A 57,671-nucleotide genomic window follows, 5' to 3' on the forward strand; every position below is an offset into this window, starting at 1 on the left:
AACATGCCGCAGCAAGCACTGCGCTTGCCATGGGCGGGCATGTTAGGGTTGGCTTTGAGAACAATATATTTTTGAAATCCGGGGAGCGGGCTGGCCGAAATGCTGATCTCGTCCGCCAGCTTCGAGAGGTTGCCGACGCAATTGGCCGCCCTATCGCGACAGCAGAGGATATCCGAAAAACATTTACCGATTAGAAAGCGAACGGCCCCTAGTCACCGCCTTTGAGCTGATTTCATAGAGATACTGTCAGCCATCATTCGGAATGATAAAATATGAATAATTCAGGAAACCAAGACCTGAAGATTATCTGAATGAAGACAAAACTACCCATTCAAGTATCTGTTATTCGCCTTCTGCGCAGGCTTGTAAAGCCGCAATCTTTATTATACCATCAAACCAGAATGTAGTGTTGTCGGGCAACTCGATAAGAATGAAACGATAAAAATATAGCCCTAAGCATTTGTACGATAACACTTATTTCTGAAGACAATAGTTGCGGCAAGATAACAAGAACGACTGTTTCAACAGGGCAGTACAAACGCACAACGGGAGGAATATAATGACAAAAGATAAGAATCTTATTAGTCGACGTGGCGCATTGGCTGGCGGTGCGGCCGCTTTGGCAGCCCCTGCCTTTATTGGCAAGGCTGCCGCTGCAGAGAAGGTAACATGGAAGGTACAATCACACTGGCCAAAGGCATCTTCTTCATTTGGCGATAGCCTTGCCCTCATTGCCGAAGAGCTTAAGGCTAATACAGACGGGCAGTTTGAGCTCCAACTCTTTGGCGCGGGTGAGTTCGCGAAAGGTGGCGAAATTTTCAATATCGTACGCAAGGGCGTTGTTGAAATGGGCACCATCTCCCCGGGCTATATTCTAGGCGAAGCGCCAACGGCCGGACTGGCTCTCGGTGTTCCAGGTACATTCCGTGAACCATGGGAGTTTGCCCACTATCTCAAGAATATGGGTTTTGAGGAAATGTTCAACGAGGACCTCGCGGTTCACGGTGTTGTCAGCAGGGCAGAAAAAGTCTACCCGACGGAACTGGTTATCTCAAAACCAATAAGTTCAATTGAGGATTTTTCCACGTTGAAGCTGCGCTCTTCCGGCAGCTATCAGAAATTCCTTGAAGCTGCAGGAGCCTCCACTCAGAGTGTTGCTGGCCCGGAACTTTATTCCAGCCTGGCAAGTGGTGTGGTTGATGGCGCTCACTGGGGTGCTGCACAGGGTGCAATGTCGATGAGCCTTTGGGAAGTCGCCAAGTTCCACATGAAGCCAACTCTGGGACTGGCCATTGATACCTTGATCATGAACCAGCAGGCTGTCGATAACCTGTCCCCTGATCTTCGAAAAGAGTTTTTCACTCTTCTCGATATGCGTTTCTGGAAGCGGACGACAGAGTATCAGTACAAAGAAAAGCTGGCACTTTCAAAAGGCTTGGCAGAGCAAAACATCACTGTCGCCGAATTTCCGGCGGACGTGCAGAAAAAGTTCGCTGAAGCATCATCGGCAATCCTGGCTGAAGAAAGCGCCAAAGGCGGGAACGCCACGAAGGGAACCGAAATGCTTACAAGTTTCCTCAAGGGAATGGGCTACATCTAAGGCCCGTTTGTTCTGTTAAGAATCTCAGCACAAGCTGTTATTTCCACATTCCGGAATCCTTTGCAATTATCTGCAAGGGATTCCGACAGGATGGAAGTGAACACGACTTTTCATCAATTAGTCGCGCTTGTTCCGATGCCTGAAAACATGACTTTAGCCAGCTTCAATTGGAGAAAATTATGGCTGCCTTAACCACCTTCGCACGTACAATAACAAATACAAATGTCTGGATAGGACGGCTAGCTAGCTATGCCGTCCTTATTCTTTTCGTGCTTCTCATGAGCGACGTAGTCATGCGTTATATTACGCAAAGCCCTATATCCTGGTCCTCATTAGCATCAAAAATGATCTTCGGTGTCTATGCAATCATCGGCGGTGGCTATCTGTTAGCCAGAAGGGACCACGTCAATGTCGATTTATTCTACGGTCATTTCTCGGCGCGAAAAAAAGCACTGACAGATATTGCAACTTCCTTCCTTTTCTTTCTTTTCCTTGGTGTTCTTTTAAGTGAGAGTTATTCGATGGCGTATGACAGCATTTCTCGTCTTGAAGTCAGCTACGAAACGACCTGGCGACCGGCAATCTGGCCCTCTAAATCAATGATCTTCGTTTCCGCACTCCTACTACTGCTGCAGGGAATAGTGAAGCTAATAGCTGACATAATGATCCTTTGCGGCATAGAGGTAGATGAGAACGCCTATGGTCCAGTAGTTGATGACGAGACACACGAGAAGGAGTCCGTTTAATGTTTGAACTACTAAACATCGAAATCCTTACGCTCCTTTTCTTTGGCCTCTTGTTTTTGTTTATCATGCTGGGCGTGCCTTTGGCATTCGTCCTCGGTGGCCTGTCGGTTATCTTTCTCTATTTTGAACAAGGTCCAATAGCTTTTTACCTGATAGCCTCGAAAATGTGGGACTTGATGGAAACATCATCACTCATTGCAATCCCGCTTTATGTCTTCATGGCCATGCTATTAGAGCGAAGCGGGGTTGCCCATGACCTTTACCGAATGATGCATTTATGGTGGGGCGGCGTCCGCGGTGGCCTTGCCATTGGAACTGTCGGCATCTGTACGATTTTCGCCGCCATGTCGGGTATATCGGGCGCTGCGGTTGTGACAATGGGGACAATCGCTTTGCCCCAAATGCTGAGCCGAGGATACGACAAGCAACTCGCCTTGGGTGCAATTAATGCCGGGGGTGGCTGGGGAATTTTGATCCCGCCATCTATCCTGATGGTGCTCTATGCGCTCATTACAGAAGTCTCGGTCGGCAAGTTGTTTGCCGCGGGCGTATTCCCCGGCTTGCTTCTGTTCGCATTGGTATCGATTTACATTGGCGTAAGGTGCTGGTTTCAGCCACATCTTGGGCCTGCACTTCCCAAGGAAGAACGGGCAAGTTGGGGTGAAAAGATCGGGGCATTGAAGTCCGTCTTCTTACCAATTTTCATCATTGTTATTGTTCTAGGCGCAATATTCGGGGGTTACGCTACGGTCACTGAGGCCGCCGCAGTTGGCGTTTTCGGAGCACTGGTTGCCAGCGCGATAAATCGGAAATTGACATGGAAAGTTATTTCCCAGTCTTCGCTTCGCACGTTCCGACTAACGACCATTATCACCTGGATTGTTTTCGCGGCGCATGCCTACTCAATGGCTTATACCGCGATGGGCGCAGAGGAATTCATCACACATATTACGCAGCAGATCCCAGGCGGCAAATGGGGGGCACTTGGTTTCATGATGTTTGTCCTCTTTATTCTGGGTATGGTTCTCGACCCTGTTGGCATCATGTTGATTACTTTACCGGTGTTCCTGCCATTGGTCGCAAGCCACGGTTTTGACCCGGTCTGGTTCGGCATTCTGTTCGTCGTCATGATGGAAATCAGTTATATGACGCCGCCCTTTGGGTTCAACCTTTTCTACCTCCGGTCTGTTGCTCCACCAGACGTGACAATGAAAGATATATATTGGTCAGTTGGCCCCTATACCGTGGTGGAGTTGGCAGGGCTCTTCCTGATCGTTCTGTTCCCGGCAATCGCGCTGTGGCTACCGAACTACTTGTTCCAGTAAGGCTTGGGTAAGGCTCCCGAGAATATATTACGACCCCGTTGCGCGGACCAAACATCCGCGCAACGTTTTTTTTCAATGTACATACTAAGATTAAATCAATCACGTATTACAAGTCATCTGTTCCGAAGGTGTCACACTTACTGACATTCCCGTTTTCAAAACCCACCATAAACCATCTTACACGTTGCTTTGATGAACCATGGGTAAAGGAATCCGGCACCACCATACCAGTTGCCCGCTTCTGAAGCCGGTCATCACCGATAGCTGTAGCAGCATTGAGGGCTTCCTCAATATCTCCGGCCTCAAGAATATTACGGGACCGATCCGCATTATAAGCCCAAACCCCGGCTAAACAGTCAGCCTGCAGCTCAAGCCGGACCGATAACTTATTTCCTTCTACATCGCTCAAGTGGCTTCTTTGCTCATTCACTTTTTGGGAAATGCCGAGCAATGTCTGAACATGGTGCCCAACTTCATGGGCAATTACATAAGCTTGTGCAAAATCCCCAGGCGCATCAAATCGACTACGCAGCTCCTCAAAGAAAGTAAGGTCCAGATAAACCTTTTGATCTCCTGGACAGTAAAAGGGGCCCATTGCAGATTGAGCATAGCCGCAAGCAGATTGAACTGATCCGGAAAACAACACCAATGTCGGCTCGCGATAGTGTTTATTAGCATTCTCGAACAGGACCTGCCACGTGTCTTCCGTGTCCGCAAGTACGACAGAGACAAATTGGGTGAGTTCATCATCCACCGTTGTGCGAATGGGTCCAGATTGCGTCGATGATTGCATGCCGCCCTGTTGCGAACCACCTTGCAAAAGGATGGTCGGATCAATTCCAAGGAAAAGTGAAATACCAACAATAGCAAGGATGCCGACTATCCCCAGTTTGCCACCCCGCCCACTCGGCAAACGAATGGGGAGACCTCGTCTTCGACCTAGCCGCCGCGGGCGTCCCTGCCCTCGGCGATCTTCGATATTGTCGCTACGCCGTCCTCCGCGCCACCGCATAGTACTATCCTTCGTTATTTAAGATTGCCCAAAATAACGTGTATACAGGACCGATCAGTTCCTGAGCAGGCCTGCGATTAGCACATGATAATGTCATGATCCAAAGATGATGTCATCCAAGGATACTTTTCGACGGTCAGGCTATCCCTGATAGCACATAATTACACTTTGTATCCAAGAACGGTTGGTAGCCAAAGCGCAATTGACGGAAAAGCGATCACCAGACCGACAGAAAGGATCATGGCGAAGATGGGCCAGAAAACCCAACGCATCGTGGCTTCTATCGGTACATTCGCTATCTTCGCTGTTACCATCAAATTGACGGCGACCGGCGGAGTGAATTGACCTATTGCCACATTCATCGCCATCAGGACACCGAACCAGACCTGGTTCCAGCCAAGGGTCGCCATAATTGGCATAAGCAATGGCAGGGCAATCAAATAAATCGAAACCCCATCCAGCACCATCCCTGCCAGCAAAACAACGAACATAACCAAAATCAACACGACCATTGGTGAATCTGATATGGACAGGATATGCCCCGCTGCGGCATCAAAGGTTCCAAGTATCGATCCGGCAAAGGCAAAGATACCGGCCAACGATATAATAATCATTACCACGGCGGAGATTTGCGCGGACTCGGCCAGAACGTTATAGATGTCTCTCATTGACATGGAACGATGTAAGAACAGGCCCACGATCAGCCCGTATGAGACGGCAACTGCGGCTGCTTCGGTCGGTGTAAACAATCCGCTCCGTAAGCCGCCGAGAATAATGACCGGCGCGAATAGTCCGGGCAACGCTCTGACGAAACTTCTCCCAAGAGGAGGACGGCTCGCGCCCGAATCCGAGCCATATCCGTTCCGTCGGCTTATAATAAGCGCAGGGACCGCAACGGCCAGCCCAGCAAGCAACCCCGGAAAAAGCCCTGCGGCAAACAAGGCGCGCAAATCAACGCCCGGCACCATGATCGAATAAACAATCAATGCGATGGAAGGGGGGATCAGAATGGCGGTAGAAGCAGAAGCCGCAATAATACTTGCGGAAAATGCGCGTGGATACCCTTCCTTCATCATACTGGGGATCATGACAGTTGCAACGGCCGCTGCGTCTGCGGGACCTGAGCCGGACATTCCGCCCATGATAAGGCAAACAAGTATGGCAACAAGCGCAAGGCCACCCCGTCGCGGGCCGACAATTGCACGCGACAATTCCACCAGCCGCTCAGCAACTCCGGATCGCTCAAAAATCATGCCTGTCAGAATAAATAAGGGGATCGCGATGAGAGGATACTTGGCAATACTCGCGTATGTAATTGTGCTCATATTGGCGACGGCATCCATGTCGAGGCCGAAGAATATCGCAATGACGCCAGACAAGCCAAGAGCTACAGAAATAGGCGCGCCGGATATAAGAATAAGAAAAAACGATCCGAGGAGGATGACATGCGCGCTCATCTCTTTTTCCTCAAATCATTCCACTGCACCTGAAAAATCCTGAAGAGAACGGCCAACGACAACAGGGGCAACCACATCGTATAAATCCAGGTGGGATATCCTAGAGCTGGAGAGGTTTCTTCGAACAGATACTCGTCAATCGCCAGATCTGATCCATAATAGACAAGCATCACGAACAAGGAGACAGACGCCAGAAATGAAATTGTGTTCAATAGTGCCCGGCCGTTCCGGCCAAACCGATTGACAACAAAAGTGATGCATATATGGCCTTTATTGCTATAGGCCAGGCCTGCTCCGACAAACGTCACAATAACCAGAAGAAATACCGAATATTCTTCGGTAAAGGCAAAGGATACATTTGTCGCATATCGAACAACAACGTTCAAAATGCTAATTAGGCAAATCAATCCCATTGCCAGCGCCCCTATAGCCTCTTCTATTCGAAACGGATATTTTTCTTGTGGGCTATCTTCCGTATCGGCAGCAGTTTCTTGTTCCATAACTTTAGTACTTACCCGATTGAAGCCGGAGGTTCATTACCCGTTCTCTGGGTAACAATTCCTCCGGCTAAACCATAATCAAAGAAGTAGATTAGCGATTTGCTACGCTATCTTCTGCCTTTTTCACGAGGTCCTGACCAATGATCTCTGTCCATTTTTCGTAGACATCGCGGCTTGCCTCAACAAATTTCTGCCGCTCTTCATCTGTCAGATGCGTTACTGTCACGCCTAGGCTTTCGAGTTCCTTGTAAAGAGAATCATCTCCTTCAGTCAGACCTTTACGGGCAATCTCAATACCGTAGGCACCGGCATCAATTGCCGACTGGCGGAGAATTTCCTGATCTTCAGGTGTAAAGTCTTTCCAGACTCTATGGCTAACAGCAAAAATCAAGGGGTCCGCTACATAGCCCCAAGTGGTTACGTACATTTGACCAACCAGGTGCATTTTGGCGATCGTGAAAATCGTCAGTGGATTTTCCTGACCATCAACCGCACCTGTCGTCAACGCAGGCTTTGCGTCTGCCCAGCTCATTTGCGCAGGATTAGCCCCGAAGGCCGTGAACGTATCGTTAAACAAAGGAGAGCCAACAACCCGGATTTTCATACCTTCCAGATCGGCTGGCGACCGCACTTCCCTTTTGGAGTTTGTCAGTTCCCGAAATCCGTTTTCAGCCCAAGCGAGAGGCTCAACGCCTTTTGAGCGGACTATTTCAAAGATTTCTTCCCCGACAGGACCGCTGGTCAATGCATCCATCGCTTTGTAATCCGGAATAAGGAACGGCAACGCGAAGATATTCATTTCCGGAATTTGCGGTGACCAGTTAATGGTGGAACTAACTGACATGTCGATCGCACCTTTGCGTACCGCAGTGAATTCCTTGGTCTGCTCACCCGCCACAAGCTGAGTGCCCGGGTACGCCTTCATGTTGATCCTGCCGTCAGAACGTTCCCGTACGAGCTCGATCCATTTGTCCGCAGCAAGTCCCCATGGGAACGGTGCCGGCACCACAGTTGAGACCTTGTATTCAGATTTATAATCCGCCGCGAATGACGGCGAAATACTGGCGACGCCAATTAAGGCAGACGCAAGCAATGCATAAAGTTTCATTTTCTTATCCTTCCCTATTTTAATTAAACCGCGCTTTACGCCACGCGGTCTCCCTTTTTGACCTGTACGGTCCTATTATCCACCGCAGGAAGCATCCTTGCGGGGTCTCTTGTGACAACAACGTCTACGACACTTGGACGATCTTTCTCAGAAAAAGCACTTAGCAGTGCTGTTTCAAGCTGGTCTGGACTTTCAACGCGGACACCGTGACAACCCATAGCATTTGCCACGCTTGCATAATTAGTCTCTGAAAGCTCGGAAGATTGGTAGGCGCCTTCCCCATACATTAGATGTTGTAATGCCTTCACATACCCCGACGCGGCATTATTGACAACAATGATAGTTACCCCAAGCTTCATTCTACGGGCAGTTTCCAGTTCTCCAAGAACCATATTAAACCCACCATCGCCGGTAATCCCGACCACGATTGCTTCAGGTTCTGCCAACTGGACACCCATTGCGCCCGGTAATCCGTATCCGATCGATGCAAAACCACGATCCGGCACAAACGCCCGGCCCGCCTTTTTGGTATCAAACAGCAAGCCACCCCAATGCGCGGCAAATCCACCATCGGCGATAAGATAGCCATCTTCCGGCAACAGCTTGTTCAATTCGGTTATTAGCCGGGCCATATGCACCGGCGACTCCTCGGAATTGAGCCGTTCGGACACATCCTCCCGCCAGGCTTCCATCTTCTGCGGAATCTCTGCAACGTAGTCTTCCCGCATTTGCCGTTGCTCATCCGCACTATCTTTCAGCAGATCGTAAAGATCATTCAATCCGGATTTGGCGTCACCCCAGAGCTTCAGGGCTGGCTGATATGTTCGCCCCATTTCCTCTGCAACTATATCAAGATGGATAACGGGCCCATTGGCTTCCGGGATTGTATATCTTTTGGTGGCAATCTCGCCGAGCTTACATCCAACAACCAATAAGCAATCACTTTCCGCAATCAGATCGTTGGCGATACGATCGTACCGACCGAAGAGACCTGCACTTAGCGTATTGGAACAGGCGATTGCCCCTTTACCCGTCAGTGTATGGGCGACCGGTATGTTGCAGGCTTCTGCAAGTCGGGTTACCTCTTCTTGCGCACCAGAAATATGGATACCGCCGCCACAGAGGATCATTGGCCGTTTTGCCGTTGCAATCAGGGCCGCTGCTTTTGCCGCCATTTCCGCATCTGGGCGGCAGCGAAGGGCCGGCATCTTGGCATGTGCGCCATCAACCTCAAATTCTTCCGGCTCGAAATTATAGGTGCCATGCGCAATATCTTCTGGAACATTCACGACAACAGGTCCTGGGCGACCAGATGTGGCAATAGCAAAGGCGCGCCGGATTATTTCCGGAATACGGTGAATTGTCTCGATTTTAAGAAGTTCCTTGCAGGCCGGCCGCAGTATGGATACCTGATCCGTTTCCTGCGTCATATTCTTTCCTGCATGGTCGCGATGCGCGTCACCGATAATGGCTACCATAGGAGAGCCCGCGTTCAACGCCTCCACCAAACCGGTTACAAGGTTTGTTGCCCCCGGCCCCAGTGTTGCATCCACCAAACCAACACGGTTCGATACCTTTGCATAGGCATCTGCCGCGAATACCGCACAACGTTCATCGTTGATCAGATTGTGGTTAAGCCCCAAGCGTCTCGCCGCGTCATAGAAGGGTAGAAGCTGAAAGCCTCCCATACCAAACATCGGACCCGCTTCATGAGCCAGTAACATTCGGACCAGCGCTTCACCGCCTGTCATTTCATTATTTATCATTAATTTGCCTTTTCCAATGTTTCTTGTGCCGCCGTAACAATCATTTCAGAGGTAACGCGCAGCATGTCTTCCAGGTTTGGTGCGTAGGATACGAGCGAACGGGGGGCTCCGAGCCGCCGAACAGGGCCCTTAAGCGTATGGCCGGCTTTTTCGGCAACGGTGGCGACAATTTCCGCGCCAAAACCGCCGACAGCAACCGACTCATGTGCAACAACTAAATGGCCGGTCTTGGCAACACTTTGCAGCACGGCCTCCTTATCCCACGGCCACAGGCTGCGAAGGTCTATGACTTCTGCATTCACCCCCTGACCAGAGAGTGCTTCTGCAGCTTCAACCGCTAGGTTTGCTGTATTTGACCAACTGACGATGGTGACATCCGAACCTTCACGCCGTATCTTGGCTTTTCCAAATTCGTATTTTTTCGAGAAATCAACTTCACCCTCAATATCCCAGATGCCCTTATGTTCCAAATAGACAACTGGATCATCACAGGCAATTGCGGCCATTAGCATGGAATAATTATCCTGAGGCGTTCCTGGGCAGACCACTACCAGCCCTGGAATATGTGCGTACCAGCTTTCCAGGGACTGGGAATGTTGTGCGGCGGAGGAGCGCCATAGCCCCATTGGTTTTCGGATAACCATTGGCGCGCGCGACTGACCACCAAACATGAAGCGGGCTTTTGCAATCTGATTGACCAGTTCATCTGTCGCACAAAGCGCAAAATCTGAAAACCGCATTTCGACAATTGGTCGCGTACCAATCATAGCCGCGCCGAAGGCCGCGCCCATAATGGCCGCTTCTGAAATTGGCGCATCAGAAATTCGCTCCTCGCCAAACTCTTCGCGCAATCCTTTATACTGACCGAAAACACCGCCGCGCCCTAAGTCCTCGCCGACACACCAAACGGTCTGGTCTTCACGCATGGAATGCTGGACGGCGGCCAAGCTTGCGTCTCTATAACTTAACTTGGGCATTAATAAGCCTCCACCATGGGACTACCGATGTCCTGCACATCCTGGAACGCGGTCTCATTTGCCGGGAAAGGGGTATCTGTAGCTTTTTTAAGTACGTCTATCATTTCTTTTTGAGCATTCTCATGTAAGGACTGTATCTCGGCTTCCGACATACCCGCCGCCAGCAATATCGCGCGTTGGCGTTTTATCGGATCGTTCTTTTTCTCTTCTTCCGTTGCCTCATTTGCCGGACGATAGGTTGCCGGATCAAATGACGTGTGGCCGGTACGGCGGTAGGTTTTTGCATGAAGTAATTCAGGCGGACCGCCTGCACGCAACCGCGCGGCAATATCCGCCATCGTATCGGCAATCGCTTCAACATCGTTTCCGTCAACCGTTGTCGATTGCATCCCCAGGGAAACGGCCCGTGCGGCCGCGCCATCGCCCGCGGTCATAGACGACGTTCTGGTTGTTGCGGAATACTGGTTATCTTCGCAGATAAAAAGTATCGGAAGTTTAAAGACAACGGCCCAATTCATCCCTTCCAGAAAGGGTCCCCGGTTGATGGCGCCATCTCCAAAGATATCCACCACTATTCTATTATCGCCCAACAGCTTAATGGCATGGGCGGCGCCTGCCGCTATCGTGATATTGGCGCCGACAACGCCATTTGCGCCAAGCATACCCACATCGAAATCCGCGATATGCATCGATCCGCCCTTGCCGCCGCAACAACCGCCCTCCCGGCCGAGCAGTTCACGCATCATCGCAAGAGAGCTTGCGCCTTTGGCAAGCGTATGGCCATGGCCACGATGCGTTGAAAGCAGAATATCGTCCTTTAACAGATTATGCATGATACCGGCGGCAACCGCCTCCTGGCCGATGGACGGGTGAATAGCGCCAAGCACCAGCTTATCGCGTTCAGCCGCCAGACAGGCCTGCTCCTCAAAAGCCCGGATACGTTCCATCATTTCGAGCAATAACCGTCCGCGTTCAAAATTGTGACCGGCAGAAGTCATTTATTTTGTTCCTTTTCCATTGCGTTTAACCGATCGGCGAGCCGACGGGCCTCTCTTTTCAATCCTGGTAAAATAAGTTCTTCAATTCTTTCTTGCTTCATCCGCTCATCAATCGCGCCAATTGCAAGGGCCGCAACCAGACGGCCGCTGGCCGTTATAACAGGCACGCCAATTGCGCTCATACCACGAACAACCCCTCCCCTGTTGCGGGCATAACCGTTCACCTGGAAGAACTCATATTCAGAGGCAAGACTTTCTTCAGTTGCCCCATATTCAGCCAACCAGTTCTTATTAACCCGGCACACGGTAGCCCTTTGAGCTTCAGATAATGAGCAGAAAAGGGCAAGAGAACCGGCTCCTACTCCTAGAGGCCTGCGGTCACCCTTGTCCAAGGTAAGCGTGCGGATCGGAAATGCGCCCACCTTCCGATTTACGCAGATTGAAGATGCCCCTTCAGGGACTGACAGGAAGACGGTATCCTCCGACATCTCGGCCAGCCGCGCCATGCCACGCTCAGCAATTGCACTGACGTTTACCTGTTCCGCATTTCGGGCCATTTCGGCGAGTTTTGACCCCAGCCGGTAAATCCTGGTTGAAGGATCCTGAAAGACATAGTTCACCTCGCGCAATGACGCCAGCACACGAAATGTGGTTGTTTTGCTGAACTTCGACTGCGCAACAATTTCGGTTAGGTCGGCACCATCAGGCGCCAGAGAAAGCACATCCAACACGCGTGCCGCGCGAGCTATCGAACCTTTAGGCGCCAACAGGTTTGTCATACAGTCTCCCAATAATTCCGTTTATCGGAATTTTTTATCGCGTAATTTGAAACTTATTGATGCCAAGAGTCAAGACATGTAAGATCAAAAAATGTCAAAAAAACCAATTTTACTCGATTCAATAACGGATGCAGACGCGAGCTATCGCGGCGAAATCGTAGTTTCCGGGTCACACGGCGGAATGTATCCGGCAGCCCTTGCGTCTGCGGCCGGACTTCGCGCAGTCCTTTTCAACGATGCGGGAATAGGACTTGAACAGGCCGGTGTCGCCGGGGTTTTAGCGCTGGCAGAGATTGGCATGGCCGGCGCGGCAATTGATTGCCACAGTTGTTTGATAGGCTCCGCTCAGGATGCACTTGATCGGGGAATTATAACTGTCGTAAACTCCGTCGCAGCAGCTTGTGGCGTTGAAACCGGCATGTCAGTTCGGAAGGCTATACAGGCACTCACGATTGCACCGCAAGCCGATAACCATTTGCCCAAAGTTCACGAAGCACGGCATGAGTTCAGGCTAGAGGAAAAAGATCTACTTCTTGTGCTCGTGGATTCAGCCTCTCTCGTGATACCTGAGGATGAGAACAAGATTGTTATTACCGGATCCCACGGCGGGCTTATAGGGGGCAATCCGGATCGGGCATTGAAGGCTATTGCCAGAATAGCTGTTTTTAATGATGCGGGAGTGATCTCTAGTGAAGTAGGGATATCGCGCTTGCCCGCCCTCGATGATCGAGGGGTGGCAGCTGTCACTGTTTCCCACGACACCGCCCGCATCGGAGACGCCCAATCCGCCCTAGAGACCGGCATCATATCGAACCTGAATACACATGCCCGGCGCGCTGGCGCAGAAACGGGCCTCAAACTGAAAACCTGGTTGAATAGCCTATCGAATAAATCCTAAAATAGAGACTGACGCCGAGGACAGTTTTAATTATCTAGCGTTTGATAAAGCCGAATTCTGTTTGTGCTATACAGTTCTGAAAAATACCTTTTACCGCAGACCAAATATAAGTTTTGGGATTGCCCTTAAAAAAACATCTGGCTATTCCTGTTTGCTGTCGGTAATTGGACACTATGAAGAGCGGCAATATCGCCGATAACTTCAATTAGTAATTATCAAACCGTCATATTATGATGGCGCAAAATAATAATAATGGTAAATTCCTGATGTCCACCTTCCGGGCCTTACGGCCAGTTCTCCCGATACTGATAGCTGCCGCCGTGATGCTTAGCCTGAGCTTCGGCCTTCGGCAAAGCCTTGGTCTTTTTATGCCCTCGCTTACCCAAGATATCGCCGTCACCATAACCGACTTTACATTCGCGATTGCCATACAGAATTTGGTCTGGGGCCTTTGTCAGCCATTTGCCGGCATGTTTGCTGACCGCTGGGGATACCGCCCTGTCATGGTTGGCGGAGCCGTTTTTTATGCCATTGGAATGATTTGCCTCGCCAACGCAAACGGAACGGTCATGGTAGTTATCGGCGCGGGCATATGCGTCGGCATTGCAATGGCCTGCGCCTCCTTCGCCATGACCATGTCCCTCACCTCTCGTTTGGTTCCCGCCTCAGTGCGTAGTACGGCTCTTGGCGTCATGTCTGCTGCAGGATCTGTGGGAGCGATGTTCACGGCACCGCTCGGTCAATTTCTTGAAGCGTTATATGACTGGCGAGTGGGGTTGTTCGGTTTTACCATTGTGGCTCTGGTTATAATTCCCGCAGCCTGGATTGCAGGTCGCGTCGATAAGGAAGCGCCTCTGACGCTCTCGGCCAACAATTCTGATCGGCTCCCGGCAAGCGCCGCCGTTGCCGTAGCCTTCCGACACGCCCCGTTTCTGGTGATGGCAATCGCCTATTTCGTGTGTGGCATGCAGCTCGTATTTCTGACAACCCATCTCCCATCCTACCTGGTCATATGTGGGATGGACCCGATGTTGGGCGCATCAGCACTCGGTATCATTGGTGGCTTTAATGTTGTTGGCAGCCTGTTCTTCGGCTGGGCCGGTGGGCGATGGTCAAAGCAGGTTTTGCTGGGGATCATCTATGTCTCGCGATCATTTGTCCTTGCTGCCTACTTCATCCTGCCGCCCACGCCAACCACGACAATACTCTTCGCTGCCGTCATGGGTTTCCTTTGGCTCGGCGTATCACCTTTAGTTGCCGGATCTGTCGTTGAGATGTTCGGCTTACGTTGGCAGGCAATGATTCAGGGGCTCGCCTTTTTCAGCCATCAGATCGGAAGCTTTTTCGGTGCCTTTGGCGGTGGCTGGTTGTTTGACCTACTGGGTTCCTACGACCTGGCACTTCAAATTGGCGTTGGATTGGGACTGTTTGCAGGAATGGCACAGATTATTTTTGCCCTTTACAGACCACCAGAACAACCCATGCCAGCGTAACCTGCATATTGTATCGCCCACAGCATACAAGTTTCACCCAACCCGATTGCGGTCAATCAGAAACGGTTTCTGTGAAGTTTGGAGTAGGCAAGTCACAAACAGAGGCAAGCCCCACCTCATCTCTTTTGAATATTGGCTCGCAAATCACCTCAAAGAGCATAATGGCTTATTTCTCTTCAAAGCCAATGGCATCCTGAGGACTTCTGGAAGGTTTTTCATTCTGATCAAGAAAGCTTTGATCATAACCGGTGGCCTCACTCAACGCATCTACATCAAGAATACGTAGACGCCGGGTCTTTGGGTCAAGTTCAATCATTAGATCGTTGCGGAGTTTCCGCAAGGTACGATTTACATGCACAATGCTCAGACCCAACGTATCAGCTAGGACTTCCTGCGTCAGGGGGAGAAAATAGTCACTGTTCCCTGCTTTTTCGACCAGTTGCAATCTGTGTAGCAGCTCCAAGAGAAGGTGCCCGAGCCGCTCATATGCGTTCCGTCGGCCTAGGCGAACAATATGCTCTGTAAGAATTGCTTGCTCACGCGCGCGCGCCCAAGTGAAGGCAAGAGAAAGGTTTGTATGGCTGTCGCATATTTCAGCAATATTTTCCGCCGGTATGCAATGGACAATGACTGGCGTCAACGCCTGTACCGAGTCATCAGATAGTTCGAAAAGGCTTTCACGGAATCCAAAAATATCACCCGGCAATAGATAAGAAATAATTTGGCGACCGCCATCAGGAACAATCTTGTAGCGGATAGCCCAGCCGGACTGCAACAAATAGGCGCTTGAGTTCTTTTCACTTTCAAAAATAATATCCTGACCTTCATCGAAAGCCATGCTGTTCTGGGTAAGCTCCTCGATAACCTGATGTTCCTCTATCGACAGATCGATATAAGAAGAAAGCTTTGCAACAAAGATATTTGTGCTGGTTGATCCCGAATTTTCTGACATCTACGGCTGTCTCCTTGGGAGCTTTCGTCAGGACTAAAAATATGCATACCACAGATCGGATCATCAGAAAGTTTATCAAGGGTAACCTATGTAAATGCGCTGTGTGGTCGCTTCCACAATAATCATTCCTATATTAATTAGAAAGGAGCGATACAATTGCGTTGACTGATACGAACAACGCCGTGTTTGGTAAAGTAGCATTAAGTATATTCGAGAGTTTTATTCTGGCGATGCTGGATGAGGACATTCTTGATGAGGAAATGGTCAAGGGGCTACTGGATGACGCATCTAATGCCCACCGCCACGGAAAAACTACCTCTTCTGCTATGACAGACGAACTTATTGTCGCTAAAGCGATTGATCGTTTTTCACAAACTGTTCTGACCATTCACCAAGACGCGCCGCGAAGAAGACAACCCCGACCACCAGCCGGGATCGCTTACCCTCAGATAAAGGAAGGAGTTTATAACATGCCTGACAATATTTATTCTGTAACAGAACTCGTAGGCAGCTCAACCAAGTCCATCGAGGATGCAATCGAGCAGGCCATTAAAAGAGCCTCCAAGACTATTCGAAACCTCGATTGGTTTGAAACGAAGGAAATTCGTGGCCACATCAAGGAAGACAAGATCGTTCATTACCAGGTCGTACTGAAGATTGGCTTTCGTTACGACGATTAACGGATTTTGTTGCGAATACGTTATTTCCAAAACTCTAGAAGGAGAAAGAAATGGCAAAAACGTCAACCCCTATGGACGAAATCAGGAAAAATCCGGCTCACTACTTTAAAGAACCTCAGAATGTCGTTCAGGACAAGAATCTTACAACAGAACAACAGGCCGAAATCCTAAAAAGTTGGGAGGACGACACCAAGGCTCTGCTCCGCGCCGAGACGGAGAATATGCCGGCGGCGGAGAGACAAGCCAAGCCCGCTGAGCTTCTTTCGACAATATCGAAGTTAAGAGCGGAACTAAAGGACAGCCAAACTGATTAGTCGAATCCAGGCTATCGTCCTGTAAACTTTGCGGGCCGTTTTTCAAGGAAGTGAGCAACGCCTTCCTTGAAATCCTCGCTCGCAAAACTCTTTATCATTTCTTCATTGCCGATTGCGACGGCTTCGCTCAAGGACAGGAACTGTGCGTCATACACTTGGCGTTTCATGACAGCCATTGAGCGAGGAGATACATTCTGGGCGAGGTCGGTCGCATAGACCTTAACGGCGGGCATCAAATCCTCAGCATCATAGACCTGGTTCACAAGACCAAGTCGCAAAGCTTCCTCCGCTGTTACCTTGCGTGAGGAAAGCAGCAGATCAAGCGCCGCAGAATGGCCAATCAGTCGGGGAAGCATCCAGGATATGCCATGTTCTGCAATGAGCCCTCTTTTCGCAAAGGCCGTCATGAATACGGCCTCACGGCTGGCGAAGCGCATATCGCAGTAAAGAGAAATAACCATGCCCAGTCCGGCGGCAGGTCCATTTATTGCGCCAATAATCGGTTTGCTGATGGAGGGAAAATAAGAGTACTGCGTCTGGAAATCCGAGCGGACCGCAACATTATAAGCCTTTGTGCCATAAACGGCGCCGGCCTCCCGCTTTTCCGATCCGTCTTCTATACCGCTCAAAAGATTCATATCGGCGCCAGCACAAAACCCCCGACCTTCACCAGTCAAAATTATGACGCGGACGGAATCGTCTTTCTCTGCCGCTTCCATAGCGTCACGGACTTCACGTTCCATGATCCGGGTCCAGGCATTCAGCTTATCGGGTCGGTTCAGGGTTACAGTGGCGATGCCTTCATCAGTTGTAAATTTTATATGCTCATAAGCCATATCTATTCCCTTTTTTGTTTTTCTTTATAGGCGATACATCTTACCCGATATCAAATGTTGCGTCTCCCGATCATTTAATTGCCGACATCCAAAAAATCTCAAATGTCAGAATAAAACTGTAAACCTCGTCTGGTTGAATTAAATATGTTACTATTTTCTCTGCAAGAGTCGTAACTACGCATAAGAAACCAGCCTTTCTCAACAATATGAGCGGATTTGTCGATCATGAAAAAACTAACCCCAATTGTTTTTCTTTGCGCCCTCTTTTTTGTTGGGACGGTCTTTGCCGCAGAAGATATTGACAGGAATGTATCCGCAGCACTGGCAGACATTGAAAAATATGAGCAACAGTTCGCGGGGCAAAGCGCGGCGTCAAAGAACAATGTCAATCGCGCCCTGAAGCTCCTGAAGATAACCCGGCAACGGCTGGATGGCGCCAAAGATCATACGCACCCGTCATGGCAGGAAGCAGATCAGCGTTACAACGCCCTGGTCACGCAGTTGAATGACCTGCTCAATCCATCATCCGCAGGCCAATCCAGCACGGCACCCTCCAGTGCCCCTGCAACAAAAGCAAGCAGTACGACGAACAATACGACAAGCACAGCACCCAAGCAGATGATTTCCCACCATCGTGTGCAGGTCAAGAAGCTGAAAAGAGATATCGAGAGCGCGACCGACACCGTAGATAAGGCCGGACCAAAGCCTTTTCAGGACCCGCAATATGTTGAGAAGGTGGACAATGCCGTTGGCCGCTTTCAAGGAACACTTGGGAAGTTTACTGAATTCAAGGATGATACGGACGTTGTCGCCGCGGCAAACGCCCTTACCACACTGGAAAACATGGTAGCTTTCGGGAAGGATCATGCCGCAAAGGAACTCACGGCTCTTGGCGATGTGCAGGCACGTTTGAAAGAAATAAACGGCTATGTCCGGGAACTGAAAGTCCCACCGACACCACAGCAACCTTTCGAACAAGGGCAACTTGCGCAGTGGCTTAGGGATCTTGCCAAAACACGGAAAGCCGCGGTTGCGATCTATCACCCCATTCCCGAAATTAAGAAGCGCGCGTACTTGCCGAATAATGTGCCCACAGTTGAACAAGGCGCACCCTATGATATGCAGGATGTCGACAGGTTCGACCGCCATCTTCGTGAGATTGTCGGCAGTATCGATAATGGCGTGAAAAGTTTTACTGAAAACCTTACCCACGCTGTCCAGTTCGAAACCAGGAATCTCGAATTCTATGATAATTTCGACCCAACGGATCCAGAGCAGCAAATGCAGCAGTTTCTGCTCGCCGGGCGGGCAGATGAGATCCGTCGCGAACTTGCAAGCAAGCATCTTCTAGTCAGCGAAGCCGCCGAATATGCCAAACTTCTCAAGCATGACACTTACGAAGCGCGGGTGGCGCTGATTGCCCGCGTTGAAGAGGTTGCGGCCAGATATGAAAGCAACCATAAAAAAGCATTGGAATTGGTCAGGATGCCCAAAGCGGCAACAACGGATTCCGATCTGACTGAGATCGCTTTGGAAACACTTAAAAAATCCAAATACGACGATGTTGGAGAGATAAAGCGCCTCGTTATAAATACCGAAAAAGCCCATCGTACGCAGAAGACAAGCGAGGCAGAGTTTGACAAGATTGATGTGAGCGCGAGTGGCACCGTGACCCTGTCGGGAACAGAGACAACCTATTTTTACGAATGGGATCAGTTTCAGGTCGCCACAGCAGAACCGGTCGGGGATAAATTCTACATCATGTATTCAACGCTGAAGTACTACACCTCAGGTGACGAGAAAACGCCCCTGAACCAGTGGATTATCAGCGGTAGAATACAGGGAAGCGAAATTCCGGAAGCGAACATCAACCTGGATTAACGGCTTGTTTAGGTAGAGGTCCGTAATACTTCGGCCAGTTCGATAAAATCATCGACTTCATAGTCAAATGGAACAGTCTTTTCTTCTGGCCTGGCGCCCGGGCCATATTCTAGCGGACGATTGACATACGCGGTTTTGAAGCCAGCATTTTTCGCCCCTTGAAGGTCCCGCGCATGGCAGGCCACCATCATAATTTCCTCTGGCGGTAATTGAAGAAGATTTGCGGCATCATGGTAGATGGTAGGATCTGGTTTCACTTTCTTAAAAAAATCCGCTGAAATAATACCATCCCAGGGCAATTGATTATGACGACTTAAATCCAAAAGACAGCGGAAATCGCCATTTGAAAAGGGAAGGATTGAATAATTTTCTTTTAGTTTTTTGAGACCTTCAGCGACATCGTCCCACACCCCCAAACGATTCCATACGCGATTAAAGTTGTCTATTTCGCTGTTGCTTAGTCCGGTCACGCTATATTCATCAAGCAGGATTTCAAGCATGTTTCTATGGATCGTCTCCGTCGGAATGATGTCCATCTTCCCTGAGGAAATTTCACCGAGTACTTTCTGGTAACCTTCGATGCGCCATTTTTTCACAAATTCGCCCCAGGGAACTGAAATACCGGTTTTTTCGGATATTTTTTGCCCTTCCTGGGTCACAGAAGAATACCAATCCGTGACGGTTCCAAAGACGTCGAAACAGAGTACTTTCACATTTGCTGCGGACATGGTTAAGCCTTTTCCCTTTTTGACCGTCAGGTTACGGAGCTTACCCAAGAAATGCAACAACCTGAAAAAAGAATAAAAACCGCGACGGAATTCTAAATGTAGCCGCGTTTAACACCAGCGTAACTATTTGCATGTTAATTTTTAATAGAAAGTGGAGCCTGTTTAATGTGCGCCCGTCTAAAAATAAATCTAAAACTATCAATCTGTTAGGAGCTTGTTCAAGCTTGGCAGTTTTCAAGTTTTGGAAGATCTGCGTAATAACGAGAAACAAAAACAGGAATATTATGGCAGGCAATTTTATTAACTTTAGCGTTTTAACCTTATTAAGGCCTTATTGTTAGCCGAGTAAATTTTTTATGGATACTTTTCGAACCTTTAATGATGTCATCTCTTTCTGGGCAGATAAAAGCCCGAAAGCTGCCGTATTACTCGGCCCTGACCAGATACCGCTGGATTATCAAAGCCTACAAAAACTAGTCACCGATTTTGGCAAGGAATTGGCCGGTAGCGGATTTGGCCGTAATGACAGAATAGCTGTTATTCATTCAGGCGGGGCAGAAATGGCCGCCTCCTTAATTGGTGTTTGCTGTAATGCGACCGTGGCGCCCTTTAATCCGGCAATGTCCGCCGGTGAATTTTATCTTCACTTTCAGGATAAGAAGATAAAGGCATTGGCGATTGAGAAAGATCTTCCGTCACAAGCGCGCGAGGCGGCGGAAAAACTTGGGATTGCCATTATCGACATTATTCAGGCAGATCCAGCCTGCGCGGGAAAGGTCCGACTGGCGAGCGAGAATGCGAGACAGTCTGGAATTGTACCGGAAGCGGTTCAGGCAGACGACGTCCTCGTTGTCTTCACGACCTCAGGCACAACCAGCTACGGGAAGATCGTTCCCCTTCCTCATCGTATTGCGCTGCCCCGCGTAAAGAATATGGGGCAAATGCTTAATTTCACATCTCAAGACTGCATCCTCAATATCATGCCGCTTTTTCATACGGGTGGTTTTGCAGCCGGTATGCTAACAACAATTTTTTCTGGCGGGAGCTTCTTTCCTGTCAAGAACAATGACGTTGATATGCTGTTCCATTGTTTACGCAGCTCCAAGCCGACAGTTATCGCCGGCGGCTACACAGTTTTTCATTCAATTGAAAGAAAGGCTCAGGATTACCCGGAAATTGTGCAAGCAGCGAAGTCCTCTTTACGCATGCTGCGCACGGGTACAGGCCACCTTGACCAGAAAATTGCGGAGAGCTTAGAGAGCATCTTTGAAACACCAGTGGTGGAAGCTTATGGTTCTGCGGAAACCAGTTTCATGGCCTGCACCGGTCTCCCTCCAGCACCCCGCAAAACAGGCAGTGTTGGACAGCCGGACAGAAATCGTGTTTTTGTCGTGGACAAGAATGGTGACCCTGTTCCTGTGTTTGAGCGAGGGGAAATTGTCGTACCACGAGAGACCGCCTTTGAGGGCTACGAAAACAATCCAGCCGCAAACCGGGAAGCATTTTCAGAGAGGTGGTATCACACCGGTGACGAGGGCTATCTTGATGAAGATGGATTTTTATTCATTACCGGCCGGATAAAGGAAATGATCAATCGTGGTGGGATAAAGATTATTCCAACCGAGGTCGATCAGGCTGCAATGAAGCACGACGCAATACGCGAAGCGGTCTCCTTCCCTCTTCCACACAAAACTCTGGGGGAAGATATTGCACTTTGTGTGGTCGTTGAGAGCGGCAAGTCTATATCGGAAGGTGATCTTAAAAATTTTTTGAAGAACCACCTTATTCCAAACAAAATTCCGTCCCGCATTGTTTTTGTCGACGAAATTCCAAAAGGGCCAACAGGCAAAGCGCAGCGCCGCAAACTTAATCAACAGCTCCAGGTCCTAACGCAAGACACGGCAGATTCGGCATCGTTGCGCAAAGACGAACAATTGACCGCCGACACACTTAAAATGCAGAATATTTGGCAAGAGGTGCTCGGAACGAGCGATATTGGCCTTGATGATAACTTTTTCGCCTTGGGGGGGGATTCTCTTCAGGCCGTGGATCTTTTCCTGCGGATAGAGAAGGTTCTGGGGCGGCGTCTGCCTCGGGATATCCTGTTTGAAGCAGGTACAATCCGTGAAATGGCCCGGCTTATTGAAGAAGGGCTCTCGTCATCCTGTGTCGTCCCGATACAGCCCAAGGGAAATCGACCACCGCTCTTTTTCATTCATCCTATCGGAGGCGAAGTTCTTGGGTATCGGGAGCTGGCCCGCCATCTGAATGACGATCAGCCCTTCTATGGAATTCAGCAATTTCAATCCAATGAGAATACTTCACGTTACTCGTCACTTGATGACATGGCAGACTACTACTTAGATGAAATTCGTCAGGTCCAGCCAAAGGGCCCGTACTATCTCGGCGGCCACTCCTTCGGTGGCCTTGTTGCTTTCCTGCTTGCCCAGAAATTTTCTGCTCTTGGCGAAGAAACCGCATTGCTTGCTTTACTGGATACATATCTTCCCAGTCGCAAAAGGTATGTGTCACCAGCGCAGTGGATGTCACTGCATTACAAGATTTGGGCTGACCTTCCGCTCCTCGAGAAGCCCGGCTATATTTTTGAAAGATTCCGCAATATTTCTATCGGTCTGAAAAAATTGATAAAATTGAAGTTTATGGCGGTATCAAATCGCGATCCCTCAATATCCAAGACCTCACCAGCGGACGTTATCAGCTATCAGGATATCAACGCGCTGAATGTTCGAAAGTTTAGACCGACACCCTATGTGGGAAATGCTATACTTTTTCGAACGGAACTGCCGGTATCACTCCATCCCGATGTTCATAACGAATGGCAGAACCTGATAGAAGGGCGATTGGAAATTTGTGATATTCCGGGTGGCCATGTTCAAATAATGGAAGAGCCGAACGTGAGTTTACTCGCTGCCAAGCTCACGTATTTCCTGAACAAAGTACAGAGAGAGAAACCGTCGGCTTAACATAGGATTAGGAAAGACAGGTAAATTTGTTTCGGCTGATACCAGGATATGGCTTAGCAAACCCCGCCAATATGAAAGTAATCCGCCGGATTGCAATCAAAGCCGAACGAACCGGAAAATTTAACGGCACCTTTAAAAAGATTCTCTCTGTAAGTTTCATCCTGAGACGATTGCCGACTGTTTTTATCCCGCCGAAAGCAGAAGTTTCATCTGCGAAGCGACTGTCTGGGAAAGGCTATTTTAGGCAGGTACTGGAACGACTGATTTTACTTATCATGTTTCGTAGCGAACCAGATAATTATTATATCTGCGCGCTTTTTGTAGCCGAGAGATATGCTCGTGCTGGCGAATTCCTCGACTTTCGCCAGCTTAGCTTCCTGAACTTTTTTCTCAATCAGAAGAAAACGACAATCCTGACCGAAGACAAGGTACTGTTTGCAGAATTATGCAACCAAAACGGGCTACGGACAGCACCGATAATAGCCCGCCTGCATCCGGAAACCACGTCAGAGAAAGAACTTGAATTAGAGTTACGACCGATTGCGGCCTCAGAAGGCGTATTTTTTAAGCCCCGGTTTGGAATGAAGGGTAATGGAGCCGGAAAGTTAGTCTACCATGATAGCGGAAAATGGTCGCTCTTATACGCGGCGGGCAAAGGTCTTGAAGGTCCATGGCCTGAAATATATACTAGTTTGCAGGAAAACAACAAAGAAGAATTAGTGTTTCAGCCTTTATTGAGAAGTCACCCTGACCTTGCAAATTTTAATCCTGACAGTATTCAAAGTGTCCGTTTTATAACCTTTCGAGACTGTGATACCATACGCCCACTAATGGCACGGATGCGCCTTGGAATTGATAACAGCCTCGTTGATGCCTCCTACTCGGCTATTGGAGTACCGATAGATTTGCAGTCAAAATCACTGCGGCGCGGCGGACAGAAAAAAGCTGGCGTTCTACCGGAAAGTATTAAGACTTTCGGGCCGGACAATCAGCGTCTTGAAGGATTTGAAGTTCCATATTTTGATGAAGTGGAAAAACTTGCTCTTGCTGTGCACGGGGCCTTTCCAGAGATTTTTTCTCTCGGACATGACATCTTTATCCTTGAGGACGGGCCCATTATCCTTGAAACCAATCATATTTGGGGCGATCCGCAATTTGCACATAATGAAGGGCTTGGAAGTTTTCACCCATTTATTGACGGGATCATCAAAATCGCAAAGTGTAGTGGTCTTTAAAAGCAGAATTTAATCAACATATGTTTTATCTGGAACAACAAAAGATGCCAAATCCAGTTTCGAATTTGGCCGATCTGTGGTTTTAACAAATCTGTTGGTGGACTTTTGAATAAATTTGTACAGAATGGCCACGGGCGCGCAAATGAAGATAAACCCACATATCGCAGCTTGCGATGAGTGAACGGAGTTTCGCAAATGAATGAAACAGCAGCCTACGTACCGCCAAAAGTGTGGAAATGGGAAATGGAGAGCGGCGGCCGCTTCGCCAGCATCAATCGTCCAATTGCGGGCGCAACTCATGAAAAAGAGTTACCTATCGGCAAACATCCGATGCAGCTTTACTCCCTTGGAACGCCCAACGGCGTCAAGGTCACGATCATGCTGGAGGAATTGCTGGCTCAGGGCTTTTCTGGCGCGGAATATGATGCCTGGCTGATCAATATCGGAAAGGGAGACCAGTTCGGTAGCGGGTTTGTCGAGGTCAATCCAAACTCCAAGATACCAGCATTGATGGACCATAGCGGAGAAAATCCAATCCGGATATTCGAGTCCGGAGCGATCCTGCTGCATCTTGCTGAAAAATTTGGGGCGTTTATCCCAACTGGCGTCGCCGAGCGCGCAGAATGCCTCTCCTGGCTGTTTTGGCAGGTTGGCAGCGCACCATATCTCGGCGGTGGATTCGGCCATTTCTATGCCTATGCTCCGGATAAATTTGAATACCCGATCGACCGGTTCGCAATGGAAGTAAAGCGCCAACTCGATGTTCTTGATCGCCAACTCGCAAAAAACAAATTTATCTGCGGAGAAGAATTTACAATTGCAGATATGGCAATCTGGCCCTGGTATGGCGCACTCGTTCTGAACAGGGTTTATGAGGCGGCAGAGTTTCTCGATACAGCCTCCTATAAACATGTTAATCGCTGGACCAACGAGGTAGGCGAACGCGAAGCGGTCCGGCGTGGACGAATGGTCAACCGCACCTCTGGTCCGCTGGAGGAACAGCTACGCGAGCGGCATGACGCCAGCGACTTTGAAAACAGGACACAGGACAAAATCGAAGCGTTGGAAGGCGCAACCTAGATCACTTTATACCCCCTTCCTGCCCTGTTTAAAAACCGGGTGGGAAGCGGCGGCCATGGGAACGGGCTAGATGACGGATACAATTGGTATAACCCCCTTCGAGCATATTAAGCTCACGGTTGAAGCGCAAATTCCTCTGGTTCGGGCAATGGAAAAAGAACTTGGTCCAGAAAAAGCACATCGGCTGATAAGGGAAGCTCTGGATACACGCAACCGGAAGATATCCGAAAACAGATCCCGCAATGCACCGATGACCATTCCAAAACTGGAGGCCGAGTTTTCATCTTTCGGGATAGGCGTCGATTTCGAGTTTGAGGTTCTAAAGCGCAGCGAAGATGAATTTCATGTCGATGTGCATAAATGTGCCTATACGAAAATGATGGAAGAGTTGGAGGCACGCGACCTCGGACCACTTCTTATCTGCAATTGCGATTTTGCACTGGCTGAAGGGCTTGGGCTGGAACTCAAACGCGAAAAGACCTGTATGAAAGGGGATGGTATGTGCGATTTCCGTTTTCGCAAGGCAGCAAAATAAAGGCTATTTTTGCGACCATTTCCCGTTTTCACTCAGAAACCATGTCCCGCCAGGGGCTTTCTTGAAAATTTCAACGGCATAGACACGCCCAACCTGCTCAACGCTGACCCCTTCAGATTTGGCACGCTTCACATAAATAGCCCGCCGCTGATCATTCAAACTGGCAACAAATTCATTTGCCGATCCGTCTCGCGCGCGCGTGAACCCGTCGAACGCTTCCCCGACAGCACCAGAAGCCCGCAGGTCATCAAGCTGATCCGCCCAGGCAGGCATGCTCGCGAGCAACGGCAGACTTGCGATAATTGAGAAAGAGACTATTGCCTTTCCAAAAAGCTGTCTGCGGCTCAATTTCCCATCATTTTTTCCAGATCGCATATCAGAATATTCCCGGATTGTTGGTAATGTCATCTTTCGCCTGCTCTTCGATCTTGAGGCGGACTTCTGCATCCAGCTTGATATTCAAATTGATCGTTATCGGTTCGGCTGGCGCCTCAACTTTTACCGTTGGAGTGCAGGAAACTGCGACGAAAAAGATCACAGCTACGGCTGAAATAGCAAGAAGAGAACGATTTTCCACAGAGATTCCTTCACTCGTTTTACCGTCAGCGAACAGTAGCACGGAGCGCTTTTTCCGACAATAGGTAGCCTTTGAGTATGCCGTTGAATATCTTGTCCAGACTGGTAGTCAAATTTATATTCAGGATCACAGGTCGGTTGTTTTCAACATCAGGATTGCTGCCCTTTGCATGCAGTTTAACCGTGTCTTCACCGCTATCTGTTTTTGTTATTTCGATCGAAAGCTTCGAATAGTGAAAATTCTCAAGGATATCGAGCAACAGTTTGGTCTGCTCACCGCTTCCTCCAAGTGCCTGCCTTGCCGCCGCAGACGTCATTTTCAATACACCCGGTCCATCAGCGGCGAGCAAGCCTTCATCGACGAGCAACCGGTCTCCCCCGAAAATTAGGGGTATCCGCCCACTTACTCGACCCGTGGCCACAAGTTCCTCTACATTACCCAGCGCCATTACCTCTTCAAGATCAAGGCGGGTCAGCTGAATTTCCGCCCGATTGAACTCCGCTCCGGTGTCAATGATCGCATTATCTATTATGGCGGTGCCGCCAACCAATCCAACGTTTAGCCGGTCTATATAAAGAACCGGAGCACCGTTGTTTGTTAAGACGCGAAATCGTAGGAAGGGGTTCTCAAGAGACACACCGACAGTAGCACCGGACGCCTTAACTTCCTGGGGCGCCGCAATGGTGAGTGGGTTGAGTTCATCAATATGAACCTTTCCGTTGATACCCGATATACTCCCTCCCGTCGCCTTAACCAAAATATCATCAAGTTCAACATCCGCAGACGAGTTTAGACCATTGGATGACCAGCGCAGATTAGCCGTTGGTGTAACCAGACCCTCTACCTTCATTTCCGCATCTATTGCGACAAGATCAGATGGCTGCACTCCATCTTCTGCAAATGTGAGTGGATTGATACGGATGTTCGCATTTCCAATACCATTCGCTAACGAATGTTCGCCTTCGAGACGAAGATACTTACCGAGAAAATCTGATGCGAGTTCTAGTGAGAAATCTGCTTTTTTCCCATTTAGCCTGGCGTCACCGGTAATAGTTTGCACTTCCTTAAAAAGAGCGCCCTCCTCCGGGGTGACTTTCAGTTTGGTAAGGAGTAGATGCCCACTTCCTTTAGGTACCAGGTTCTCAACAGGCACCTTCACTCTCGCATTAATATCAGAGATGCTGACATGCTGGCTATCCAGCTGTATTTTCCTGATCTGACCTGTCACGTGGCTCTCAAACATCGAGTTATCATCCGGTTGGACACCGGCGAGCTTCAAAAAGAGACCATCTGCATTTATCTTCTGATCTTTCCAATGACCATCTCTAATCTCTGCGTTCAGCAATGAAATAGCAATATTGCCGTCCTTGCCTCGGGCAATTTTTCCTGCCGCAGCCAGATTTCCCGAAAAGCTTTTTCCAATGTCCTTGAAATGAGAGGATAGCGTCACAAGCGATAGTCCACCCTTTCCGAGATATGCTTCTGGAAAATTGAACGACAATCCCCCTTTTCCACTTTTAATCTCATACTCAGCGACAACATCAGCTTTGAAATTCGCTCGTTTATTATGGATCGAGCCCTGCAAGGACACTTCCTGTGATGGATTCACCCCGCCAGAAGCAGTGAAATTCAAGGGTGAAAAAGCGGGTTCTGAAGAAGTGTCACTGACAATTCCATTGAGAGTGACAAGCTCAAGTTTATCCGTGAAATTTTGAATATCCAGTTCCGCGGCCAATTCAGTCACCGACAAACTCAGGTCGGGAAACTGTGCAGCGATTTTTGCTTCCCGTAACATAATTTGAGCATCCTGCTGATTTCCATCCAGCAGGTATCGTCCCTTAATTTGAATTGGAAGCCGATCTGACGTTATTTGCCCATCGGCGACCTCTATTGCCATTGCTTCCATGACGATGTCACCTGCATACGTGATAGTGGAACCGGCAATCCCGATAGTTGCGTTGAGGGATAGCCGGCCATCGAATGGTGGCATATCTTCCGCAAACCGAGACAAGTCGCCTGGCTGCAGCCCATCCTTCCGAAAAGGGAGCGTTTCCAGATGTATCCGTGCGCTGCCAATTTTACTCCCCTCATCGTACTGTCCTGTCAACTCCAATAAAGACTGACCTTCTATGGTTTTTAAGGAAATCTGGGCGGTAGATTCCTCTGCTGTTAACTGCCCTTGCCCCTGAAGCAGGAGGGGCTCCCAATCTGGGTTGGCAATGTCCTGGCGAATTATCCCGTCCTTGACCGTTACCTTTGCAGATTGTGACGGAACGTCAGCATTAATTGAAAGTTGAATGTCTTCCAGAATAATTGGGCCGGCCGCCGTTTCAATATGGAGCTGAACCTCACTATCTGCAGTCAGACGTTGGTTCGAAGATAAAGCGCCGGATATAGTCGCGTGTATTTTCCGGCCCTCGCTTACCGCTACAATTTCTCCATTTTGCAATAGAATTTCGGGAAAAAGATATTTCGGCGCAGCCGCCTCGTCGCTTGTCTCCTCCGTCGCAAGAGCGATTATGCGCTCGACGGCCCCCTTTTCCAGATCGGATATATCAACGAACAGATGTCTGATATCAACCCTGTCGACCTCACCACGAAAAAGAGAAAGCGGGCGAAACTGCACGTCGATATTGCGCAATGTAATCTGATCGGAGAGTGATAATTCAGTTATAACGATGTGATCCGAGGCAACAGCATCAACGGTCAAACTGACATCGTCAAACCCAAGCAACTTCAAAGAAAGCTCACCGGCATATTCCAAAACCATCGAGCGCAAGAAAATCAGGGAGATAACCAAAACGGCGAGTATGCTGATCCCGCTCAGAATGAGAATGCGAAGAAATCCAAATTTCGCGGCTGCCGGCATCGACCTTCCCCTGTAAGACACTATTTCATTTACATGGGGATACCAAAAAGACAAGCCTGAGTATCTTATAGGCTATGCCTGTAACGGGCTTTCCCGCTGCAAAATGATTCTTCTAGGCTCTCGCACTCGGACGGCTAGTGACACGTGCCCACCAGGCATTTATGTTTTCTTGGTCTTCCGTGGGACGCACGCCAACGGCTTTCCCCATCAGAATGGCACATTGCGCAGTAATATCAGCGACGCTATACACCGGTGCCGCGATATACTCCCGACCTTCCAGCGCCGTCTCAAGCCAACCTAAACTGCGGCTTGCGTGTTTTTCGCAAACCGGCACATAATCTGGCACCTGATCGCGAATACCCTTCCACATTGGATGGCCGTGGACAAAAGCATGCATGAGTGGAATGAGCAGTTCCAACTCCATGCGTCGGTTCCACATCTCGATATGCGCCCGCTCCAAGGGTGTTTGCCCCATCAATGGTGGTTCCGGATAAATCTCTTCAAGATAGCGGCAAATCGCCTGGCTTTCCGAAATCGTGGAGCCGTCGGCCAACTCCAATACGGGCATCCGCCCGAGAATATTCTTACTCAAATACTCCGGCGTATGATGATAGCCAGAGGAAAGGTCAACTTCTTCCTTCGGGATTTCAAGCCCCTTTTCCGCCAAGAAAATACGGACACGGCGGGCATTTGGCGACGCGGGCAGGTCATAGAGCTTCACAACGATCTCCTTAATTAATTCGCAAATCCATTTGTTATGGCTGGCTTGGGGCAAACTCGGTCTTAGGGTCTCCGGCAATACGGGAATGATAAATGATATACGTCTCCATCGTCCAATTGTTGAATAAACGCTGAGAAGCGGAATATTCAGTGGATATCTAATTCAGAACAGGATGAAACTGGGAAATCGTCCTATCCTTATGTTATTATCACAACTTCCCTCTCGCGAAAAAATACTGTCTATAACAATAAAATGGAGAGAGTGACATGACACCGGCAGATAATCCAAAAATGCAAGCCCTAAGTAAAATACATCATTTTGCGACCACCAAGATCAAGTCTCGACGAGCTGAGTTAATCGCTGCAAAGGTCTTTCCAGAGGAGTTATGGCATGACTTTGCGAACTCCGGGCTAGCCAGCCTCTCGCTACCCGAAGAGTATGGTGGTCTGGCAGCTGACTACAGCACCTTATCCCTCGCTGGGAGGACCTTGAACCAAGTCGGAGGCGTGCCCGGTGTGACCATGGTATTCATGGCCCATTGGCTAATGTCAAAGCTCCATATTGCAGGTGATGCACCGAGTGCATTGAAACAACAACTGTTGCCTGAACTTGCAAAAGGAGAGACGACGTTATCAGTCGCAATTTCCGAACCTGGTGCCGGGGCGCATCCAAAACTCCTTAAGACAACAGCACGGCGTGAGGGGGAGGAGTATATCCTAAACGGAGAGAAGGCGTTTTTGACCAATGGTCCAATCGCGAACCACTTCATCGTTCTTGCCATTACTGATGAAGCGAATGGCAAGAAAGCGTTCAGTGCCATCCTCGTTTCCGCGGACAGCGAAGGCTTTCGCCGGACTGAGGGCGTAAAAATAGACTTTTTGCATCCCTGTCCGCACGGGGGAATTATCTTGGAAAACTGCCGGGTCCCCATCGCAAACCTTATAGGCAAGGAAGGCGATGCCCTTAACAGGACATCTTTACGCATGCGGGCGATTGAGGATGCGACCGGCGCCGGCAGTCAAGTTGGGTCGATGTATTGTCTGTTATCGGATGTTGCCACTCATGCCACAGAAATTCAGGCCCTTAAAATTGGCGCGATCGCGACGAGACTTAAAGCCCTTGATGTCATAGCAGCCCATCTGGCGTCGATGGCAAACACTACAGGCGATGACCTTCAACCGCTTCTGGAGTTACAACTTGGGTTTCATCAAGAGTGCAAAGCCTGCGCCGACGCTTTAGAAGAAGTACTGGAAGAATTAGCTATTTCAGACCAACCACAGATCAGTCTTTTGGTTCGGGACATTTCAAAGTCACTGACCATTGCCAGAAATGCCCATACGATCCGCCTTACAAAAATTGGCCGAACAATCATCAATAACCCGGCAAACCTCTGAGACTTATGACGAGACTAATCCTTTGCAATATGCTGGCGTGAGTAGGGTGATTTTTCGGCCGGGCGCCAGTCTACAGGCAGACCCTTTTCTGGCCGGAATATTTCTACCTTCAATGGAAAGCAAGCCGCTGCGTCACTCGAATGGCCGGAACTGCAATCTCCACCGGGACAAGTTGATAGCCCACCCAAAAGGTCTATCTCAGCAAAAAATTCAAGATAGTCCCCGGGTCGGACCGGGCTCGCCTTCATGAAATATTGATGGGTATCTCGCGTAAACCCGGTGCACATAAATACGTTTAAGACATCATGTACGAAGGGTTCCGCTTCATCATATGAAATGTTTTTCTTTTTTGCGAAAGCGCGGATAAGGTTGGAATGGCAGCAGTAATGATACTCCTCACCGCCAAGCATCACATTGGTATAGGGATCACAGCGGGTTCCGATAACATCATGGACTCCGCCACCATCATCATCCCAACCATACCAATCGAGAGTGTCATAGGTAATTGTCGCCATTGGCCGCATAAATGGCAAATTGCTCCATAATCGATCCCCGACACTGACATGTGTGCCGTGAAGCGCCCGTGTCTTACCGCTAAAAAACCGTTCTGTCGGATCTGCCGCGTTCCAAAGGTTAAGGTCGCCAACTTGAGCGCCTTCGATGCTGACGATCCGGAAGAAATGTCCTGCCGGAACTTCGAAGCATTCGGCATCGCGCGGCGCCACAATGACCTCATCGATCTGTTCCAGATGTGACCGCGCATCATTATAGATTTTTGCGTCCGGCAGAGGTAGCGTATCGACGGGATAAACGATTACCGGCTTGATGGCCTGGCGGCTCTTCGCGTCGGCAGGAGCCTGATTTTGTGGCATGTATTTCATAGGCAGCCCTCGTTATAAAGACATCCGATCCTACGTTGCTCAGTCTGAGCGGGCAAGCCGGGAAAGTGATCATACTTAATCACCATCCTCCGCCACCGCCACCGCCGCCACCGCCGCCGGAAGACCCGCCGCCCGATGAGCCGCGAGAGCTACCCGGCGCGGTTGCCGCGGACGAAATGGCACTCGTAAACCCTTGCCCGAGAGAACTGGAAAATCCAGCTAGATTAGTCGGGTTAAAATGCTGCCCACGATACCAGGATGGGCAATACGCTGGCCCTTGAGAGGGAGCTTCCTGCGCATTTGCGAAGCTGTTAGAGAATTGTTCCGCCCAAGCATTTTCAACATCCAGCGCGATAGCGTAAGGCAGGAACCGCTCAAAGAGCTCAGGCGTACGTTCCGGTGGGTTGAAAAAATTCATGCGGTCTTTCTCCGCAACACTCAGGAAGTCGGCAAAGCCTGCAAATCGGTCCAGCATTTTCCTTCCGAGCAAGGTTGGGGCTTTTAACAAATGGTAGAAGCACAGGTTTACCACCTGAATCAAGAGGAAAAGAACTGCCGCCGCTGGAGACGTTGCCTCGACCAGAAACATCAAACCAGCGGCCTCGCCACCAAGAAAAGGTAGAGCCATAGCGAACAGAATAATGGCGCCAATGCCGGAAAGTGGGTTTCTCCCATTCCAAAATTCCAGAAATGCCCGATAACCTCGGCGCAGTATAAAATAGACACCTGCGGTCCATCCCGCGAGCCAGATAGAAATAAAGGCGGCAGTTCCCGGATCCTTGGCCCAAACAATCATCAATATGATGACGACAAGGGAAAGCCCGGCACCCGGCAGGAAGTACTGCCGGTTATTGTTAAAATAGGTTTTCTCATACTCAGTCCGCAGCCATTCTTTCAGGCTACGACGCGCGCTTTGTATAATCACACGATTTTTTTGTTTCAGCTCAAGTTCATCATCTTCAAATTTGAAAAACCTGTTTGCTATAGCTCTTTCTCCCATAAAGAGCGGGGCCTTTTTTCCGGTCCGCTTCAGGACATAGCTCCGAGAGCCATCTTCCTCGATCGTCAGATACCCTTTTACTGCCATGCTCAATATCGCGGCAGAGAATACCTTGTTATCAAAACCCATATTCCGGATATACCGCATCGCCGCCGGTGAATAGCCATCTGGCGGTTCAAAAAACGGGATAATGGTGCCAGCCGTCGGGTCACGCCCGACGCGCCACCAAACAAGAAGGTAATAGACGATGAGTACCAATAACCCAACTATACCAACGAACAGAATTCTATTATCGGCAAGAAGATAGCCCAATTTTTCAGCATCTGAGGGTTTGGCGACAAACCCGCTGGGCCAGGAAACCGCAATTGTGAGCCCTTCATTTGGACGAAGTGGTTTTGTCGTAAAAAATTCAACCCCGTCGACATTTTCGCGGGTTTCAAACGCCTTACCTTTTTCACCCTGATATCCTGTGTAGGCAGTATAGTTTCGTATATTTGCGCCATCTGGGAGATGTATGCGGGCACTCGCCTTTTCGATATCGAAAACCCAGCCATTTCCTGTCACATTCCAGTAAAGCTCGTCGAGTCCATCAAAAAAACCGATCTGCCGCGTGGTTCTATAGGTGATTGTGTATCTGTGTTCACCATTGGTAATGAGGACATCTTTATCCCCAATATAAACCCGCACGCCATTGGAGTGCCGTTCAGTGTGAAACGGTTCCAACTGTCCATTACGGGTAACTTTTTCGACCTCGAACCCAACCCTGTATTGATTCCCCTGCGTATCCTTATAGTCCGTCGGAAAATCACGAAAAATGCCGCGCCTTATTTGGTTTCCCTCACTAATAACCGTGATCTTCTCTCGCACCATCAGGCTTGCATCGCCTTGAATCCAGAGATCGCTTCTGAACTCCTTAATGAGTTCTTTTGCATAGGGCGAGGATGGGAAAATCAATCCAAAAAGGAGAAATACCCCATACAGGACAAAAAGGCGGAGACTTGGCTTTTGTACTGGAAAACTCACCGGTTCAAGGGCGCATTGGTTAGTCGAACTTGACATTGACCGGCTTGCGAGCTGCTTCTTCATCTTCGGCCAGTTCAAAAAACTCGGCCTTGATAAAACTAAAGACATTAGCGACTAGGTTACTTGGAAACTGGTCTATCTTAATATTATTGTCCCGCACCACGCCATTATAGTAACGTCGGGCGGACTGTATTTTATCCTCGACTTCTGCCAGTTGATGCTGAAGGTTCTGGAAATTTTCGTTGGCTTTGAGTTCGGGATAATCTTCAGCAAGGGCGAACAAAGATTTCAACACGCCGGACAACATATTTTCCGATTGCGCCTGCTCCGCGGGGGAGCCATGGTTGGACATGGCATCATTTCGCGCCCGGGTAACGGCCTCGAATGTGCCCGCTTCATGCTTGGCATAGCCTTTGACGGTCTCGACCAGATTGGGAATGAGGTTGTACCGGAGCTTCATCTGCACCTCGATCCCACTCCAGGCTTCCTTGATTTTCTCGCGCAGGGTGACAAACTCATTATATGTTGCAATGACATATAGAATGACGGCAGCGATCAGACCAGAAACAACCAAAAAGGAAATCATGTCGCAATACTCCCAGACCAGGCGCCCTTCAGTCAATATTGAGTGCGCACTGCCGCAAGTTTACGGCCTAAACCGTAAACGTCAAATATAGATATCCTTAAGGTTGTAATTTTTAAGAACTTTTTCGCGATTTTCCTCATTCCAGCGGTTCTCCGCCATCTCGCCAGCAAGTGGCTGATATTTGTAGGCCGGTTCATCCGGGAACCGTTGCTGACGCGCATCAATCCCAAGCGCAATGATCCGACTTCGCTCATGGATGCGTTCTGCATCATAAGTTTCTGTCCGGTCATCAAGCTGGCTTGTCGTAATGTTAAGAACGCGACGGCGCGGGAAAAATCCGGCGTTAATCGTAACTCTTCGATCCGGCGATGAATTGGCGAAAGACCCATGCACCAGCTGTCTATTGACGGCGAAGACTTCCCCTGCCTTACAGACAAGTGGCACGGCATCCTTAAGACGTTCCGAGCCACTTTCTTTTACAAGATCCGGGATGTTTGCTTTACCGTTCCTATGGCTACCCGGGAGAATCCAAACACAGTTCGCGGGTGTGCTAGGATAGAGCTGCGTCATAAAGTTAAAGCCATGCGCATTTTCATCCCAGTCCGCGGCGTCCCAATGCGTTGTGCCATCCTGATGCCAGGCAACGGAAGGGCCAAGTCCCGGCTCCTTAATAAAAGCCACCTCATTATAAGGAACAAAGTCGGGACCATTGATGGCCTCAGCAACTGAAAGCAACCCGGGATGCCCATACAAACGCAGGCAGGAATCCATTAAATGTAAGTTTCCGTGCAAGAGCTCGATAGTCCATTGAGGCGCATCTTCACCCGGTGTTGGGTTGAGCATCTTGACCGGATGCCGCCCCTTGTTCTTAGTGGTACCGCCTAGCGGATCACTAAGCGGTTTGGCGAAGCGATAGGGGTAACGCACGAACTCGGCCCCAAGCGCTGGCTGGCCGGCCTTATCCAGCTCTGCTTCCGGTGCGACCGGTGCCCGTGAAAGGACGCGCTCGACATCCTCTCGGAGTTCACGCAATTCGGTGTCATCCACGACATTCTCAAAAACATAGAAACCATGTTCCCGGTAGGCATCCAGGATTTCCTTGGCCAGCTTTCCATCCGGCCCCAGCCTGATGGGACCACGATTGCCGAGTGCGTAGGCGCGTGCTTCACCCTCGCGAGTGTATTTCTCCATTAAACTCGCATGGTCAGCAGCGGTTATAGTGTTTGCGGGTTGTGCATTATTCATTATTTTTCCCTTCTTGCTTTATATCAGGCTAACCTGGCTGATTTTGGGGGCGCCATACCGTTTCTTAGCTTTCGGCTGCTTAGTTTCGCCGCGCTTACCAGGAGAGCTTTCGCCACTCATCATCTGTCCCCATAACCGCCTTTTCCGCGTCATAGGAGTACAGCCAACGTTGTCCGACAGGAAAGCCGTCCTGATCTTCCTGTTGGTGACGCGCGAAACGGGCATTCCGGCGGGAGATTTCATCCGGGTCGCTCATATGGAATAGGTTTTCTGCTGCCCGGGATTGCAGCAAGACCCGGTTAGCACGGTCGAGACGAAGCTTTTCATACTTTTTAAGTGCCGCGGGAATATCGCCCTCCGCCATCTCAAGGGACCGGCCGAGTACCCAGGCATCCTCAATACTCTGCCCTGCTCCTTGTGCGTGATAGGGCATCATCGCATGGGCAGCATCACCCATCAGAGCGACTCGATCCGTGACCCAGCGATCAAGCGGCTCGCGATCAATCATATTGGTCATGAAAAGACTTTCCGTCCCTGCAATCAGTTCGCGAATTTGTTCATTCCAGCCCTCATACTCAGTAAGAGCCGCATCGCGAGAGCCCGTCTGTGACCAGGATTCTTTCGCATTGTCGTTATAAGGACCTATCCCCACCCAGTTAAAAAGATCGCCCCCGCAGACATAGTAAAGAACAGCGGAACGATGCGGCCCCATCCAGACGTATGAATTCTGTTCGAACCCGAGGTTCCGCGCCACCTCAACCGGAACGAGCCCGCGCCAGGCGACACAGCCCGACGGACGTGGTTTTTCGGGCGTAAAGAATTTTTCACGAACCATGGAATGTAGCCCATCAGATCCGATCAGAACGTCGCCTTTTTCGACCGTTCCATCACTTAAGTGGACTTCGACTCCCTGCGCATTTTCCTTAACATCGACGACTTTTGTGTTCAGCCTGATATTCTGCGGATCCATCGCCTTCACCATGATGTCGAGCAAGTCGGCCCGATGGACATGGTAATAGGGTGCGCCGAAGAATTCCTCCACCTTCGGCATCAGGGGAGTTTTTAAATAAACTTCCCCTGTCTTGTAGTCCTTGAACAGATGCGCAGCCGGCGGTACGCCGATGCGGGCCAGTTCATCCTTCAAACCCAGATATTCAAGGACCCGAATGCTGTTTGGGCTTTGCTGCAGACCCGCGCCAACTTCGGAAAGTTCCGACGCCTGCTCCAACACCACATGGGAAATTCCCGCCCGTTGTAAAGTTAGGGATAAGGCAGCACCCGCAATCCCACAACCAATCAGTATGACACGCATGTTTATCTCCCTCCGGATTTTCTCCGTGTTATTTTTTTGAAACGCATGTACTCAAGATTTGCAGACTTCAGAACAAACAACAAGAAAAAAGGCAGTATATTTGCCATAGATCATCTTCGGCACTCTGCTCCTCCATGCCAAACGCCACACTAGTACTCAAGCTAAAATCTTCAATGGTAATAGCTGCGAAACACGCGCTCTTTACATTCATATGGCCCTATAGATGATTGAAAAATTACAAAAGAATTGATTCATATCAATTATATTAATTTTACATCAAGTAAGATGAAAGAGTAGAGGCACGTAATGCTTCGTCTAATGAATTCATCAATTAAAAAGCACATTATCAGTTCGAAACCATTGCACTCGAGTCTCCGAGAAACAAGGGGCGACATAGACAACAACAAGCAGTGACTGAGTATCTCTTATTATTAATGGGAAGGGAAACCAATGAGTTATAAAACCATTCTTGCTTACTTCAACAATGATAAGCAGGCCAAAGAGCTTTTGGCGGTTGCAACCCGGATCACAATAGACAATAACGCGCACTTGATTGGTGTTTATGTTGTCCCAAAAATTTGGCTTAATCCAGCGGTTTCAATGGAAATACCTGCCGATTTTCTTTCCTCTCAACGTCAGTATTATCTGGACGAAGCAGAGCGGATTGAGGCCTTATTTAAGCACGAAACTAACGCCGCCGGAGTTTCGTTTGAATGGCGCACCTTGCAATCACCAGATCAAAAAATAGCGCCTGTCGTCGTCGAACAGAGCCGTACTGCTGATATCGTCATCCTCAGTCAATCTAACGAAGCAACAGATACAGACTATTCGGCAGAAGTGCCGACAGCTGTTCTGATGGAAAGCGGTCGCCCGGTTCTAGTTGTTCCCTTCGGACAGCAAGTAAAAAATATGGGTGAATATGTCGCTTTAGGCTGGAACGGAACGCGGGAAGCGACACGTGCTGCGTTCGATGCATTGCCATTTTTGGAAACGGCAAAAGAGGTTAGCTTGATTTGCGTAGGGTCGAAAAAGAAGACAAGCTCAAGCTATTCAGTTATGGGAACAGAGCTCGCCGCAACCCTCGCACGGCATGATATTACGGCAACCATCAAAGATATTCCAGAAAACAACTCTCCTATCGGTGCGCAGCTACTGGAAGAAGCAACGATGGATGGTGGGAGTTTGCTCATTATCGGTGGCTATGGACATTCACGTCGCAGGGAGTTCATTTTCGGCGGGGCAACAAAGTATATTCTTGAGAACATGACCATCCCTGTCCTGATTTCTCATTAGGAACTGATAGAGGTTCCTGTTCTAGTTTTTTAATTGTCGCCGAGTTGCCTTGATAAGCGCCTTGAAAAGGGCGGATTGGCGTGAATTAAAAATCAGGAATTCCGGGTGCCACTGCACGCCAATAAAAAAATCTCGGTCTTTTCGCTCAAGAGCTTGAACGAAATTCCCCCGGTCATATCCCGTTACCGTTATCCCGTTTCCCACCTTATCAACAGCCTGGTGATGCAAACTGTTGACACGGATTGTATCCGATCCGATGATTTCATGAATTATTGACCCGGATTTCAATGTAACAATTTTTCGCGCAAGAACCGTCCGAATATTTGTTTTTTCCCGCGGCATACCGCGAATATCACTATAAAGTGTGCCGCCATGAAAGACGTTCATCATTTGGGCGCCGCGACATATACCCAGTACAGGCAAGCCCTTCTTCTCCGCAAAGGCTAACAACTCCAGTTCCAGAACATCGCGTTCAGGATCAATTCGAACATCCAGCGTTATTTCGGAGTGGTAAAGCTCGGCACCTATGTCATCCCCACCGCCAATAACCAATGCATCCAATTGATCCAGAGGATGCGTGGTACCCGGTTCCAGGAACATACATTTTCCGCCCGCCCGCCATACAGCGAACCAATCGAATCCGCGTGCTATCCAGCTTTTATAACGTGAGACGGTAACGCCAACGATGGGCTTCATAAGGTTTCAATCCATTCGCCGATATCCCGTATCCATTGTTCGACAAAGCTGGACGGTTTGGCAAGATAGCGATCAGACAAACGCTGGATTGCCTTTTCATCCGCCGCCAGTTTCTCAACAACAAACCAGCGGTTCCATTCTGCAACAATGTCCCAGGCTGGGTCTGAAAGATGTGTGTTCGGTAGGCGGTAATGAAAGGTGGGACGGGCCTTAATAAGGATATCATCTGTAAAACGAGCGACGACATCTGGTGCGAGAAACTTGAACAATGGAAACATATCCAGTTCACGGTTACGTGTCGGGTTCAGGCGGGCATAGTCCGAAATTAGCGTCTCAAGATCTGGAGAGTAGTCTGCATCCAAAATCAGGCGAACATATTCCCGGGGAAAGGGGTCAACATGAGGAAGCAATCGCCGAGTTGTATCAATTTCAATGCGGTCTCTCAGCCAATGGGATAAAAGCACGTATGCCCGCAAATGGCGGAGTAGATAGCCAACGTCATCTGCAGCGACTTCCGGGTTAAGATGGACCCCAAAAGCGTAAATAAAATTATCGTCAGTCCCCTTAGCTCCGTTCTCTCGCAACCCCTCAACTAGTGCCGTTAATTTGTCCAGTTCATTCCAGGGGATTGGCGGCGCGACAATTTCTGTTGGCACCGCAATCGACGAAACCTTGCCAATAACATTGCGAAAAAAAGAATCCAGATCACGTCCAATATTAACCGCGTCTTGATTAAGTGGCAGTTCTGCCTCTTCCATCAGGTCGCCCAAATCTTTTTCAGGGTTAACATATTGGGTATCCAGCTCAACCAAGAACTTTCCCCAAGGCGTTCCTTCAACGCTAAAGACAAAGGCCGAACTGGTCGCCACCACTTGGCCATCATAAATATCTGCCAAAAGTTGGGCTGCATTTGCGGGATCAAGGCCTGAAAACTCTATTTCGACCCCAACCCGCCGCATTCTACCTGCTTGGTTAGCTGAGAGAGGCGGCGACTTAATCAAGTAACTTGAATTTGCCATGGGTGATTGCCTCTTCAGTCATTAACAAAACAAATTTACTGGATGAGCTGTATACGGCAAGACTTCTGCGGTGACTGGGTTATACTTCATAACACTAACGTAATATTGCATGACGCCAAAACAAGTAAGAAAATGGGACACTACCCATTACGCACAGATCTGAGGACTTATTTAACTTTTTGATATATTGCGACAATGGACTTAGGCTAATCGTATATTTCTCCATTTAGCCGACGTCTCCTCAAGCAGAAAACAAAAGCAGGTAGGCAAAATTATGAAAATTAGCGGACAAACCACACATGATGCGGAGGAAGACGTCCGCAACCAGAATATCAAGATTTATGTGAACGGTGAAATTGTTCCGCGAGAAGAAGCCAAGGTGTCGGTATATGATTCCGGGTTCATGTTAGGTGACGGAATGTGGGAGGGAATGCGCCTTTATAACGGGAAATGGGCGTTTTTCGACGAACATATGGACAGGCTTTTTGACAGCTGCAAAGCGATCTCCCTGAATATAGGTCTGGATCGGGATGGAATTCTGGATGCCCTCACCAAGACTGCCGCGGCCAACGGAATGACCCATGATGTCCACTGTCGCCTGATGATCACGCGCGGTGTCAAATCCAAGCCGTTTCAGCATCCAAATCTCTCTAAATCCGGTCCGACGGTTGTCATAATTATGGAGCATTCAAAACCAGCGAAACACCTCCAAGCCACGGGGATTTCGCTGGCAACTGTCCCCCAGGTGCGCGGCCTGCCAATGTCGCAAGACGCAAAATACAATTCTCACTCCAAGCTAAACTGTGTGATTGCCTGTCTTCAGGCGGAGCAAGCCGGAGCGGATGAAGGACTAATGCTGGACCCGCACGGCTTCGTCAATACCACAAATGCCTGCAATTTTTTCATTGTCCGAAAGGGAGAAGTTTGGACCTCTACCGGAGACTATTGCATGAACGGGGTAACCCGTCAGAAAGTGATCGATCTTTGCCGGGTTAATGACATTCCTGTATTCGAGAAAAACTATTCTCTTGTTGAGGCTTATGGTGCTGACGAAGCATTCCTGACCGGCACGTTCGGCGCCCAAACCCCCGTTTCTCTGATAGATGGAAAAAGGATCGGATCGCATGACGGAATCGGACCAATAACCGCACGACTTCAAACCCTTTACGGGGAGCTGGTGGCGCAGAATACGCGATCCTAGTCACATAGAAGATATGGAGTTTTGTAAATATAAGGATCTAGGCTGATCTTCCGACCAGAACGCATCCACCAACAATCAGTACGGTTCCAATAATTCGCATCGGCGTCACATTCTCATTCAACAGCAAGATTCCAAACAGCATCGTTATAACGAAGCCAATGCCGACAAATGGATAGGCAACACTTAGATCAACTTTTGATAGAACCCAAAGCCAAAGCACCACACTCAGCGCATAAATAATGAGGCCCAGCCAGATAAAAGGAGAAAAAAGAGCCGTGAAGGCGGATTCATATATACCGGACTGCATTGCCGCCTGCATTTTCTGATCCGCCACGCCAAGTTTTAAGACAAGCTGCGCACAGGCCGATGCGAAAACCGTCAACAGAATAAGACTAAGGACGAGGAATGACATATTAGTAAGCCTCCAAATTTCGCTTCACATGCAGTGCGGCAGGCATCATCAAAACGCAATATATTTCGCGAGAAACAGGACCACAACAAAACTCACACCAACCAACTGGCTCGCCCTGTCCTTTATCGCAAAAACAACCGGGTCATCCGGAATTTCGCCGCGACGCGCGCACACCCAAATATGATTGCCCCAAAACAGGACAATCAGGCAAAGTAGCCATAAGACTTCCGGGCTGGCGTATGAACTCAACACAAACGGACTATTGATATAAAGGGCAAGAATAACGACTGCCGCAGTAAAATTTGTAATGCCGAGGCCAAACATTGTTTCACGATCATCCGCAGAATATCCACGCCCACGAACTTTGCTATCCGTTTCGGCCAGTGCCGCAACTTCGATATAGCGCTTCATGAAGGCAAGGCTGACGAAAATAAAGACCGAAAATGCGATCAGCCAGGATGAAAGATCAACCCCTGTCGCGGCGGCGCCGGCAACCACCCTCAATGTATAAAGGATTGCTAAAGTCATGACGTCAACCGTCGTGATCCGTTTAAGCAGGAAAGAATACGCATTAGTTATCGCAAAATACACGAGAAGAACGCCGACAAAAGCGAAGGGTAGGAAGGCAATAGAAAGTGCAAAGGCCAGAATTGGAAGTCCGAGTGCACCGGCCACACCGATTGGCAGGGGCAGCGTTCCAGAAGCAATCGGACGATATTTCTTACTCCGGTGCCGGCGGTCTTCCTGCAAATCAAGAAGGTCATTAAGGAAGTAAACACCGGACGCACAAAAACTGAAGCAAATAAAGGCCAGCAATGCCAGCAACAGATGCATAAAGTCTGAATATTCGTGCGACGTCACCAACGGAACAAAAATAAGGACATTCTTGGCATATTGATGCAGCCGCATTTCCTTTAAGAACGCCTTGAGGACAGAAGCCTCCGACTTTGTCTGCCAGACCAGCTTTCCATTCTTCTCCGCCTCTGCAACATATTGCTCGGGTGCATTCACCATAATATTGGCCGCAGCGGCCCGCCAGATCGGTGCATCCACCGCGCTATCACCCGCGTAAATGAAATCTTCATCGCCAAGCATTTCCTTTATCGCGGTGAGCTTATTTTTTCCTTTAAGATTAAAGTTATCTTCAGTCGCCATTACTCTGTCGAAAATGCCCAGATGTTCCGCTACCTGATTTGCATATCTTTGATGCGTCGCCGTCGCGAGGATAAGTTCTTTTCCCTGCGACTTCTGCTGTTTCAGGTAATCGAGTAAATCATCTTCATAAGGTAGAAATTCTGCCTCGACATCGACAACCTGTGCAATCTTCTCCTTGGCATAGGCGCGCCCCTGGAGCAACCAGAGGATAAGCTGGAAAATTTTAAATGGATTACTCTTCAGGTAACGCAGCAAAGATTCTACGAAAAGATCCGTTCGGACCAACGTACCATCCAGATCCACAACAACATATTTTATGTTATCAACCAAAATTCCTTGATCTCCACTCACCTGATTTCGCAAAATTTAGGAAACTCTACTAAATTTTAAATTAGACGACGATATTAATTGCCTCATGAAACCATTGTGTATCCATAAATCCTTAATTTTAGCTTTCTTTTCTCATTTTAGAAAAAACAAGGATGCGGACCAGTATTAACCAATTTATAGTCAGTTAATATTATGTAGCGTGACATTTTTGTGTTGAGAGAAACTGGAGTACAGGGTTTGCACCGTCGGGAGAGTAGAACCAATCAGATACGGCATTTTGGTATTCTTTCAGCCGTCATCCTGATTTCGCTTGCTATTAAAATAGTTCATGAAGGGGCCTTATCCTACTGGTTAGATGAAGGCTATACTGCCTGGTTTGCTAAACTGTCATTTTACGACTTATGGTTCTGGTTGCCGGAGATAGAATCTCACCCCCCGCTATATTATTCCCTGGTCAAGATTTGGGGGCTGATTGAAGGGGATTCTACTGGATTATGGCACCGCTCTTTGTCAATTTTTATCAGCCTGCTTCTCGTTATTACCTCATACCTTTCAACGAGAAACACCGCACTATATCTCAAGCAGGAGCGAAATCCTGCAGCTCTCTTCAATAGTGTCCTCATTTGCTTTAGCCCGGTCATTGTCTGGTATTCGATTGAAGCAAGGCCCTATATTCTGCTTTTTCTGGCTTATTCCCTCGCAATCCTTGGCCTCATTTCAATCATCGCCCAAAAGGAGGAAGCAACTTTAAAGGGGTGGGCCTTGTTTGCCTTTGGAGCCCTGCTGACCAACTGGTCCCATCATCTTGGGGGCATTTTTACAGCCGTATTATTTCTATCCATTGCCATCCATTGGGTTATTGAGAAAAAATTCGAGAAAGCCTTTCTCTACAGGCTTCTTTTGTGTTTTGTTGTCGTGCTGGCATTCTCTGCCCCCTTGATTATCCAGATCGTAAGACAACTGGTTTTCTGGGATGCCTCCAGTTGGGTGGCAGAACCTACAATAATCAGCTTTGTTCAGGTAATGCGCCGGATATTCGGCTTTGGATATGCCGACAAACTTATCGATACGGCCTTCGGACCATATACAATAATTCATACAGGAAGAATTGCCTTAGGGGTTGTCGTTGGCATTCTATCTTTCGCGCTTATTCTTTTCGGGCTTTTCAAGATAATACGGATGAAAGCGATTTCGCTTGCATGCTTCCTAGCTCTTAGCTGTTTCGCTGTACCGTTTGCTTCCTTTGTCGTTTCAATACTTGGCCCGAATATCTTTTTGGAACGCATCTTGTTGCCGGGCCTTATCCCCTATTTTCTGCTTCTCGCCATTTCAATAGAATTTATTGACAAAGCCAAACTTAGATACGCCATTAAGATCTTCTATGTTGCGATTCTGGCGCTCGGCCTAACAGCAACATTGCGTGCAGGGAAGAAGGAACCTTGGGGCGAAATCATGGCGGGCCTTGCAAATCAAATTCAGGAAAATGACGTCATCTTGCTAATGCCTAACGACCTGTATCTACCGGCAAGTCTATATGTATCGGATCCTGAAATATCTACGCGAATTAAAAGTATTCCAGCCAAATATCCGGCAGTGAAATTCTCGGATTTCTATCCAGATGGGTTTCCTGCAGTCCCCGGAATTCGCGCGCAGGATGCGGAAACCATCCGGACATTGATTGCAGGGAAAGATCGCGTCTTCCTTGTTACCCGCCAAGACACTCTTTTCGATCCAGAAAACGTCACGAGAAAAACTCTAGGCGAGCAATATTATCCTGTCACGGAACATGTTTGGGGAGACATCCGGCTCGAACAATTTGATCACAATTAACATGATCTGCGTAACATCATGATTGGCTGAGGATCTAAAGAAACTTCGATGGGCGTGGCGAGCCCCCCATCACCGTCACATTGACAGGGAAACTCTGCCGCTGAGGTAAGCGATACCGGTTTGTCGGTAACCACAACCTCAACATCCGGCAAGCTATCAAGCCGGTTAGCGAGAAGGGCCCCGCCATAGCGGATAGCGTTGACAATACCTGACCCCTTCAAGACAAGAACGGCAAGTCGGGGCGTTTCAATTCCGCAATCGGGAGCAATGACAAAGGGTCCGCCGTAATATTTCGCCTTTGTAATGATAACGCTCCCCGCCCTATGACGTACGCCATTTACTTCCACTTCAAGGTTCATATTTCGATAGCCCGAGATCACACGCATCGCTGCTAAAACATATGCCATAGCGCCAAAACGCTTTTTCTGGTCCGATCGCAGGGCCGCAACGGCAAGGGAGTCATAACCGGCCCCAAGCATCAGCAGAAACCGCTTTTCATTGGCAAATGCCGTGAACACAGGCACGGGTGAGGCAGTTACTAATGTGTCTACCGCCTTTTTTATCGAAACACCGACACCAAGCTCCCGCGCGAGCACATTTGCGGTTCCAAGGGGGATAACACCGAGAGGAATATTGCAGTCCTTCAGCCCATTTAAAATCTCCGATACGGTTCCGTCCCCACCCGCGGCCACGAGAACAAGGTCCGGACCCTTCCTTCCAACAAGCTCCTCAGTCAGCATCGTTGCATGCCCCGGGCCACTAGTCTTCAGGATTTCAACCTCGCATTGCGTCTCAGCCAAACCTAAAAGCGCTTTTGAAAACCTGCTTTTGTTTCGCATCCCGGAAGTAGGATTGTGAATAATGACCAAACGCCTGTTTGCAGGAGTCATGAGACTGACTTTCTATCGCAACAAAAACATAACCAAGTGGTCATCAAACTGACCCGTGAAGCTCCTAGACATTGCCCATACGATTGTTTCGTCATTCAAAACTTTTGATGACCATTTGATGACAACCCAACAGAGTCATGCGTAATGGATGCCCGTAATATAAGCCATAAATATAGATCCATCTGGATTTCGGACATCCATTTGGGGACACCGGGATGTAAGGCAAATTTCCTGCTGGATTTCCTGAGAAGTACAAAGAGCGAAAATCTCTATCTTGTCGGTGATATTATCGACGGATGGAGCTTGCAGCAAGGCTGGTATTGGCCGCAAGCTCACAATGACGTCGTTCAGAAAATTCTTCGCAAGGCGCGACAGGGAACCCGGGTTGTTTTCATTCCCGGCAACCATGATGAATTCGCCCGAAACTACGTCGACCATGACTTTGGATCCATTCAGGTAGTTCACGATATCATCCATGAAACTGCAGACGGCCGGAAGTTTCTGGTTCTGCATGGCGACGAGTTTGATGTTGTCGTGAAGTATGCGCGCTGGCTTGCTTATCTTGGCGACTGGAGTTACGGGCTTTGCCTTAAGCTTAATGATTTACTAAATACCGTTCGCCAACGGTTTGGATATCCTTACTGGTCCCTCTCCGCCTACTTGAAGCTGAAAGTGAAAAATGCCGTTAAGTTTATAGCAGATTTTGAAAATGCCCTCGCAGATGTCGCTCGAGACCGCGCTGTAGATGGCGTTATCTGTGGCCATATTCATCACCCCGAGATTCGTGAAATCGACGGCATCACATACTGCAATGACGGTGACTGGGTTGAAAGCTGCTCGGCCCTTGTCGAGCATTTCGACGGTCGCCTTGAACTCATTCACTGGATGGGTGCGGTTGCTTCCCTTTCTGACATACAAGGAAACAAATCATGCGACTCGTCCTCGTTACCGATGCCTGGCATCCTCAAGTCAATGGGGTTGTTCGGACGCTCTCGAACCTAAGAGACTATTTAATAGGGCTCGGCGATGAAGTCATCATGGTGACGCCGGAACTTTTCTTTTCTTTGCCCTGCCCGACCTACCCAGAAATCCGCTTATCCCTTTTCACGGCACGGAAAATCCGCAAGATTTTCACGGATACACCCCCAGATGCCGTCCATATCGCGACAGAAGGCCCACTCGGTATCGCTGCTCGTCGCTATTGCGTAAAGAATAATATCCCCTTTACAACTGCGTTTCATACGCGCTTTGCAGAGTATGTACACGCCCGCATCCGGCTTCCCCTCAAGTGGGGATATGCAGGATTGCGCTGGTTCCATCGGCCATCACGCGCCATTATGGTGGCAACTCCAAGCCTACAAACCGACCTCGAGAACCGAGGCTTCCAGCATATCAGGCGATGGACCCGCGGAATAGACACAGAGCTTTTTCATCCAAGAGAAAAGGACGCGTTCACTCAAGAACGTCCCATATTTCTATATGTTGGCAGAGTTGCCGTCGAAAAGAATATTGAGGACTTTTTGAACCTCGATCTCCCGGGTACCAAGGTCGTAGTCGGCGATGGGCCGCAACGTAAAGCTCTGGAGAAGAAGTATCCGCAGACTGCCTTTCTCGGCATGAAAGAGGGAGAGGAACTCGCAGAAATCTACGCTGCCGCTGATGTCTTTATCTTTCCTAGCCGAACAGACACATTCGGCCTCGTCCTGCTGGAGGCACTTGCCTGCGGAGTACCCGTTGCCGCCTACCCCGTTACGGGCCCTCTTGACGTCATCGGGGACCATCCGGTGGGCGTGCTGGACGAGGACCTGAAGAATGCGGCAATCAAGGCGTTGGATATTGACCCGGCGACATGCCGTGATTATGCCTTGGGCTACTCTTGGGCTACAAGCGCAAACCAGTTCAAGAATAATCTGGTGGTTTTTACGGACACCAGAAATAACCTTCTCACGCCTAAATCCTATAAGAAAACGGAAGAAGTCGGCCAATAGAATTTTGTTGGTGTAGAGTCCGCATTTGGTGATCCGGAGCCTGCTCGGGACCGTAATACTATGTGATAGGATAACTTAACATTAACCAAAGATTTAACCATTGTGACCGATAGCTCTTCCAAAAGTGCACTTGCAATCCACTGGTTCCGGCAGGATCTGCGTCTGTCAGATAACCCTGCACTGACAGCGGCAGTAAAGGTAGGTAAACTGCTCCCTATTTACATTCTGGACGATCAAAATTCTGGAGAGCATAAAATGGGGGGTGCAAGCCGATGGTGGCTTCACTATTCCCTGACAGCGCTCAACAAAAGCCTTCAGGGAAAACTCAGGGTCTTTCATGGTGACGCGACTGAAATCCTCCCACGGCTTGCGCAGGAAACGGGAACCAAAACGGTCACATGGAACCGATGCTATGAGCCCTGGCGCATTAACCGAGACAAGAAGATACTTACTGACCTGGAACATTTGGGAGTGGAGGTGATCTCAACGAACGGCTCCCTGTTATGGGAACCCTGGGATGTTCTTAAAGCCGATGGCACCCCGTATCGTGTTTTCACACCCTTCTATCGAAAGGGCTGTCTCAAAGGCACCGCTCCGAGAAAGCCGATCAAGGTTCCTGAAAACATCACTTTTTCCGATGACAAAGGAACAGGCGCTGCAGTCACTATTTCCGACTTGTCTCTTCTGTCTTCAAACTGGGATATAAAGAAATCCCCGGATTGGGTGCCGGGTGAAAAGGGGGCGCAGGACAGAATACGATACTTCTTGGATAACGGCATTAAGGGCTATAATAAGGGGCGAGACTTCCCGGCAGCAGAAAAATGTTCCAACCTCTCACCCCATTTACATTTGGGGGAAATATCGCCACATCAGATTTGGTACTCGCTTGCCTTTCAGGCACATCTTCTGGAAAGCGGAGAAGATCTGGACCAATTCCAGATGGAGCTCGCCTGGCGAGAATTTTCTTACAGTTTGCTTTTTTACAATGCGGATTTGCCGGATACAAACCTGCAGAAAAAATTTGATTATTTTCAATGGCGCAAGGATGAAACAGCGCTTCAAGCCTGGCAAACGGGGAACACAGGCATACCGTTTGTCGATGCCGGGATGCGGGAGCTTTGGCAAACAGGTTTCATGCATAACCGGGTGCGCATGGTTGCTGCCTCCTTCCTTGTGAAAAACCTGATGATCGACTGGAAAGAGGGAGCGCGCTGGTTCTGGGACTGTCTGGTTGATGCAGACCTCGCCAACAACAGCGCAAGCTGGCAATGGGTTGCAGGCTGCGGTGCTGACGCTGCTCCCTATTTCCGCATCTTCAATCCCGCCACCCAAGGCGTCCGGTTTGATCCAAAAGGAGAATATACGCGAAAGTATGTGCCCGAACTCGCGGGCCTGCCCGACAAGTGGCTGTTTAATCCTTGGGAGGCCCCTAAAGAAGTACTAGACGCTGCGGGGATAGTCCTCGATGAGACCTATCCCGCACCGATTGTTGATCTTAAAACATCGCGCCAGCGCGCGTTGGATGCCTTTTCTGACATGAAGGAAAAACAGCCTTCTTAGGTTACTCCCGCCGTATACATCCGGTTTGCCGTTGGGCTGATCACCAGTTGATTGACACAAACGCGCGTATCAAGCTGAGCCAGGAACAGGATCGTTTCGCCGAGGTCCTCTCCCTGCAACATGACAGCTTTTTCCTCATCCGTGACCTTGACTGGCCGGTTATCAAGGATTGGCGTTGCGACTTCTCCGGGGCAAAGAGCGCAGGCGCGAATGCCATTCACCGCCTCTTCCATATTGATGCTCTCGTTCATGGCAACCATACCATGTTTCGCAGCCGTATAGGCAGGACCTGTCATCTTTGAAACCCGTACTCCGGCCAAGGAGGAAACGTTGATAATCAGTCCCTCTTTCTGTCGGCGCATAATCGGCAAAACGGAACGACAGCAATAAAATGCGCCGTTTAGGTCGATATCAACAACTGAATCCCAGCCCTCCGTATCAACCTCGCCCCAGCTTCGATTCTTGACATTTATCCCAGCGCTAAAGACGGCGACATCAAGACGGGAAAAGCGTTCCTCAATCTTTGCTGCCACCGCAGCAACCTGATCGGCGTCCGCGACGTCTAATTCTTCTATTATGGGCGCCTTGCCAAGGCCACGGATCATATCCTCTGTTTCCGCGAGCTTTTCTTTGCGACGTCCAGAAAGCACAACCTCCATACCAGCGCGTGCAAGACATACTGCCCCTGCCTGACCTATGCCTGTACCCGCGCCCGTAACCCAGGCAACCTTGCCCTCAAGACTCCGCAGCGCCCCTATTGTATTCCCGTTTGATGCTATCCCTGCCATTGTTATTCTTCCTTATTTAGACCAACACAAAAGTGCAAAGCCAAAGCTTCGCTTCTTTTCCCGCAAACAGCATATCCAAGACGATGCGATTTGTCCCCATGATCCGCGAAGATTAAACTAATGCGATCATGAAAGACGTCGTTCGGTTTTAGGATCAAAAACATGCAGATGGTCCGGCGACACGCGGATTGGCAACACTTCGCCGCCTTTTATATTCCGGATTCCCTCAAGCCGTACGGTTAGATCAGACCTGCTCTCACCAAAATGGCCATGAACAAGCGTATCCGCACCCAGTTGCTCCACCATGGTCACAGTCATGGGAACTGCATCAGGCGCTTCAGCTACCAACTCCAAATGTTCTGGACGGACCCCAAGGATCACATCTTTTCCGCCATGTTCCGCCATTCCTCCATCGCCAAGTGGCAATGCCTCCTGACCGGAAATAGTGATCGTCTTCCCCATAGAGTCGATCCTGGCCTCCGCAAAATTCATGGCGGGAGAACCAATAAAGCCCGCCACGAAAAGAGACGCTGGGCGTTGATATAGCTCGATCGGTGTGCCGAGTTGCTCTACATTGCCGGCATTCAGCACCATCAAACGGTGGCCCAGCGTCATGGCCTCAACCTGGTCATGCGTAACATAGATACTGGTAATCCCAAGACTTGCCTGAAGCGTCTTTATTTCCAGGCGCATTTGAACCCGAAGTTTTGCATCCAGGTTGGAAAGCGGCTCATCAAAAAGAAAGACACTTGGTTCGCGCACGATTGCCCGGCCCATCGCGACGCGCTGTCGCTGCCCCCCGCTCAACTGACGAGGCTTACGGGTGAGTTGTTCGTCCGTCAGTTCCAGAATGGTCGCAGCCTTCTTGACCCGCTCCCCAATCTCAGCCTTTGACAGCCCCATGATCTTGAGACCATACGCCATATTTTTGTAAACGCTCATATGCGGGTACAATGCGTAGTTCTGAAAGACCATAGCGATATCCCGCTCAGATGGCTCCAGATTATTGACGGGGCGATCACCGATGCTCAGCTGCCCTTCAGTAATGGATTCAAGCCCTGCGATCATCCTGAGCAAGGTCGACTTTCCGCAACCCGAAGGCCCGACTAGAACCAGGAATTCCCCGTCCTCAATCTCGACATCGACGCCATGGATAGCTTTAAAACCGTTCGGATAGGTTTTACGAATGCCCTCTAGAACAACCCGTGCCATCGTTTCAAATTCCCTACTTATTTCTCAGTTTCCGTCAGCCCTTTAACGAAGAGGCTTTGCATAAAAATAACGACACAGATCGGCGGCAACATGGCGAGCAACGCCGTCATCATGATTACATTCCACTGCGGCACCTGTTCTGCCGCTTCCAGCATCTGCTTAATTCCCATCACGACCGTATACATTCCAGGCTCGGATGTAATCAGGAGAGGCCAGAGGTACTGGTTCCAGCCATAGATAAAGAGAATTACGAACAGGGCGGCAATGTTGGTCCGCGACATCGGGATCAGAATATCCCAGAAAAAACGCATGGGACCAGCGCCGTCGATACGGGCCGCCTCAAGCATCTCATCAGGAATAGTCAAGAACACCTGACGAAACATGAAGGTCGCCGTCGCAGACGCAATCAGTGGAATGGAGAGCCCCCAGTAACTATCAAGCATACCAAGATTGGCAACCACCTCATATGTCGGTAAAATCCGGACTTCGACGGGCAGCATCAGGGTGATAAAGATCATCCAGAAGAAGAACATGCGAAACGGGAATCGAAAATAGACAATCGCAAAGGCCGATAACAGAGAAATGGCAATTTTTCCAACCGCAATCATCATTGCCATGATGAGACTGTTCAGCATCATGTAACCAACGCCATTGCCATCCATGCCGCTCATCCCGCGGTTCAGGGAGATATCGAGGTTCTCAAAAAAATGCCCCCCCGGTAACATCGGTAACGGGACTTGCGTCATGCGAATTTCAGGGTGGCTCGCAGCCACAAACATGATCCAGATCGGAAAGGCAATAACCACTACACCAAGGATCAACATAATATGAGAGAAGATTGCTAATAGCGGCCTGTTCTCAACCATCAGTACGCCACCCTCTTTTCAACATATTTAAACTGAATAACCGTCAGGCCGATTACCATGATCATCAGGATAACCGACTGTGCCGCCGACCCGCCAAGGTCAAGGCCGACGAAACCGTCACTAAACACCTTATAAACCAGTATATTTGTTGCGCCCGCCGGGCCACCCGAAGTGACAACATGGATAACACCAAATGTTTCAAAAAAGGCATATACAATATTAACAACAAGCAAGAAAAAAGTAGTCGGCGATAGCAGGGGCAGGACAATGTCAAACGTTCGGCGTATGGGGCCTGCACCGTCAATTGCCGCTGCTTCGATCAGTGATTTTGGAATGGATTGCAGTCCTGCGAGGAAGAATAGGAAGTTATAGGCAACCTGTTTCCACGCTGATGCCATAACCACCAGCCCCATCGCCTCTTCGCCATTCAATTGATGGTTCCATTCATACCCGAGCGCTGAAAGAGCATAACTCACGATGCCCAATGTTGGATTAAACATAAAGACCCATAAAGCACCCGCCGTGACCGGCGCAACGGCATATGGCCAAATTAATAGAGTTCTATAGGCTCCAGAACCCTTGATGACGCGATCTGCAAAAAGCGCAAGCAGCAACGCGAAAGACATGGAAAGAAAGGCAACGAGAAAGGAAAAAACAATAGTGATTTTAAATGAATGCCAATAGAGAGGGTCGCTGACGAGTGCCTCAAAATTCCTAAACCAGACAAACTCCGATTTCAGTCCAAAGGCGTCTTCCAGCAGCAGTGACTGGTAAAGCGCCTGACTTGCGGGCCAGATAAAGAAAACAAGGGTAACAACAATCTGCGGCAGCACCAGAAGAAAAGGCAGCACAGATGGCCCGAAATGGACATTCTTCAACATGAACTAGATCCCCTCTGAATGTGCCGCCGCAACATAATTACGTTACGGCGGCTTTCATCAGAAAATCAAACGTTACGATTCGTTTGCTTCTTCAAACTTACGAAGGAGAACATCACCGCGCTTCGCGGCATCATCCATACCCTGTTCCGGCGCCTTTGAGCCGTTCCAGATAGCTTCCATCTCTTCATTAATGATGTCGCGGATCTGGACAAAGTTACCAAAGCGGATACCACGTGAGTTCGGTGTTGGCGTATTCAGGCTAAGCTGCTTGATCGCCGTATCCGTACCCGGGTTGGACTCATAAAAGCCCTGCTTCTTAGAGAGTTCATAAGCAGCAGTCGTTATCGGCACATAGCCAGTTTCCTGATGCCACCATGCCTGAACTTCCGGAGACGACAGATAGGTCATGAACTTCGCAACGCCTTTATAATCATTATCCTGCTTACCGCGGAGCACCCACAGTGTCGCGCCGCCAATGATGGAGTTTTGCGGCTTGTCGATCACATTTGGATAATAAGGCAGCATCGCCTGGCCAAAATTGAACTTTGCCTGGCTTTTCATGGACCCGTAATATGCAGAAGAATTCATCCACATGCCACATTCGCCATTTGTGAACATCGGCAGGCTGTCACCCCGGCGTCCACCATAGACAAAGAGATTTCCTTTCTGCCAATCCTGAAGGTTCTTCATATGGGTTTTGACAATATCGTTATTGAATTCAAAGGTCGTTTTGGTGCTCTTGAATCCATTTTCTTCGGTGGCCATCGGGATGTTGTGCCAGGCACTGAAGGTCTCGATCATGACCCAGGATTGCCACCCAAAGGAGAAGCCACATTTATATCCAGCGGCAACCAGTTTTTCAGAAGCTTCCTTCATTTCCGGCCATGTTTCCGGCACCTTTGAGACACCCGCCTTGTCAAGTGCGTCCTTATTGTACCACAGAACCGGCGTGGAACTGTTGAATGGCATGGAGAGCAGTTCACCGTCAGATGTCTGGTAGTAACTGATCACAGCAGGCAGATAATCCGACTTGTCGAACGGCTCGCCTGCATCTTTCATCATTTGCTCAACCGGATAGACGGCGCCCTTGGCAGCCATCATCGTCGCGGTTCCAACTTCAAAAACCTGCACGATATGCGGCTGCTTCTTGGCACGGAAGGCTGCGATTGCCGCCGTCATTGTTTCCGTATAGTTACCTTTGAATGTCGGTACGACTTTAAAGTCGGACTGGGTCGCATTGAAGTCTTCAGCGATTTTATTGACCCGCTCCCCGTTGGTACCGCCCATGGCGTGCCACCACTGAATTTCAGTAACCGCCGAAGCGACACTGGTTCCGCTCATAAAGGCAGCCAAAGCTGCCGGTAGAACTAGTTTTTTGAATATAGCCATAATGTTTCCCTATAGGTTGATTATAAAACACCACGGTATGCGATGCCCGAATCTGATTTCTTTCTATCGGAGGCAACCCGTCCCCTTCCAATAGAGTATAGGTATTTGCCCGACCTTCAATTACGGTTTAATGACACCCCTTCAAACTAATTCAAGATTCCACAATTTACGGGATTAGTGATAATCTTTCTGAATAACTCCATAACATTGTATTATGAGATTGATGCGTAGATAATGGCAAATGGAATGAATCGGCTTAGACAACTTGAAGCTTTTAGGGCTGTTATGATTGCCGGCGGAGTGACCGCCGCAGCCAATATTCTTAATGTCTCTCAGCCGGCTGTCAGCCGCCTGATTGCCAGCTTGGAAAAGTCTCTAAAAATACCCCTTTTCGATCGGCGTCAGGGACGGCTATACCCAACTGCGGAAGCCGAATTTTTATACGGTGAGGTCGACAGGGCTATCACTAGTCTTGACCATGTCACACAACTTGCTGCTGATATTCGCAATCAAAAGGCCGGGCATTTACGTATCGCCTGTCTTCCCGGCTTTGCGACCTCACTGCTTCCCCGCGTTGTCGCTGAGTTTCTGGCTGAACGGCCAGACGTTACCATGTCAATCCAGACCCGGAGCTCTGCCCGGGTTCGCGAATGGATCGCTGCGCAGCAATATGACATTGGTATTGCAGATGAATTTGAAGGGCATAGCGCCGTCAACCATGAATCCGTCAATATTCGGACGGTTTGTGCCCTATCAAGTCGCCATCCACTCGCCAGTCAGCAAGTGATCACAGCTAAAGATCTCGATGGATTGCCGATGATCATACAGGATCGGCAGAACCGCTTCTATCACGCGGTCAAAGCCGCATTTGATGCCTCCGGCGCCGTCCTGAATCATCGCGTCGAAGTCCGCCAGTTTGCAACGGCCTGCCTGTTGGCAGAACAAGAAGCCGGCATCGCCATAGTCAGTTCAATTGACGCAGCGGAATATGTCGGGCGTGGCCTGGTGACGCGAACCTTCGAGCCCGAACTGCCCTTTCGTCTCGACATTCTGTATCCAAAGTATCATCCACGATCACTTTTGATGCAGGAGTTTATTACGCAGTTTCGGGAAAAATTGATGCCATTTGCCTTACCGGATGAATTCGCAGAACCAATTTAATTGACTGAGTCCAGTATTTTATTGTCTAATTACAATAAAATGGGAGGTTAAGGTGGCTGTTTCAGAAAAACGTATCGACGCCGTCAGAAGGTTCAACCGGTTTATTACGAAACATATTGGCGCCCTTAATGAGGGCTTGCTGAATAGTCGATTTTCCCTGACTGAAATGCGTGTGCTCTATGAGCTCCATACAAATGATGGTCTGACGGCGGGCGATCTGGCAAAACTTCTATCTCTTGATCCGGCTTACCTCAGCCGTTTGCTAAAAAAGTTCAAGTCAGAAGATCTCATCAATACGGTCAAAAGCACCGCCGATGGGCGATTACGTTTCCTCTCCCTCACCAATGAAGGCCGACGTGTTTTTGCGCCTTTTATTGAGGCGTCCCGAGCAGAAGTCGCGACCATACTCGAGCCTCTCTCCGATGCCGAGCAAATCCGCCTCATCGCGTCCATGAACTTTATTTCTTCAACTCTCGATAGCCCTGAGAAAGGAACTGACCCAATCATAATTCGAAGTCATCGTCCTGGTGATATTGGATGGGTTATCCATCGGCACGCTGTCCTTTATGCTCACGAGTATGGATTAGATGCGAGTTTTGAGGCTCTCGTTGCCAAGATCGGCGGAGAATTCCTTGAAAACTACAAACCTGAATATGAGCATTGCTGGATTGCTGATCGAAACGACGAAATTCTTGGTTCCGTTTTCCTGGTACAGAAGGACGAGTCAACAGCTCAGTTACGCCTGCTATATGTTGAACCTACAGCTCGGGGGCTTGGGGTCGGCCGCAACCTGATTGAAGAATGCATCCAATTTGCCGGGCGCAAGCAATACAAAAAAATAACCTTATGGACCAACAGCATTCTCCACGCAGCGATACATCTATATGAGGAGGCTGGTTTCAAACTGGTTGATGAGCAACCGCATCATAGTTTCGGTAAGGATCTTGTCGGGCAGACCTGGGATCTGGTTCTATGAAGCGTGAACAATTGGCTCTTGCAGCTGCCGCCGCGAGCGGAATTGTCATTGGAACCGCCACCGTCGCGACCGGATCGGTCGTCAACGAAACAGGTCCCATCACAATTGCTTTCATCCGTTACCTGATCGGCGTCCTGCTATTATTACCGCTTGCAAACCGCATTCGCTGGAGCCCGGTAACATTTCGGGACTTCATAGCAATCCTTCTCTTCGGTATTTTTCAGTTTGGATTTCTGATCATACTGCTGAACGTCTCGGTTATTTATATAGCGGCAGGCCTCGCTGTTCTTATTTTCGCAAGCCTCCCGCTTCTCACCATGGCCATCGCCATCCTGCTTGGGCGGGAGAACTTTACTTACCGCAAAATGTTCGGAATTCTTCTTACCATCGCAGGGGTTGGATTTGCCGTTGGAGCAACGGCGTTCGTTGAAGGCTTCGGCATGATGGGCTGGATCGGTATCGGTGCAGCGTTACTAAGCGCATTTTTGGGAGCGCTCTGTTCCGTCCTCTATGGAGCCTATATGCCCCGTTA

53 protein-coding genes (2 of these 53 cut by a window edge) are annotated in these 57,671 nt (G+C 49.3%); 23 read left to right on the forward strand and 30 right to left on the reverse strand.

Annotation, left to right across the window (positions count from 1 at the left end):
- The 4 genes from GQE98_RS13580 to GQE98_RS13595 all read left to right on the forward strand — a co-directional run.
- A protein-coding gene (locus tag GQE98_RS13580; RefSeq protein WP_161316145.1) for a beta-keto acid cleavage family enzyme crosses the window boundary here: on the forward strand, window positions 1-194 show its end. It extends 634 nt beyond the left edge of the window; 194 of the gene's 828 nt are visible here — the last part of the coding sequence; its start codon lies off the left edge, out of view; its stop codon occupies window positions 192-194.
- Window positions 195-559: 365 nt separating this feature from the next.
- Window positions 560-1,600, forward strand: coding sequence for a TRAP transporter substrate-binding protein DctP (gene dctP / locus GQE98_RS13585; protein ID WP_161316146.1), 1,041 nt, complete (start codon window positions 560-562; stop codon window positions 1,598-1,600).
- Window positions 1,601-1,779: 179 nt separating this feature from the next.
- Entirely contained in the window at window positions 1,780-2,346 is a 567-nt protein-coding gene (locus GQE98_RS13590) for a TRAP transporter small permease subunit (protein WP_161316147.1), read from the forward strand.
- Window positions 2,346-3,671 (forward strand): TRAP transporter large permease, encoded by a 1,326-nt coding sequence (locus tag GQE98_RS13595; protein ID WP_161316148.1) that lies wholly within the window; start codon window positions 2,346-2,348, stop codon window positions 3,669-3,671. The genes GQE98_RS13590 and GQE98_RS13595 overlap by 1 nt, the downstream gene beginning before the upstream one ends.
- A gap of 106 nt (window positions 3,672-3,777) precedes the next feature.
- On the opposite strand, the gene ypfJ is transcribed toward GQE98_RS13595, so the two are convergent.
- The 8 genes from ypfJ to GQE98_RS13635 all read right to left on the reverse strand — a co-directional run bounded on the left by ypfJ (window position 3,778) and on the right by GQE98_RS13635 (window position 12,268).
- Complete coding sequence (gene ypfJ, locus GQE98_RS13600) at window positions 3,778-4,683, reverse strand: KPN_02809 family neutral zinc metallopeptidase (protein WP_161316149.1); 906 nt, start codon at window positions 4,681-4,683, stop codon at window positions 3,778-3,780.
- 161 nt (window positions 4,684-4,844) lie between these two features.
- Complete coding sequence (locus GQE98_RS13605; RefSeq protein ID WP_161316150.1) at window positions 4,845-6,140, reverse strand: TRAP transporter large permease; 1,296 nt, start codon at window positions 6,138-6,140, stop codon at window positions 4,845-4,847.
- Window positions 6,137-6,640 carry a TRAP transporter small permease gene (locus GQE98_RS13610; RefSeq protein ID WP_161316151.1) on the reverse strand — a complete coding sequence of 168 codons (504 nt, stop codon included), beginning with the start codon at window positions 6,638-6,640 and terminating at the stop codon, window positions 6,137-6,139. Before GQE98_RS13610 ends, GQE98_RS13605 begins: the two co-directional genes overlap by 4 nt.
- A gap of 91 nt (window positions 6,641-6,731) precedes the next feature.
- On the reverse strand, window positions 6,732-7,748 hold the full coding sequence (locus tag GQE98_RS13615) for a DctP family TRAP transporter solute-binding subunit (protein WP_161316152.1): 1,017 nt from the start codon (window positions 7,746-7,748) through the stop codon (window positions 6,732-6,734).
- Window positions 7,749-7,783: 35 nt separating this feature from the next.
- A complete protein-coding gene (locus GQE98_RS13620; RefSeq protein WP_161316153.1) occupies window positions 7,784-9,514 on the reverse strand; it encodes a thiamine pyrophosphate-binding protein in 1,731 nt (576 codons plus the stop codon).
- Window positions 9,514-10,491 carry an alpha-ketoacid dehydrogenase subunit beta gene (locus tag GQE98_RS13625; protein ID WP_161316154.1) on the reverse strand — a complete coding sequence of 326 codons (978 nt, stop codon included), beginning with the start codon at window positions 10,489-10,491 and terminating at the stop codon, window positions 9,514-9,516. The genes GQE98_RS13620 and GQE98_RS13625 overlap by 1 nt, the downstream gene beginning before the upstream one ends.
- A complete protein-coding gene (locus GQE98_RS13630; protein WP_202526292.1) occupies window positions 10,491-11,489 on the reverse strand; it encodes a thiamine pyrophosphate-dependent dehydrogenase E1 component subunit alpha in 999 nt (332 codons plus the stop codon). Before GQE98_RS13630 ends, GQE98_RS13625 begins: the two co-directional genes overlap by 1 nt.
- Complete coding sequence (locus tag GQE98_RS13635) at window positions 11,486-12,268, reverse strand: IclR family transcriptional regulator (protein WP_161316155.1); 783 nt, start codon at window positions 12,266-12,268, stop codon at window positions 11,486-11,488. Before GQE98_RS13635 ends, GQE98_RS13630 begins: the two co-directional genes overlap by 4 nt.
- A 91-nt stretch (window positions 12,269-12,359) precedes the next feature.
- Here GQE98_RS13635 and GQE98_RS13640 point away from each other — a divergent pair, with 91 nt between their 5' ends.
- Together GQE98_RS13640 and GQE98_RS13645 are read left to right on the forward strand one after the other, a co-directional pair.
- Window positions 12,360-13,166, forward strand: a complete 807-nt coding sequence (locus GQE98_RS13640; RefSeq protein WP_161316156.1) for a hypothetical protein — start codon at window positions 12,360-12,362, stop codon at window positions 13,164-13,166.
- Window positions 13,167-13,432: 266 nt separating this feature from the next.
- A complete protein-coding gene (locus GQE98_RS13645; protein ID WP_161316157.1) occupies window positions 13,433-14,659 on the forward strand; it encodes an MFS transporter in 1,227 nt (408 codons plus the stop codon).
- A gap of 166 nt (window positions 14,660-14,825) precedes the next feature.
- On the opposite strand, the gene GQE98_RS13650 is transcribed toward GQE98_RS13645, so the two are convergent.
- Complete coding sequence (locus GQE98_RS13650; protein ID WP_161316158.1) at window positions 14,826-15,611, reverse strand: Crp/Fnr family transcriptional regulator; 786 nt, start codon at window positions 15,609-15,611, stop codon at window positions 14,826-14,828.
- 161 nt (window positions 15,612-15,772) lie between these two features.
- Here GQE98_RS13650 and GQE98_RS18190 point away from each other — a divergent pair, with 161 nt between their 5' ends.
- Entirely contained in the window at window positions 15,773-16,291 is a 519-nt protein-coding gene (locus GQE98_RS18190) for a dodecin (RefSeq protein ID WP_246157264.1), read from the forward strand.
- Window positions 16,292-16,341: 50 nt separating this feature from the next.
- Window positions 16,342-16,605, forward strand: coding sequence for a hypothetical protein (locus tag GQE98_RS13660; RefSeq protein WP_161316159.1), 264 nt, complete (start codon window positions 16,342-16,344; stop codon window positions 16,603-16,605).
- 11 nt (window positions 16,606-16,616) lie between these two features.
- Here GQE98_RS13660 and GQE98_RS13665 read toward each other — a convergent pair whose 3' ends face one another.
- Window positions 16,617-17,441 carry an enoyl-CoA hydratase gene (locus GQE98_RS13665; protein ID WP_161316160.1) on the reverse strand — a complete coding sequence of 275 codons (825 nt, stop codon included), beginning with the start codon at window positions 17,439-17,441 and terminating at the stop codon, window positions 16,617-16,619.
- 225 nt (window positions 17,442-17,666) lie between these two features.
- Here GQE98_RS13665 and GQE98_RS13670 point away from each other — a divergent pair, with 225 nt between their 5' ends.
- A complete protein-coding gene (locus GQE98_RS13670) occupies window positions 17,667-19,322 on the forward strand; it encodes a hypothetical protein (RefSeq protein WP_161316161.1) in 1,656 nt (551 codons plus the stop codon).
- Between the two features lie 8 nt (window positions 19,323-19,330).
- On the opposite strand, the gene GQE98_RS13675 is transcribed toward GQE98_RS13670, so the two are convergent.
- Complete coding sequence (locus GQE98_RS13675; protein WP_161316162.1) at window positions 19,331-20,050, reverse strand: haloacid dehalogenase type II; 720 nt, start codon at window positions 20,048-20,050, stop codon at window positions 19,331-19,333.
- 356 nt (window positions 20,051-20,406) lie between these two features.
- Between GQE98_RS13675 and GQE98_RS13680 the strand changes: the two genes are divergently transcribed.
- The 4 genes from GQE98_RS13680 to GQE98_RS13695 all read left to right on the forward strand — a co-directional run bounded on the left by GQE98_RS13680 (window position 20,407) and on the right by GQE98_RS13695 (window position 25,884).
- Window positions 20,407-23,034 (forward strand): alpha/beta fold hydrolase, encoded by a 2,628-nt coding sequence (locus GQE98_RS13680; protein WP_161316163.1) that lies wholly within the window; start codon window positions 20,407-20,409, stop codon window positions 23,032-23,034.
- Window positions 23,035-23,060: 26 nt separating this feature from the next.
- Window positions 23,061-24,269 carry a sugar-transfer associated ATP-grasp domain-containing protein gene (locus GQE98_RS13685; protein ID WP_161316164.1) on the forward strand — a complete coding sequence of 403 codons (1,209 nt, stop codon included), beginning with the start codon at window positions 23,061-23,063 and terminating at the stop codon, window positions 24,267-24,269.
- A 195-nt stretch (window positions 24,270-24,464) separates the two neighbouring features.
- Window positions 24,465-25,349, forward strand: coding sequence for a glutathione-dependent disulfide-bond oxidoreductase (yghU, locus tag GQE98_RS13690; RefSeq protein WP_161316165.1), 885 nt, complete (start codon window positions 24,465-24,467; stop codon window positions 25,347-25,349).
- A 70-nt stretch (window positions 25,350-25,419) separates the two neighbouring features.
- On the forward strand, window positions 25,420-25,884 hold the full coding sequence (locus GQE98_RS13695; RefSeq protein WP_161316166.1) for an L-2-amino-thiazoline-4-carboxylic acid hydrolase: 465 nt from the start codon (window positions 25,420-25,422) through the stop codon (window positions 25,882-25,884).
- A 3-nt stretch (window positions 25,885-25,887) separates the two neighbouring features.
- Here GQE98_RS13695 and GQE98_RS13700 read toward each other — a convergent pair whose 3' ends face one another.
- The 4 genes from GQE98_RS13700 to GQE98_RS13715 all read right to left on the reverse strand — a co-directional run bounded on the left by GQE98_RS13700 (window position 25,888) and on the right by GQE98_RS13715 (window position 30,051).
- Window positions 25,888-26,259, reverse strand: a complete 372-nt coding sequence (locus tag GQE98_RS13700) for a YdbL family probable chaperone protein (protein WP_161316167.1) — start codon at window positions 26,257-26,259, stop codon at window positions 25,888-25,890.
- A 1-nt stretch (window position 26,260) separates the two neighbouring features.
- Complete coding sequence (locus GQE98_RS18295; protein WP_202526293.1) at window positions 26,261-26,461, reverse strand: YnbE family lipoprotein; 201 nt, start codon at window positions 26,459-26,461, stop codon at window positions 26,261-26,263.
- 25 nt (window positions 26,462-26,486) lie between these two features.
- Window positions 26,487-29,330, reverse strand: a complete 2,844-nt coding sequence (locus tag GQE98_RS13710) for an intermembrane phospholipid transport protein YdbH family protein (protein ID WP_161316168.1) — start codon at window positions 29,328-29,330, stop codon at window positions 26,487-26,489.
- A 112-nt stretch (window positions 29,331-29,442) separates the two neighbouring features.
- Entirely contained in the window at window positions 29,443-30,051 is a 609-nt protein-coding gene (locus GQE98_RS13715) for a glutathione S-transferase N-terminal domain-containing protein (RefSeq protein WP_161316169.1), read from the reverse strand.
- Between the two features lie 266 nt (window positions 30,052-30,317).
- Between GQE98_RS13715 and GQE98_RS13720 the strand changes: the two genes are divergently transcribed.
- On the forward strand, window positions 30,318-31,445 hold the full coding sequence (locus GQE98_RS13720; protein WP_161316170.1) for an acyl-CoA dehydrogenase family protein: 1,128 nt from the start codon (window positions 30,318-30,320) through the stop codon (window positions 31,443-31,445).
- Window positions 31,446-31,459: 14 nt separating this feature from the next.
- Here GQE98_RS13720 and GQE98_RS13725 read toward each other — a convergent pair whose 3' ends face one another.
- The 5 genes from GQE98_RS13725 to GQE98_RS13745 form a co-directional block, all read right to left on the reverse strand.
- Window positions 31,460-32,326, reverse strand: coding sequence for an urea carboxylase-associated family protein (locus tag GQE98_RS13725; protein WP_202526294.1), 867 nt, complete (start codon window positions 32,324-32,326; stop codon window positions 31,460-31,462).
- 79 nt (window positions 32,327-32,405) lie between these two features.
- On the reverse strand, window positions 32,406-34,385 hold the full coding sequence (locus GQE98_RS13730) for a DUF2207 domain-containing protein (RefSeq protein WP_161316171.1): 1,980 nt from the start codon (window positions 34,383-34,385) through the stop codon (window positions 32,406-32,408).
- A complete protein-coding gene (locus GQE98_RS13735) occupies window positions 34,369-34,935 on the reverse strand; it encodes a LemA family protein (RefSeq protein ID WP_161316172.1) in 567 nt (188 codons plus the stop codon). Before GQE98_RS13735 ends, GQE98_RS13730 begins: the two co-directional genes overlap by 17 nt.
- A gap of 81 nt (window positions 34,936-35,016) precedes the next feature.
- The gene (locus tag GQE98_RS13740) at window positions 35,017-36,180 is read right to left on the reverse strand and encodes a phytanoyl-CoA dioxygenase family protein (RefSeq protein WP_161316173.1); all 1,164 of its coding nucleotides are present in this window, start codon (window positions 36,178-36,180) and stop codon (window positions 35,017-35,019) included.
- Between the two features lie 94 nt (window positions 36,181-36,274).
- Window positions 36,275-37,492: an FAD-dependent monooxygenase gene (locus GQE98_RS13745; RefSeq protein WP_161316174.1), complete on the reverse strand. Its 1,218-nt coding sequence runs from the start codon at window positions 37,490-37,492 to the stop codon at window positions 36,275-36,277.
- A 450-nt stretch (window positions 37,493-37,942) separates the two neighbouring features.
- On the opposite strand from GQE98_RS13745, the gene GQE98_RS13750 reads away from it, so the two are divergent.
- On the forward strand, window positions 37,943-38,785 hold the full coding sequence (locus GQE98_RS13750) for a universal stress protein (protein ID WP_161316175.1): 843 nt from the start codon (window positions 37,943-37,945) through the stop codon (window positions 38,783-38,785).
- 21 nt (window positions 38,786-38,806) lie between these two features.
- On the opposite strand, the gene GQE98_RS13755 is transcribed toward GQE98_RS13750, so the two are convergent.
- Complete coding sequence (locus GQE98_RS13755; RefSeq protein WP_161316176.1) at window positions 38,807-39,481, reverse strand: gamma-glutamyl-gamma-aminobutyrate hydrolase family protein; 675 nt, start codon at window positions 39,479-39,481, stop codon at window positions 38,807-38,809.
- Entirely contained in the window at window positions 39,478-40,440 is a 963-nt protein-coding gene (locus tag GQE98_RS13760; RefSeq protein WP_161316177.1) for an amidoligase family protein, read from the reverse strand. Before GQE98_RS13760 ends, GQE98_RS13755 begins: the two co-directional genes overlap by 4 nt.
- A 334-nt stretch (window positions 40,441-40,774) precedes the next feature.
- Between GQE98_RS13760 and GQE98_RS13765 the strand changes: the two genes are divergently transcribed.
- The gene (locus GQE98_RS13765) at window positions 40,775-41,701 is read left to right on the forward strand and encodes an aminotransferase class IV (RefSeq protein ID WP_161316178.1); all 927 of its coding nucleotides are present in this window, start codon (window positions 40,775-40,777) and stop codon (window positions 41,699-41,701) included.
- 37 nt (window positions 41,702-41,738) lie between these two features.
- Here the strand turns inward: GQE98_RS13765 and GQE98_RS13770 are convergent, their stop codons facing one another.
- A complete protein-coding gene (locus GQE98_RS13770) occupies window positions 41,739-42,113 on the reverse strand; it encodes a DMT family transporter (RefSeq protein ID WP_161316179.1) in 375 nt (124 codons plus the stop codon).
- 48 nt (window positions 42,114-42,161) lie between these two features.
- Complete coding sequence (locus GQE98_RS13775) at window positions 42,162-43,598, reverse strand: UbiA family prenyltransferase (RefSeq protein ID WP_161316180.1); 1,437 nt, start codon at window positions 43,596-43,598, stop codon at window positions 42,162-42,164.
- A gap of 210 nt (window positions 43,599-43,808) precedes the next feature.
- Between GQE98_RS13775 and GQE98_RS13780 the strand changes: the two genes are divergently transcribed.
- Window positions 43,809-45,428, forward strand: coding sequence for a glycosyltransferase family 39 protein (locus GQE98_RS13780; RefSeq protein ID WP_161316181.1), 1,620 nt, complete (start codon window positions 43,809-43,811; stop codon window positions 45,426-45,428).
- On the opposite strand, the gene GQE98_RS13785 is transcribed toward GQE98_RS13780, so the two are convergent.
- Entirely contained in the window at window positions 45,425-46,318 is an 894-nt protein-coding gene (locus tag GQE98_RS13785; protein WP_161316182.1) for a diacylglycerol/lipid kinase family protein, read from the reverse strand. The two genes, GQE98_RS13780 and GQE98_RS13785, sit on opposite strands and share 4 nt — an antisense overlap.
- Before the next feature lie 144 nt (window positions 46,319-46,462).
- Here GQE98_RS13785 and GQE98_RS13790 point away from each other — a divergent pair, with 144 nt between their 5' ends.
- The 3 genes from GQE98_RS13790 (at window position 46,463) to GQE98_RS18470 (ending at window position 49,866) form a co-directional block, all read left to right on the forward strand.
- Entirely contained in the window at window positions 46,463-47,320 is an 858-nt protein-coding gene (locus tag GQE98_RS13790) for a UDP-2,3-diacylglucosamine diphosphatase (protein WP_161316183.1), read from the forward strand.
- Entirely contained in the window at window positions 47,248-48,306 is a 1,059-nt protein-coding gene (locus GQE98_RS13795; RefSeq protein WP_161316184.1) for a glycosyltransferase family 4 protein, read from the forward strand. The genes GQE98_RS13790 and GQE98_RS13795 overlap by 73 nt, the downstream gene beginning before the upstream one ends.
- A gap of 102 nt (window positions 48,307-48,408) precedes the next feature.
- On the forward strand, window positions 48,409-49,866 hold the full coding sequence (locus GQE98_RS18470) for an FAD-binding domain-containing protein (RefSeq protein ID WP_161316185.1): 1,458 nt from the start codon (window positions 48,409-48,411) through the stop codon (window positions 49,864-49,866).
- On the opposite strand, the gene GQE98_RS13805 is transcribed toward GQE98_RS18470, so the two are convergent.
- The 5 genes from GQE98_RS13805 to ugpB form a co-directional block, all read right to left on the reverse strand.
- On the reverse strand, window positions 49,863-50,654 hold the full coding sequence (locus tag GQE98_RS13805; protein ID WP_161316186.1) for an SDR family oxidoreductase: 792 nt from the start codon (window positions 50,652-50,654) through the stop codon (window positions 49,863-49,865). The genes GQE98_RS18470 and GQE98_RS13805 overlap by 4 nt on opposite strands.
- Window positions 50,655-50,780: 126 nt before the next feature.
- Window positions 50,781-51,866: a sn-glycerol-3-phosphate import ATP-binding protein UgpC gene (locus GQE98_RS13810; RefSeq protein ID WP_161316187.1), complete on the reverse strand. Its 1,086-nt coding sequence runs from the start codon at window positions 51,864-51,866 to the stop codon at window positions 50,781-50,783.
- Window positions 51,867-51,883: 17 nt separating this feature from the next.
- Window positions 51,884-52,732, reverse strand: coding sequence for a sn-glycerol-3-phosphate ABC transporter permease UgpE (ugpE, locus tag GQE98_RS13815; protein WP_161316188.1), 849 nt, complete (start codon window positions 52,730-52,732; stop codon window positions 51,884-51,886).
- On the reverse strand, window positions 52,732-53,613 hold the full coding sequence (ugpA, locus tag GQE98_RS13820) for a sn-glycerol-3-phosphate ABC transporter permease UgpA (protein WP_161316189.1): 882 nt from the start codon (window positions 53,611-53,613) through the stop codon (window positions 52,732-52,734). Before ugpA ends, ugpE begins: the two co-directional genes overlap by 1 nt.
- A 72-nt stretch (window positions 53,614-53,685) precedes the next feature.
- Entirely contained in the window at window positions 53,686-55,002 is a 1,317-nt protein-coding gene (gene ugpB / locus GQE98_RS13825) for a sn-glycerol-3-phosphate ABC transporter substrate-binding protein UgpB (protein WP_161316190.1), read from the reverse strand.
- A gap of 246 nt (window positions 55,003-55,248) precedes the next feature.
- Here ugpB and GQE98_RS13830 point away from each other — a divergent pair, with 246 nt between their 5' ends.
- The 3 genes in view from GQE98_RS13830 to GQE98_RS13840 are tightly spaced (at most 52 nt apart) and all read left to right on the forward strand, a layout consistent with a single transcriptional unit that may run on beyond the window.
- Window positions 55,249-56,163: a LysR substrate-binding domain-containing protein gene (locus tag GQE98_RS13830; RefSeq protein ID WP_161316191.1), complete on the forward strand. Its 915-nt coding sequence runs from the start codon at window positions 55,249-55,251 to the stop codon at window positions 56,161-56,163.
- Between the two features lie 52 nt (window positions 56,164-56,215).
- Window positions 56,216-57,139, forward strand: a complete 924-nt coding sequence (locus GQE98_RS13835) for a GNAT family N-acetyltransferase (protein ID WP_161316192.1) — start codon at window positions 56,216-56,218, stop codon at window positions 57,137-57,139.
- A protein-coding gene (locus tag GQE98_RS13840) for a DMT family transporter (RefSeq protein ID WP_161316193.1) crosses the window boundary here: on the forward strand, window positions 57,136-57,671 show its 5' portion. The gene runs 361 nt beyond the window's last position; the window shows 536 of its 897 coding nt (coding positions 1-536); it begins with the start codon at window positions 57,136-57,138; the stop codon falls past the right edge of the window. The genes GQE98_RS13835 and GQE98_RS13840 overlap by 4 nt, the downstream gene beginning before the upstream one ends.

The sequence above is a fragment of the Sneathiella litorea genome, from assembly GCF_009882915.1.
GTDB classification, from domain to species: Bacteria; Pseudomonadota; Alphaproteobacteria; order Sneathiellales; family Sneathiellaceae; genus Sneathiella; species Sneathiella litorea.

Bases quoted from the DNA above. Each gene is read 5' to 3' on its own strand.
- GQE98_RS13645 (WP_161316157.1), top strand. From the start codon at position 13,433: ATGTCCACCTTCCGGGCCTTACGGCCAGTTCTCCCGATACTGATAGCT.
- GQE98_RS13710 (WP_161316168.1), bottom strand. From the start codon at position 29,330: ATGCCGGCAGCCGCGAAATTTGGATTTCTTCGCATTCTCATTCTGAGC.
- GQE98_RS13750 (WP_161316175.1), top strand. From the start codon at position 37,943: ATGAGTTATAAAACCATTCTTGCTTACTTCAACAATGATAAGCAGGCC.
- GQE98_RS13830 (WP_161316191.1), top strand. From the start codon at position 55,249: ATGAATCGGCTTAGACAACTTGAAGCTTTTAGGGCTGTTATGATTGCC.
- GQE98_RS13620 (WP_161316153.1), bottom strand. From the start codon at position 9,514: ATGATAAATAATGAAATGACAGGCGGTGAAGCGCTGGTCCGAATGTTA.
- GQE98_RS13790 (WP_161316183.1), top strand. From the start codon at position 46,463: ATGGATGCCCGTAATATAAGCCATAAATATAGATCCATCTGGATTTCG.
- GQE98_RS13700 (WP_161316167.1), bottom strand. From the start codon at position 26,259: ATGCGATCTGGAAAAAATGATGGGAAATTGAGCCGCAGACAGCTTTTT.
- GQE98_RS13810 (WP_161316187.1), bottom strand. From the start codon at position 51,866: ATGGCACGGGTTGTTCTAGAGGGCATTCGTAAAACCTATCCGAACGGT.
- GQE98_RS13590 (WP_161316147.1), top strand. From the start codon at position 1,780: ATGGCTGCCTTAACCACCTTCGCACGTACAATAACAAATACAAATGTC.
- GQE98_RS13785 (WP_161316182.1), bottom strand. From the start codon at position 46,318: ATGACTCCTGCAAACAGGCGTTTGGTCATTATTCACAATCCTACTTCC.
- GQE98_RS13720 (WP_161316170.1), top strand. From the start codon at position 30,318: ATGACACCGGCAGATAATCCAAAAATGCAAGCCCTAAGTAAAATACAT.
- GQE98_RS13770 (WP_161316179.1), bottom strand. From the start codon at position 42,113: ATGTCATTCCTCGTCCTTAGTCTTATTCTGTTGACGGTTTTCGCATCG.
- GQE98_RS13745 (WP_161316174.1), bottom strand. From the start codon at position 37,492: ATGCGTGTCATACTGATTGGTTGTGGGATTGCGGGTGCTGCCTTATCC.
- GQE98_RS13610 (WP_161316151.1), bottom strand. From the start codon at position 6,640: ATGGAACAAGAAACTGCTGCCGATACGGAAGATAGCCCACAAGAAAAA.
- ugpE (WP_161316188.1), bottom strand. From the start codon at position 52,732: ATGGTTGAGAACAGGCCGCTATTAGCAATCTTCTCTCATATTATGTTG.
- GQE98_RS13760 (WP_161316177.1), bottom strand. From the start codon at position 40,440: ATGCGGCGGGTTGGGGTCGAAATAGAGTTTTCAGGCCTTGATCCCGCA.
- GQE98_RS13735 (WP_161316172.1), bottom strand. From the start codon at position 34,935: ATGATTTCCTTTTTGGTTGTTTCTGGTCTGATCGCTGCCGTCATTCTA.
- GQE98_RS13695 (WP_161316166.1), top strand. From the start codon at position 25,420: ATGACGGATACAATTGGTATAACCCCCTTCGAGCATATTAAGCTCACG.
- GQE98_RS13660 (WP_161316159.1), top strand. From the start codon at position 16,342: ATGGCAAAAACGTCAACCCCTATGGACGAAATCAGGAAAAATCCGGCT.
- GQE98_RS13665 (WP_161316160.1), bottom strand. From the start codon at position 17,441: ATGGCTTATGAGCATATAAAATTTACAACTGATGAAGGCATCGCCACT.
- GQE98_RS13730 (WP_161316171.1), bottom strand. From the start codon at position 34,385: ATGTCAAGTTCGACTAACCAATGCGCCCTTGAACCGGTGAGTTTTCCA.
- yghU (WP_161316165.1), top strand. From the start codon at position 24,465: ATGAATGAAACAGCAGCCTACGTACCGCCAAAAGTGTGGAAATGGGAA.
- GQE98_RS13605 (WP_161316150.1), bottom strand. From the start codon at position 6,140: ATGAGCGCGCATGTCATCCTCCTCGGATCGTTTTTTCTTATTCTTATA.
- ugpB (WP_161316190.1), bottom strand. From the start codon at position 55,002: ATGGCTATATTCAAAAAACTAGTTCTACCGGCAGCTTTGGCTGCCTTT.
- GQE98_RS13670 (WP_161316161.1), top strand. From the start codon at position 17,667: ATGAAAAAACTAACCCCAATTGTTTTTCTTTGCGCCCTCTTTTTTGTT.
- GQE98_RS13805 (WP_161316186.1), bottom strand. From the start codon at position 50,654: ATGGCAGGGATAGCATCAAACGGGAATACAATAGGGGCGCTGCGGAGT.
- GQE98_RS13675 (WP_161316162.1), bottom strand. From the start codon at position 20,050: ATGTCCGCAGCAAATGTGAAAGTACTCTGTTTCGACGTCTTTGGAACC.
- dctP (WP_161316146.1), top strand. From the start codon at position 560: ATGACAAAAGATAAGAATCTTATTAGTCGACGTGGCGCATTGGCTGGC.
- GQE98_RS13680 (WP_161316163.1), top strand. From the start codon at position 20,407: ATGGATACTTTTCGAACCTTTAATGATGTCATCTCTTTCTGGGCAGAT.
- GQE98_RS13755 (WP_161316176.1), bottom strand. From the start codon at position 39,481: ATGAAGCCCATCGTTGGCGTTACCGTCTCACGTTATAAAAGCTGGATA.
- GQE98_RS13630 (WP_202526292.1), bottom strand. From the start codon at position 11,489: ATGACTTCTGCCGGTCACAATTTTGAACGCGGACGGTTATTGCTCGAA.
- GQE98_RS13640 (WP_161316156.1), top strand. From the start codon at position 12,360: ATGTCAAAAAAACCAATTTTACTCGATTCAATAACGGATGCAGACGCG.
- ypfJ (WP_161316149.1), bottom strand. From the start codon at position 4,683: ATGCGGTGGCGCGGAGGACGGCGTAGCGACAATATCGAAGATCGCCGA.
- GQE98_RS13615 (WP_161316152.1), bottom strand. From the start codon at position 7,748: ATGAAACTTTATGCATTGCTTGCGTCTGCCTTAATTGGCGTCGCCAGT.
- GQE98_RS13635 (WP_161316155.1), bottom strand. From the start codon at position 12,268: ATGACAAACCTGTTGGCGCCTAAAGGTTCGATAGCTCGCGCGGCACGC.
- GQE98_RS13650 (WP_161316158.1), bottom strand. From the start codon at position 15,611: ATGTCAGAAAATTCGGGATCAACCAGCACAAATATCTTTGTTGCAAAG.
- GQE98_RS13725 (WP_202526294.1), bottom strand. From the start codon at position 32,326: ATGAAATACATGCCACAAAATCAGGCTCCTGCCGACGCGAAGAGCCGC.
- GQE98_RS13625 (WP_161316154.1), bottom strand. From the start codon at position 10,491: ATGCCCAAGTTAAGTTATAGAGACGCAAGCTTGGCCGCCGTCCAGCAT.
- GQE98_RS13740 (WP_161316173.1), bottom strand. From the start codon at position 36,180: ATGAATAATGCACAACCCGCAAACACTATAACCGCTGCTGACCATGCG.
- GQE98_RS13795 (WP_161316184.1), top strand. From the start codon at position 47,248: ATGCGACTCGTCCTCGTTACCGATGCCTGGCATCCTCAAGTCAATGGG.
- ugpA (WP_161316189.1), bottom strand. From the start codon at position 53,613: ATGTTGAAGAATGTCCATTTCGGGCCATCTGTGCTGCCTTTTCTTCTG.
- GQE98_RS13765 (WP_161316178.1), top strand. From the start codon at position 40,775: ATGAAAATTAGCGGACAAACCACACATGATGCGGAGGAAGACGTCCGC.
- GQE98_RS13595 (WP_161316148.1), top strand. From the start codon at position 2,346: ATGTTTGAACTACTAAACATCGAAATCCTTACGCTCCTTTTCTTTGGC.